Below are 55,319 nucleotides of genomic sequence, written 5' to 3'. Positions count from 1 at the left end.
GCGGTGCAGCACCGGGTGGTCGGCGCGGTCGACGGTCTGGAGGCGGGCCGAGTGGTCGACATGGGTGACGGCCGGGATCGTGGAGCGCGTGGCGCGCAGCCGGTCCAGCCCGCGCGCCTCCTCCTGGCCGGGGGCGGTGCGCCGCTGGGCGTCGGTGAGGCGGGCGACCAGCAGCATGTAGGGGCTGGGCTGACCGAGCCGGAAGTACTCCTCCGCGTCCTCGGCGAGGACGACGGGCGCGAACGGGCGGAACGACTCGCGGAACTTGATCTTCTGGTTCATCACGGACTGCATCGCCGGGTCGCGCGGGTCGCCGAGGATGGAGCGGCAGCCGAGCGCGCGGGGACCGAACTCCATGCGGTCCTGGAACCAGCCGACGACCCGGCCCTCGGCGAGTTCGGCGGCCACCCGGCGGGAGAGCTCCCCGGGGTCGAGCCGGGTGTGGGGCAGGTCGTTGTCGTCCAGGTAGCGCTGGATCGCGTCGTCGTCGAAGGCCGGGCCGAGACGCGCGCCGCGCATCGCGTCCCGCCCGCGCGCCGGGTGGGTGCGGCCGCCGGCCGCCGGGGCGGCCAGCAGGGCGGCGCCCAGGGCGCCGCCCGCGTCGCCGGCGGCCGGCTGGACCCACACCTCGTCGAAGACGCCCTCCTCGACGATGCGGCCGTTGGCCACGCAGTTGAGCGCGACCCCGCCGGCCAGGCACAGCCGGGACTCGCCGGTGCGCTCGCGCGCGGTGCGCGCCAGCCGCAGCATGATCTCCTCCGTGACCAGCTGCACGGACGCCGCCAGGTCGAACTCGCGCTCCGTCAGGGGGGCTTCGGGCTCGCGGCGGGGGCCGCCGAAGAGCTCCTCGAAGGCGCGCCCGGTCATCACCCGGCCCAGCAGGAACGCGAAGTACCGGGTGTCGAGCCGGAAGGAGCCGTCCGGCTTGACGTCGACCAGCCGCTCCCGGATCAGGGGCGCGTAGCGGGGCGTGCCGTAGGGCGCCAGCCCCATCAGCTTGTACTCGCCGGAGTCGACCTTGAAGCCGCAGAAGTAGGTGAACGCCGAGTACAGCAGCCCCAGGGAGTGCGGGAAGCGCAGCTCGGCGAGCGGCTCCACGCGGTCCTCGCGCCCGCGCCACAGCGAGGTGGTGGTCCACTCCCCCACCCCGTCGACGCACAGCACGGCGGCGGAGGCGTAGGGGCTGGGCAGGAACGCGGAGGCCGCGTGGGACTCGTGGTGCCGGTAGCAGACCACGGGCGGGACGGCGCCCAGGTCGAGGTCGCGCAGCCGGTCGGAGACGGTCGCGGCGGCGCGCCGCTTCCACGCCAGCCACTCGGGCAGCACCCGGCGGAAGGTCGACAAGCCCCGGGGCGCGGTGCCGAGCTGGGTCCACAGCACGCGGTGGAACTTGCGGCGGGGGTCCTCGTAGTAGGCGACGCGGTCGAGGTCGTCGAGCTTGGTGCCGGCCTCGGTGAGGCAGTAGGCGGCGGCCAGCGCGGGGAACGCGGGGTCGTGCCGACGCCGGCTGAAGCGTTCCTCCTGGGCGGCGGCCACGATCGTGCCGTCGTCGACGAGGGCGGCGGCGCTGTCGTGGTAGAACGCGGAGATGCCGAGGGCGCTGGTCATGGGTCACCTGTTCTCTCGGGTGGTTCCCGTGGCGCCCGGGGCGCCGCCGCGGGCGCCGGCCGCGCGGGCGCGCCCGCGGCGGGAGCGCAGCGCGGCGTAGAGGCGGGCGGCGGCGGTGGTGGGTGGGTTGAGGGAGCGGTAGCCGACGCGGACGCGTTCCCAGACGGCCTGTTCCTGGTGGGGGCCGACCAGGCGCGGAAGGTCGGCGAGATAGTTGTCGATGGCGTCGACGGCCCAGGCGGAGTGGCCGGTGGCGACGTTGTCGATGGTGTTGTGCAGGTCGACGAACTGGGTGCTGTAGCCGTGGTGGCGCAGGGCGAGGGAGGCGCTGCGGTAGCCGCCGCCGACGCCGGAGAGTTCCATGGCGAGGTTGAGGCCGAGGATCTCGGGTTGGAAGGTCTGCGGGAAGCGGCTGATGCTCAGCCAGTACACGGGGGTGGCGAACGAGGCGTCGCGGAAGCCCGGCCAGGCGCTGAACTCGGGCGCGTCGGTGGCGGGGAGCTCGATGCCCATCTCGGCGAGCAGTTCCCGGTAGATGCGGGGGTGGTTCCACTCGCTCTCGCCGTTGCCGAGTTCGTCCCAGTAGGTGCGGAAGAGGAAGTGCCCGGAGGGGGCGGAGGCGTGGTGGTGGTCGGTGAAGCCCTGGAGCCAGCCGCCGTCGATCATGATGAGGGGGGCGAGTTGCAGGGTGGAGTCGACGAGTTCCTCGCGGGTGGGCAGCGGGGGCGCGGCGCGGTCGAGTTGTTCGGCGTGCCGGTCGTGGGCGGTGGCGAGCCAGTCGCGCAGTCCGCTGACGCGGTCCCAGCGGGCGGGGAGTTGGCCGGGGGCGTGGCGCAGCCGGTAGCGGGCGCGGGTCAGCCAGCGGGTGGTGTAGTCGTGGGCGAAGCGGCGCAGGGCCGGGGAGGTGCGGCGGCTGAGCAGCGCGTGGTAGGCGGCGCGCGGGGAGCGGTGGTCGAACGCGGCGGGGTCGTCGGGGTGGGGGGCGTCGGCCGGCTCGGCCTCGGGTTCCGGCGCGGTGGCGGCGGGGAGGTTCCAGCGGTGGCGGGCGTCGGCGAGGGCGCGGTCGGCGGCGGGGGTGCCGCCGGGGGTGGCCGCGCGCAGCCGGTCACGCTCGGGGAGGCGGGCGATCCAGCGGCGGAGCGTGGCGGTCTCGTCGTCGGTGAAGACACGGAACATGGGGCCCCGCGCGTCGATGAGGCCGCACACCAGGGGGCTCGCGTCGGGACGGCCGGGGCGGACGAGGGGGCTGCGGGCCAGGGCGTCGAGGAACGGTCCCGGCCCGTCGTCCAGGTGCTGGAACCAGTCGGCGAGGGGGCGGCCGGCGAGCGTGTAGCCGGAGTGGTAGACGGCCGCGGGACGGGCGCGGGTGTGGATGAGGCGCCAGACGCCGTAGTCGGGGTGTTGGGTGAGGGCGGTCTCGGCGAGGAGGTCCTCGCTCCAGCGGGCCAGTTCGCGCAGGGCCCAGGCGTGGCCGTGGTGGAGCCGGCGGGCGGTGCGCGGCGCGGTGTCGGGGTGGGGCTCGGCGAGCAGGGCGCGGGCCGCGGCGGTCGACAGGGCGAGGCCGGTCGCGGTGCCGCCGGCGCGGGCGGCGCCCGGGTCCAGGGCGTCGGCGGTGGGTTCGTCGAGCTCGTGGCCGGTGAGCGCGGCGAGCGGCGGGGCGAGGCCGGCGGCGCGCAGGCACAGGTCGGCGCCGAGGATCTCGGGCCGGAAGTGGTCGGGGAGGCGGCTCATGGCGAGCAGGACGCCGGGGAGGCGGAAGCTCGCGGTGATGAGGTGTTCGCTGGCGGCCAGCCGCAACCCGGGGGTGGCCGGTTCCAGGTGGTGGCGGGCCAGCAGGGCGCGGTAGTCGGCGCCCCGGTGGGCGTCGGGGAGGCCGACGCCCAGGTCGGAGGCGTAGAGCGCGAGGGCGCGCAGCGCGGGTTCGGTCTCGGCGTTGCCGGCGCTGGTGAGCCACTGGAGCCAGGCGCCGGTGGTCAGGGCGAGGGGGGCGGTGTTGAGGAGCACGCAGCGCGCGGCGGGTGTCCGGTGTGCGCCGGTGAGGGGGGCGAGGACGGTGGTGAAGCGTCGGGTGGTCTCGGCGCTCCAGGCGCGGGCGCGGGCGGTGAGGGCGTCGAGGTCGGGCGTGGGGTCGCTGTCGGGGGGCGGGTCGCCGAGGGCGGCCCGCAGGTGGCGGGGGGTGCGGGGGTCGAGGGGCAGGGGGCCCTCGGGGTCGAGTGCGCGGAGGTAGAGCGCGCGGTGGTCCGGTATGGCGGGCTCCGCCCGGGGGGTCAGTTCATCGGGTAGATGGTGTTGTCGTTGCGGCGCCGCTTCTGCTGGCGGCGGCGCCGGAAGAACGCGGCGATCCTGCGGAACATCGGAGGTCTCCTTCGTCGGTGCGGGGGCTGCGGGCCGGGGCGTGTCGTCGTGCTGGCTCATGGGGTGCGCCGCCGTCAGGGCCCGGGGGTGGGCGCGGGGTCCGCGAGGCCGAGGCGGGTGCGGAGCAGTTCCGCCGTGGTGCGGTTGCCCTGGTCGGTGAGGTGGACCAGGTCGAGGAAGAGCCACTGGTCGGCGGCGGGGCCGGTGCCGAGTTCGGGGTTGAGGTCGAGGAAGGGGAGGGCGCGTTCCTCGCAGGCGGCGCGCAGGCCGCGCGCGTACGCCTCGTGGGTCTCGGGGTCGAGCACCAGGGAGAACAGGCCGTCCCACAGGCGGCCGCGTTCCTCGATGAGTTGGCGTTCCTCGTCCGTGTAGGGCTTGCCGGTCCAGGTGGAGACGGGTTGGAGGGCGAAGTGGACGCGGGCGCCGGTGGGCGCGGCGAGTTCGGTGAGCCGGTCGAGGTCGCGGGCGACGGTGCGCACGGCGAGGTCGATGCGTTCCCCGGGGGGCAGGATCTCCGGTTCGGCGGGCTCGGTGTCGTCGCCCCGTCCCAGGAGCCGGTGGGTGGCGCTGGTGAACCGGGCGCGCAGCGGGCGGGGTTCGGCGGGTTCGGGCAGGCCGAGGCGGCGGGCGAACTCGCCGGAGAAGAAGAACTGCCCGTAGTCGCGGTCGGCGCCGGGGAGGCCGGCGAGGACGAGGGTGTTGAGGCCGGAGAGGACCACGATGTCGCGGACGGCCGGGAGTTGGTGGCGGTGCAGGAGGAAGAGGATGACTTCCTGGGTGGAGTTGAAGCCGTTGCACGCGAGGTTGAGCCAGGGCACGGCGTCGGGGCCGGTGGCGAGGTGGGAGGGGATGGTCTCCTCGTCGGCGCTGGCGCCGAAGCCGAACGCCGGGGAGCCGCCGAGGAGGACGCTGACCTCGCCGTCGGGCAGGTCGCCCATCAGGGAACAGGGGCCGGCCGGGCCGTGGCTGACGCGGAAGCCGCCGGGGTCGGTGTTGACGACCGGCGAGGTGTAGTCGCCGTTGGCGAAGAACATGAGGTAGGGAAGCCAGCGGATTCCGTCGCCGCCGCCCGCCATGAGCTTTTCGTATTCCTTGCCGCGTTCGGCGATCGTTTCGAGGTCCTGCATCGGTTGTTTCCCCCTGTTTTCCACCGGCGTGTGGGCGGGTGGGAGCGGCGTTCGGCGGCGGCCACGGGAACGCGGTGGTGCGGCGCGCGGCGTGGTGGTTCCCCGCCGGTTTCCGTTCACGCGCATGTCGCCCGTTCAGGGTGGGGCGGGGTCAGACATGCGGGAAACCGTAGCAGCGGCTTTCGGGGGTGACAACGCGTCATCGGCCACTGTTCCCGTTTCCAGGGGGACCCCTTTTCCGTGGTCCGGGAGCGATATGCGGAAAGGGGTGGGGGGCGCGTTCGTGAAGGTGTTCCACGGGCCGCTAGGGGTTGTCACGGATTTCGGTGCGTGCTATTCGTGCGGCGCGGCGGGCCGGGGGGCGGGCGGAGCAACGGCCTTGCGGGGCCCCGGAGTTGCGGTGCGGGGGCGCTGGGCTGCGGCGGGTGCGGGCGTGCCAGGATTCCGTCATGACGCAACCCGATCTTCCGCGTGACACGGCGAAGAAGGACCCCACCCACGCGATATGGAACCGCGTCACGATGCCGGGATACGAGACGACGGACCGCGGGGAGCGGGAGTTGGCCGCCGTGTTGGCCGTCCACCACCTGGTGTGCAACGGCGGGGTCGGCCACGCCGTCACCGTGCTGCGTCAGGCGCAACTGTCGGCCGCCGCGGAGGGCGCCGCGTATTTCGGGCTGACCAGGCTCGCCGCGAGTTTCGACGGAATGGCGCAGGCGCAGGCGTTCGAGGACGTGTACGACTTCGGTCGGAGCGGCCCGTTGCTGAACCGGCTGGAGGAGGATTACGACGCGCACACCGAGGGGGGCCGCATCCACTGGGCGCTGCGGCGGAAGCTGCGCGCGTCGCCCGAGGACTTCTCCTCGGCGTGAGGGCGGGACGGGCCGGGCCGCCGGCCCGTCGAAACCCCGCCCTCCCCGGGACCGGGCGGCGCGGTCAGCGGGGCGGGGCGGGCCAGACGGCGAGCGTCTCGGTGGCGGGGTGCGGGGCGACGTGCAGCCCGGCGGCGGCGAGGACCTCGCGCAGGGTGGCCTCCATGGCGTCGTCGACGGCGCACATCAGCCGGGCGGTCGGCCCGCCGCCGCCCTCCTGGTCGGCGGCGTCGAACAGGGCGGGCGGCGTGTGCCAGGAGAGGGCGACGTGGTCGGCGGGCTCCGGCGCGTTCATCGGCTGCCCGTCGCCCCGGGTGAGGAAGACCCCGACGTCGTCGTTCTCGTGCGCCAGCGGCAGCCCGACGTGGCGCAGGACCCGGCTGACCCGCTCCACGAGGTCGGCGGGCAGCCGCTGGTCCTGGGGCGTCCACACGGGGTCGCCCTGGGGTGTTGTCTGCATGGTGCTCATCCTGACGCAACGGGTGTGCGGCGCGCAGGGGTTTGCGGTGGCGGGGCGGGGCCGCGCGGGGTGGGCGGGGGCCGCCGGGGCTCTCGCGGCGACGGGCGCCGCTGGTCAGGACGGGGTGTCGGGCCGGTCGGCGGGGGCGGGTCCGGGGTCACCGGACGGAGTAGGTGTGCTCCGGCGGGTGTTGACGGCGGGGGCGAGGAAGATCGCGGTGGCGACGGCGGCCAGGACGACGGTCATCGCGGCGCGCAGGCCGTGGTGGTCGCCGAGGAAGCCGAGGCCGGGCGGGCCGACGAGGAAGGCGAGGTAGCCGATCATGGCGACCAGGCTGACGCGGGCCGCCGAGTCGGGGCCGGAGTCGCCGGCGGCGGAGAGCGCGAGGGGGAAGCCGAGGGAGGCGCCGAGCCCCCACAGCAGCACGGCGGCGCCGGCCAGCGCGGCGGTGTCGGCGAAGATGACGACGGCGAGGCCGAGGGTGGCGGACAGGGCGCTGGCGCGGACGACGGTGACGCGGCCGAGGCGGTCGATGAGGAACGCGCCGGAGAAGCGGCCGAGGGCCATGGTGGCGGCGAAGCCCGCGTAGACGGCGGAGCCGAGGGCGGGGTCCATGTCGTGGCCGTCGACCATGAGGAGCGGCAGCCAGTCGTTGGCGGCGCCCTCGGCGAGGGCCATGGTCAGGACGATGCCGCCGATCATCAGCAGCCGCCGGTCCTTGTGGAGGGGGCCGGCGGTGGGTGCGGGGGGCTCGTTCCGCCCGGTGCCGCCGCGGGTTCTGCCGACTCCGGCGGGGATGGCGCGCAGCGCGTAGGCGAACAGGGCGGCGACGGCGGCGGCCAGGGCGCCGAGGTGGGCGGCGACGGGGAAGTCGACGGCGGTGCACAGGATGCCGAGGAGGGCTCCGGCGACGGTGCCGAGGCTGAAGAAGCCGTGGAGGGTGGGCAGCACGGTGCGGCCGGTGAGGCGCTCGACCTCGGCGCCGTCGATGTTGACGGCGACCTCTCCCCCGCCCATGCCGGCGCCGAAGAGCAGCAGTCCCGCGGTGACGGTCGGGGCGGAGGCCAGCAGCGCGCCGGCGCCGACGACCAGGAGGCTGAGCCCGACGAGGGAGGTGCCGGCGGCGATCACGGGCCGGGTTCCGTGGCGGGCGACGAGCGCCCCGGAGGCGAGGACGCCGAGCATGGAGCCGACGGACAGGCCGAAGAGGACGAGGCCCATCTGGGCGGTGGAGGCGTCGAGTTGGTCCCTGATGTCGGGGGTGCGGGTCACCCACGAGGAGAGGGAGAGGCCGGGTATCAGGAAGAACAGGAACAGCGCCGTCCTGCGGCGGCGGATGGCCGGGTCTCTCACGGTGGGCTCGTTCCAGACGTGGTGCGGGCGGGGCGGGCGGCGGCCCGCGCACGGCCGGGTAGGTACGGGCGTACGCGCCCGGCCGTGCGCGTCCCCGGCGCGGCGCGGGGCCGATTCGGGCGGGGGCCGCGCGGGGCGGGGGCGCCGGGTCAGAACTCCAGGTCGATGTAGTCGATGTCGGTCAGCGCGACGTCGGTCAGGTCCGGGGCGCGGGTGCCGCCGTCGCGGAAGTAGATGTCGCGCAGCCCCTCGGCGACGATGCGGCGCAGTTGGTCGTCGCCGGCGCCGGCTTCGCGGGCGGTGAAGAGGCGGTCGGCGTACTCGGCGGGCAGATGGACCGTGAGGCGGCGCAGCCGGCCGTCGTCGGTGGTGCCGACGGGGGCGGTGTAGCCGAAGCGGGCGCGGGTCTCGACGGTGATGCCGCCGGTGGTGGCGGCGCGTCGGCGGCGGCGGGCGCGCACCCGGGGCTGCCAGCGGGCGCGGACGGCGGCCTCGACGCGTTCGGTGACGGCGCGGGGCGGGTTTCTGCGGGCGCCGCGCCGGTAGCGGTTGACGGAGTCGGCGGTGACGCCGATCTCGGCGGCGACGGCGCGGGCGCTGCCCAACTGCCGGATCAGGTAGGTGATCTGGCCGCGCAGGGTGCGGGGCGGGCGGCGGGTGAACGCCTCGGCGTCGGCGCGGGCCAGGGCGTCGCTGATCTCGTCCACGGGCTACTCCCCCGCGTCCAGCACGGCGTCGTGGCCGTCGCCCTTGATGTGGCGGGCGGGGTTGTAGCCCTGCTCCATGAGGTCGACGACGCGGGCCATCTCCTGGACCCCTTCGAGCTTCGCGCGGCCGGGGGTGGGTCCGAGGCGGAACGTGCCGGCCCGGGGCGCGCCGGTGGCGTCGCGGGGCAGCAGGTCGAGGGGGCTGTCGCCCGGGCTGGGGTAGACGACGCAGTCGGAGAGGACGGCCAGCGGGTAGCGGCCGGTGAACTCGGCCATTCTGCGGAGCTTGCGGTGCATGTTGACGCGGGCCTTGGAGATGACGGCGGCGCGGATGTCGGGGCGCCAGGTGGGGCGTTCGAGGGCGGGCCAGCGTTCGCCGTCGCGGTGCCGCCTGCCCTGGGGGCGTTCGCGGAGTTTGCCGACGCCGCCCTTGACGGTGGCCTTGATGGCGGTCAGCACGGCGGCCAGCGCCGGGTCGGCGTCGCGGTGGCGCGCCATGGCGTCGAGAAAGGCGGCCTCGTCGAGGTCGGCGGTGACGCCCAGGTCGGCGAGGGTCCGGACGTAGGCGTCCTTGAGCCGGTCGTGCCACGGGTCGAGATAGGCGCCGGTCTCCCGCCGCAGATAGCCCTCGACCGGGGTGACGGGGTGGCCGAGTTCGGCGGCGTAGGCGACGGTGTGGGTGGCGTACCAGGCGGGGCCGGTGGGGCGGGTGCCGTCGGGGGTGAACGGGGAGGGCAGTCGGGGGTCCAGCTCGATGTGGCTGAGGTCGACCAGCCACGAGCCGGGGGTTCTGGGGTCGAACGCGGGGGCGTCGACGTGCTCGGGGCCGGAGAGGCCGACGACGAGGCGGGCGGCGGCGGCCAGGAACGCGGTGTTGAGGTCGAGGCCGATCGCCCAGGGCTCGAGGCACTCCTCGTCGGTGAGGAGGTCGACGGGGCGCACCCACTGGTAGGCCTCCTCGTCGAGGAAGCCGCCCTCCCAGCCGGAGGTGACGACGACCGGGTGTTCCGCGGTGGCCTCGGGCGGCGCGGGGTCGACGGGGCGGGTGCCGAGGCTGCCGGCGTGGTGGCCGGAGACCCAGCCGCCGGTGGCCTCGTCGCGCACGGCGCGGGTCGGCGGGCGCAGCGCGGTCATCAGCTCCAGGCCGGTGACGGCGGTGGAGCCGCGCGGGGTGAGGACGCGGCGGGCGTAGACGCCGAGGGCGCGGGCGATGTCGGGGGGCGGCAGTTCGGCGAGGCCGGGCCAGGAGCGTTCGTCGAGGGCGTTCCACGGCAGGATCGCGAACTGCACGCAGCGGCGCTGGTTGCCCTCGGCGGGGCGGTGGACGCGGGCCCAGGGGCCGAAGCCGCGGCGGGTCAGGCGCCAGCCGGCGTCGGTGAGCGCGGTGACGGCGGGGTGGTCCTCCGGCAGACGCAGGGCGCGGCGGTCGGTGAGGCGTTCCGGGAGGCCGAGGCGGGTGGCGGCGTCGGCGGTGAGGACGAGCAGCGGGTCGGCGTCCGTGCCGTGGCGGTGGAGGCGGGGGGCGCCGAGGCCGGACGCGTCGAGGGTCCACTCGACGAGCCGCGGGAGGGTGGTCGCCGGGCAGTCGAGGAGGACGCCGCCGGCGGCGTGGGCGGTGCCGTCGCCGTCGAGCACGGCGAGCGGGCCGTTCGGGAAGCGCGGGTCGACGGCGGGGCGGGAGGTGGCGGCCGGCGCGGGGCGGCGCGCGGCGGGTCGGCGCCGGGGCGCGGGTTCCGGGACGGGACGCGGCTTCGCCTCGGGCCTCGGCCGGGGCTGTGGCTGGGGCGCGGGGTGGGCGGGGTGTTGTTCCGCCCACCCGGCGAGGAGCCGCTGGTAGGCCTCGAGGCGGGGGGACTTGGGCTCGCTGCGGCCGTTCTCCCAGTTCCTGACGGCCTGGGGCGTCGTCTTCAGCACGGCGGCCAGCCGCGCCTGGGTGACGCCGGCCGCCTCCCTCAGTCGGGCTCGTTCGCCGGGGGGCGGCAGTTGGGGCTCCTCCCGCAGGAGGGCGTCCACGGAGGCGAACAGCTCTTCTTCGGTGGGCATCGCCCCACGGTAGCAACCCCCAACCCCTGCTCCGCCTGCGGCTTTACCCGTGTCGAGGGGGTGGCGGGGAACGGTCAGAGGCGGAACCCGCCGCTGGCCTCGACGCGTTGGGCGGTGATCCAGCCGGCGCCCTCGCCGGCGAGGGCGGCGACGGCGGGGCCGATGTCGTCGGCGTGGGCGACGCGGCCCAGGGCGGTCCGCTCGCTCATGGCGCGCTGGATGTCCTCGCTGGCGCGGAGGTAGCCGCCGGCGAAGTCGGTGGCGACGGGGCCCGGGGCGACGGTGTTGACGGTGATGCCGCGCGGGCCGAGCTCCTGGGCCCAGTAGCGGGTGAGGACCTCGACGGCGCCCTTCATCGCGGCGTACCCGGCGTAGGGCGGGGTGACGAAGCGGGCGAGTCCGCTGGAGACGTTGATGATCCGTCCGCCGTCGGCGAGCAGCGGGGCGGTGCCCTCGGGGGCGGTGGCGAGGGCCTGGGTGAGGAGGTAGACGCCCTTGACGTGGACGGCGAAGAGGCGGTCCAGCTCCTCCCCGGTGGTGTGGCCGAGGGTGGTGTCGCCGGAGAAGCCGGCGTTGTTGACGAGGACGTCGAGGGTGTCGCGGCCCCAGGTGGCGTGGACGGCCCGGCGCAGGCCGTCGGTGAAGTCGTCGAACGTGTCGGTGCGGGTGGTGTCGAGGTGCAGCGCGACGGCGGTGGCGCCCTGGGCGCGGACGGCCTCGACGACCTCGCGGGCCTCGCTCTCGTGGGAGCGGTAGGTGAGGACGGCGTCGGTGCCGGTGGCGGCGAGGGCGGTGACGACCGCCCTGCCCAGTCCCCGGTTGGCCCCGGTGACCAGGGCGATGCGGCGGCCGGCGCGGGGGGTGGTGCTCATGGGGGTGCCTCGTTTCGGTGGCTGGTGGGGACTGACCTGTCGTTCTCCAGCGTGGGCGGGAGGAGCGTCGGCGGCCAGTGGACGTCGACCGGGGGGTTGGCGTCCCCTGGGTCGGCGGGGCGGCGGGGCGCAGACTGGGGGGATGGATCTTCGGGAGTTGGGGGCGTTCCTGCGGTCGCGCCGGGACCGGGTGCGGCCCTCGGACGTCGGGTTGCCGACGGGGCCCAGGCGACGGGTGCCGGGGTTGCGGCGTGACGAGGTCGCCGCGTTGGCGGGCGCCTCGGTGGAGTACTACACGGAGGTGGAGCGGGGCGGCGGGGCGCAGCCTTCGGAGCAGATGCTGGCGGCGTTCGCGCGGGCGCTGCGGCTGTCGCGGGACGAGCGGGACCATCTGTACCACCTGGCGGGGCGGCCGTTGCCGGCCGCGGGGGGCCCGGCGGCGCATGTGCACCCGGGGATGCTGGACCTGCTGGACCGGCTGGCGGGGACGCCGGCGATGGTGATCACGGATCTGCACGTGGTGCTGGTGCAGAACGCGTTGGCCCGGGCGCTGGTGGGCGAGCAGACGGGCGGGGCCTGCCAGGTGTACCGCTGGTTCACGGACCCGGAGGCGCGCCGGCTGTATCCGGAGGCGGATCACGCGCATCACTCGCGGGTGATGGTGGCGGATCTGTGGGCGGCGGTGGGGCGCCGGGCGGCGCGTGACGGGGAGGTGCGGGCGCTGGTGGCGGAGCTGGTGGAGCGGTCGGAGGAGTTCGCCGCGCTGTGGGCGCGGCGGGAGGTGGCGGTGCGGCGCGGCGACCGGAAGCGGATCGTGCACCGCTCGCTGGGGGTGTTGGAGGTGAACTGCCTGACGTTGGCCAGTGAGGACGGGCGGCAGCGGCTGCTGTGGTTCACGCCGGTGCCGGGGACGGCGGCGGTGGCCGGGTTCGAGTTGCTGCCGGTGGTGGGGACGCAGGAGTTGGGGGCCGGGAGTCCCTGAGCGGGCGGCGCGGCTGGCCATTCGTCCGGCGGGCCGCCCCCGCGCGGCTTCCCGGGTGGACAGGTGTGCGGCGGCGCGGGGTCGTTCCGGCAATACGTCGCGCGTTGTCCCGGGCGTATTCCGGCGTCTTGTAGCGGCTGTTCCGCGGGGGGACCATTTTCTGAGTCTGGTCTTCTCGGGCTGGGAGTGTCGCGCATGTCGTCAAAGACTTCTCGTGGAACGGTCGAGCGTTTACTTCCCTCGTTCTCCCCGGTGCGTGCGGTCGCCGAGGACGGCGTTCCGCTGGCGGCGCCCGAGGGTTATGAACTGCCGGCGGACGCGTTGTTGGTGGACGCCTTTCGGCGCATGGTGGTGGGGCGGCGTTTCGACGCGCAGGCCACGGTGCTGACGCGCCAGGGGCGGCTGGCGGTGTATCCGTCGAGTCGGGGGCAGGAGGCGTGTCAGATCGCGTCGGCGTTGGCGCTGCGCGAGGAGGACTGGCTCTTTCCCACGTACCGGGACTCGGTGGCGCTGCTGGCGCGGGGGCTGGACCCGGTGGAGATCCTGACGCTGCTGCGGGGCGAGTGGCACTGCGGCTACGACCCTGCCGCGTGGCGGACGGCGCCGCAGTGCACGCCGTTGGCGACGCAGACGGTGCACGCGGTGGGGCTCGCGGACGCGCTGCGGCGGCGGGGGCGCGGGGGCGTGGTGTTGGCGCTGGTGGGTGACGGGGGGACGAGCGAGGGCGACTTCCACGAGGCGTTGAACTTCGCGGGGGTGCTGGGGGCGCCGGTGGTGTTCCTGGTGCAGAACAACGGTTACGCGATCTCGGTGCCGCTGGCGCGGCAGTCGGCGGCGCCGGCGTTGGCGTTCAAGGGCGTGGGGTACGGGGTGGCGTCCGAGCAGGTGGACGGCAACGACCTGGTGGCGACGCTGGCGGTGGTGGCGTCGGCGGTGCGGCGGGCGCGCGCGGGCGGGGGGCCGTTTCTGGTGGAGGCGCACACCTACCGGGTGGAGGCGCACACCAACGCGGACGACGCGACCCGCTACCGGGCGGAGGAGGAGGTCGCGCGGTGGCGGGCGGCCGATCCGCTGGCGCGGCTGGAGCGCTATCTGCGGGGGCGGGGGCTGCTGGCGGACGGCGATGTCGCGGCGGCTGAGGAGGAGGCGGAGCGGGTCGCGGGCGGGATGCGGGAGCGGCTTGGCGGGGAGATGGCGGGGGACCCGCTGGAGATGTTCCGTCATGTCTTCGCCGAGCCGACGCCGCAGTTGGCGGAGCAACAGGCCCTGCTGGCGGCCGAGTTGGCGGCCGACGCCGAGGGGGGTGGGCGCTGAGATGGCGGCGGTGACGATGGCGGGGGCGTTGAACGGGGCACTGCGGGACGCGATGCGGGCCGACGGGGACGTGTTGGTCTTCGGCGAGGACGTGGGGCCGCTGGGCGGGGTTTTCCGGATCACTGACGGGTTGACGGCGGAATTCGGGGAGGAGCGGTGTTTCGACACGCCGCTCGCCGAGGCGGGAATTGTGGGACTGGCGGTGGGTCTCGCGATGGGCGGTTTCCGGCCGGTCGTGGAGATGCAGTTCGACGCTTTCGCCTATCCGGCTTTCGAGCAGATCGTCTCCCATGTGGCGAAGGCGCGTAACCGGACGCGGGGCCGGATGAACCTGCCGTTGGTGATTCGCATTCCGTTCGGCGGCGGGATCGGCGGGGTGGAGCACCACAGCGACTCAAGCGAGGCGTACTACGCGCACACGCCGGGGCTGAAGGTGGTGACGCCGGCGACGGCGGAGGACGCGTACTGGCTGCTGCGGGACGCGGTGGAGGATCCGGACCCGGTGGTGTTCATGGAGCCGAAGCGGCTGTACTGGGCGCGCGGGGAGCTGGACCGGGCGGCGCGGGCGGCGGGGCCGCTGGGGCGCGCGGTGGTGCGGCGGCCGGGGCGGGACGCGACGGTGGTGGCGTACGGGCCGGCGGTGCCGGTGGCGTTGGAGGCGGCGCGGGCGGCGGCGGGCGAGGGTGTCGAGCTGGAGGTGGTGGATCTGCGGTCGGTGGTGCCGCTGGACGACGCGACGGTGACGGCGTCGGTGCGGCGCACCGGCCGGTGTGTGGTGGTGCAGGAGGCGCAGGGCTTCGCGGGGGTGGGGGCGGAGGTGGCGGCGCGGGTGCAGGAGCGGTGTTTCCACTCGTTGGCGGCGCCGGTGCTGCGGGTCGCCGGGTTCGACGTGCCGTATCCCCCGCCGGTGGTGGAGGCGGCGCATCTGCCGGGCGTGGGGCGGGTGTTGGACGCGGTGTTCCGGTTGCAGTTCGACGACGAGCCGGACCGGACGCACGAGGTGTCGGAGGTGGCGTCGTGACGGGCGGCGCCGGGCGGGAGTTCCGGCTGCCGGATCTGGGCGAGGGGCTGACGGAGGCGGAGGTCCTGACGTGGCGGGTCGCCGTCGGGGACGTGGTGGCGGTGGACGAGGTGGTGGCCGAGGTGGAGACGGCGAAGGCGGCGGTCGAGGTACCGGTGCCGTTCGGCGGGCGGGTGGTGGCCCTGCACGCGGCGGTGGGCGGACGGGTCGGGGTGGGCGAGCCGCTGGTGACGGTGGCCGAGACGGAGACGGAGACGGTGGCCGGGGCGGAGGCGGGCGGCGGGGGCGGCCCGTCGGCGTCGGGGCCGGTGCTGGTCGGGTACGGCACGGCGCCGGGGAGCGGCGGAGCGCGCCGGGGGCGGGCGCGCCGGGGGGCGCGTGCGCCGGAGCGGGCGCCGGCGGGTGGCGGGACGGCGGGGGCTCCCCGGGCGATCTCGCCGCTGGTGCGGCGGTTGGCGGCGGAGCACGGGCTGGACCTGGGGGCGCTCGCCGCCCGGGTGCCGGGCGGGGTGGTGCGCCGGCGCGACGTGGAGGCGGCGCTCGCCGCGCGGGAGCCGGCCCTCGCGGAGCCCGAGGGCGCCCCGGACGGGGAGGTGCGGGTGCCGCTGCGCGGGGTGCGGCGGGCGATGGCGGAACGGGTGGCGCGCAGCCGGCGGGAGATCCCCGACGCCTCGGCGTGGGTGGATGTCGACGCGACCGAGCTGGTCGCGGTGCGGGACGAACTGCGTTCGGCCGCACCGGAGTTGGGGATCGGGCTGCTGGCTCTGGTGGCGCGGGTGTGCCTGGCGGGGCTGGCGCGGTTCCCCGAGCTGAACGCGCGGGTCGACACCGGGCGCGGGGAGCTGGTGCGGCTGCGGGGGGTGAACCTCGGCGTCGCGGCGCAGACCGAACGGGGGCTGGTCGTCCCGGTGGTGCGGGACGCCGAGCGGCTGACGACGGCCGCGCTCGCGGCGCGGCTGCGGGAGCTGACGGGGGCGGCGAAGGAGGGCACGCTGGCGCCGGCGGCCCTGACGGGCGGCACGTTCACGGTGAACAACTACGGGGTGTTCGGGGTGGACGGGTCGACGCCGATCATCAACCACCCGGAGGCGGGAATGCTGGGGATGGGACGGATCGTCCGGCGGCCGTGGGTGGTGGACGGGGAGCTGGCGGTGCGGTGGGTGACGCAGCTGTCGGTGACGTTCGACCACCGGGTGTGCGACGGCGGGGTGGCCGGTGGGTTCCTGCGGTTCGTCGCCGACCGGGTGGAGCGGCCGGCGCTGCTGGTGGCCGAGCTGTGAGGGCGGACGCGGGGCACGGGCGGCGGACCTCACGAACGGAGGGATGAGCATGGGCATCGACATCACGGCCGGGGAAGCGGAGCCGCCGCGTGTGGTCTCGCGCCGCGAGGGGGACGTGGCGGTGATCGAGCTGTGCCGCCCCTCGGTGGACGCGCCGACCAGACGCGCGCTGCTGGCGGCGGTGCGGGAGGTCGCGGCGGCGGAAGCGGTGCGGGCGGTGGTGCTGGCGGGCAGCGGTGGCGCGTTCTGCCGGGGGCAGGACCTGAAGGAGCACGCGGCGGCCCTGCGGGGCGGCGCCCAGGAGGCGTTCTCCTGCGTGGAACGGGAGTACAACCCGCTGGTCACCGCGCTGCTCGCGGTGGAGGTGCCGCTGGTCGTCGCCGTGGAGGGCGCCTGCGTGGGCGCGGGGCTCGGGCTGGCGCTGACGGGCGACGTGCGGGTGGTGGCCGAGGGGGCGACGTTCGCGACGGCGTTCGCGGGGGTCGGGCTGGCCGCCGACTCGGGGTTGAGCGTGTCGCTGGCGCGGGCGGTCGGGCCCTCGCGGGCGGCGGGGCTCTTCCTGCTGGGCGACCGGTTCGGGGCGGCCGAGGCCCTGGCATGGGGCCTGGCGCACCGGGTGGTGGCCAGGGGCGCGGCGCTGGAGGAGTCCCTGGCGCTGGCGCGGGAGCTGGCGCGGGGGCCGACGGCCGCGTTCCGCGAGGTGAAGGCGCTGCTGCGGGAGGCGGCCGAGCCGGACTGGCCGGCGGCGCTGGCGCGGGAGGCGGCGGCCCAGACCCGGCTGGGCGCGACCGGGGACCACGCGGGCGCGGTGGCGGCGTTCCTCGCCCGGGAGCGGCCCGCCTTCCGGGGGCGGTGAGGCACCGTGCGGCGCGTCGAGGTGGACGACGGAACGGAACCGACGGGAGGTCGGCGATGACCACGGAGGCGGACGAGCCGGAGCTGCGGGCGCACTTCGAGGAGACGGTGGCCGCGGACCGGCGGGTGGAGCCGCGCGACTGGATGCCCGAGGCGTACCGGGCGACGCTGGTGCGGCAGATCGCGCAGCACGCGCACTCGGAGATCATCGGTATGCAGCCGGAGGGCGACTGGATCACGCGCGCGCCCTCGCTGCGCCGCAAGGCGATCCTGTGGGCGAAGGTCCAGGACGAGGCCGGCCACGGGCTGTATCTGTACGGGGCGGCGGAGACGCTGGGCGCCGACCGGGACGACCTGACGCGGCGGCTGCTGGAGGGGCGCCAGAAGTACTCGTCGATCTTCAACTACCCGGCGGCGACGTTCGCCGACGTCGGGGTGATCGGCTGGCTGGTGGACGGCGCGGCGATCTGCAACCAGGTGCCGCTGTGCCGTTCCTCCTACGGCCCCTACGCGCGGGCGATGGTGCGGGTCTGCAAGGAGGAGTCCTTCCACCAGCGGCAGGGGTACGAGCTGCTGTGGACGATGACGCGCGGCACGGCGGCGCAGCGGGAGATGGTGCAGGACGCGGTGGACCGCTGGTGGTGGCCGTCGCTGATGATGTTCGGTCCGCCGGACGCGGCGTCGCCGAACTCGGAGCGCTCCATGGCGTGGCGCGTCAAGCGGCACTCCAACGACGAGCTGCGGCAGCGTTTCGTCGACATGACGGTGCCGCAGGCGGACCGGCTCGGGGTGACGCTGCCCGACCCGGAGCTGCGGTGGAACGAGGAGCGCGGCCGTTACGACTTCGGCACGCCGGACTTCGCCGAGCTGGCGCGGGTGATCGGCGGTGACGGGCCGTGCAACCGGGAGCGGATCGCCCGGCGCACGGCGGCGCACGAGGACGGCGCGTGGGTGCGGGAGGCCGCCGCCGCGCACGCGGAACGGCGCGCACGGCGCGCGGACGGGGCGGGGGTGGCGCGGTGAGCGGCACGGAGGCGGTGGACGGCGGCTGGCCGTTGTTCGAGGTGTTCGTGCGCGGCAAGCGCGGGCTGAACCACGTGCACGTGGGTTCGCTGCGGGCGGCCGACGCGCGGATGGCGCTGACCCACGCGCGCGACCTGTACACCCGCAGGAACGAGGGCGTCAGCATCTGGGTGGTGCGCTCCGCGGACGTGACGGCGTCGGCGCCCGACGAGCGGGACCCGTTCTTCGCGCCGAGCGGCGACAAGGTGTACCGGCATCCGACGTTCTACGAGATTCCCCATGACGTGCCGCACATCTGACGCGGCGGAGCCGACGGCGAAGGGCGGTGCGCGGTGAACGGCACGGGCGGGGAAGGGGACGGGCCGGGCGACGCGCGCTGGGCGTTCGGCACCGGCTTCGAGGACCCGCTGCACGGGGTGGCGGTCGAGCCGCCGCCCGGCGCGGACGGCGCGGCAGTGGCGCGGGTCTGCGTCGCGCTGGCCGACGACGCGCTGGTCGGCGCGCAGCGGCTGGCCGAGTGGGTCACGTGCGCGCCGGAGCTGGAGATCGAGCTGGCGCTGGCCAACGTCGGTCTCGACCTGCTGGGGCAGGCGCGGCTGCTGTATGCGCGGGCCGGTCAGGTGGACGGCAGCGGGCGGGGCGAGGACGACTTCGCGTACCGGCGGGCCGCGGCGGAGTTCCGCTGTCTGCGGCTGGCGGAACTCCCGCGCGGCGACTTCGCGTTCACCGCGCTGCGGATGCTGGCGCTGTCGTCAGCGCGGCTCGCGGTGCTGGACGGGCTGCGGGGCGCGGCGGACCCGGTGCTGGCGGCGGTCGCGGAGCGGGGTGTCACGGAGGTGACCTACCACCGGCTGTTCGCCGCCGAGTGGGTGGTGCGGCTCGGCGACGGCACCGACGTGTCGCGCGGCCGGCTGGGGCGCGCGGTCGAAGAGGCCGGGCCGTGGCTGGCGGAGGTCTGGGACGACGCGGTGGGGGCGGAGCTGGGGGTGGCGCCGGGCGCGGTGCGGGCGGCGTGCGCGGCGGACTGGGGCCGGGTGGCGCGGGAGGCGGGGGTGCCGCTCCCGGTGCCGGTGCCGGTCGGGGGCTCCGGCGGCCGGGCGGGCGTGCACACCGCCCATCTGCCGGTGCTGCTTGCCGAGTTGCAGGGCGTGGCGCGCGCGCATCCGGGGGCGTCGTGGTGACGGCGGCGGAGGCGTTGGCGTGGCGGGCCGCGGGCGGGGTGCCGGACCCGGAGCTGCCGGTGGTGACGGTCGCGGAGCTGGGCATGGTGCGCGGCGTGGCGTGTGACGGCGCCGGCGGCGTGGTGGTGCGGCTGGCGCCGACCTACGCGGGCTGCCCGGCGGTGGCGGAGATCCGGGCCGACGTGGCGGCGGCGCTGCGGGGCGCGGGCTTCGCGCGCGTCGAGGTGGAGACGGTGTGGTCGCCGCCGTGGACGTCGGAGTGGATCACCGAGGCGGGGCGGCGGAAGCTGGCGGCCGCCGGCATCGCGCCGCCGGGCGCGGCGCCCGCGCGCGGGCCGGTGGCGCTGACGCTGTCGGCGACGCGGCCGGCCGTGCCGTGCCCGCGCTGCGGGGCGCGCGGGACGGAGGAGGTCTCGCGCAGCGGCGGGACGCTGTGCACCGCGCTGTGGCGGTGCCGTGCCTGCCGGGAACCGTTCGCACATCTCAGGGAGGTCTGATGGGTGCGCCCGCCTCGGCGGCCCCGGCGTCACGGCGCGGGGTCTTCCACCGGCTGCGGATCGCGCGGGTGGAGCGGCTGTGCGGCGACGCGGTCGCGGTGACGTTCGCGGTGCCGGAGGCGCTGGCCGACGCGTTCGCGTTCGCGCCGGGGCAGTGGCTGACGGTGCGGCGGTGGGTGGACGGGCGGGAGGAGCGCCGTTCCTACTCGCTCTGCGCGGAGGCCGGCGCGCCGCCCAGGATCGGGGTGCGGCGGGTGCCCGGCGGTCTGGTCTCCCCGTGGTTCGTGGAGAGCGCGGCGCCGGGCGACGAGGTGGAGGTGGCGCCGCCGTCGGGGACGTTCACCCCCGATCTGTCGGTGCCCGACCACCATGTGCTGGTGGCGGCGGGCTCGGGCGTCACGCCCATGGTGTCGATCGCCGCGTCGGTGCTGCGGCGCTCCCCGGGCGGGCGGGTCACGCTGCTGTACGGGAACCGGGCGAGCGACACGGTGATGTTCGCCGACGAGCTGGCGGAGCTGAAGGACGCCCACCCCACCCGGTTCCAGCTGGTGCACGTGCTCTCCCGGGAGCCGCGCGAGGTCGACGTGCTGTCGGGCCGGCTGGACGGGCCCCGGCTGGCGCTGTTGGCGCGGGCGCTGCTCGATCCCGGCGTGGCGCACCGGTGGTGGCTGTGCGGGCCGCTGCCGATGGTGGTCGAGGCGCGTCAGGCGCTGGCGCGGCTGGGGGTGGCGCCGGAGCGGGTGCGCGGGGAGCTGTTCCACGCGGCGGACGAGGAGCCGCCCCCGGCGCGGCGGGCGGCGGGGCCGGCCGGGCCCGAAGGTCCGACGAGCCGGGTGACGGTGGTGCTGGACGGGCGGGCCAGCACGGTGGCGCTGCCGGCGGGCGGGCGGGTGCTGGACGGGGCGCAACGGGCGCGCCCCGAGCTGCCGTTCGCCTGCCGGGGCGGGGTGTGCGGCACGTGCCGGGCGCGGGTGGTCGAGGGGCGGGCGGTGATGCGGCGGAACTTCGCGCTGGAGCCGGCGGAGGTGGCGGCCGGGTACGTGCTGACCTGCCAGGCGGTGCCGGACTCGGAGGCACTGACCCTGGACTACGACGGCTGAACGGCGCGGGCGGGCGGAACGGGTTTGACTCTGACACGGTGGCAAGGTCTTCACTGTGCCGGAGGAGGTGGTCCCGATGACCATGGTGGAACGGGGGGCGGCCGGGTCGCCGGCCTTCCGCGCGCTGGCGCACGACGACGCGCAGATACGGATGCGGGCGGCGATGGCGGTGGGTTCGGCGCCGGACGACCGGTATGTGGCGGGGCTGGTGCAGCGGTGCGCGGTGGAGCCGGAGTTCTTCGTGCGGGAGACGCTGACCTGGGCGCTGACCCGTCATCCGGCGGCGCTGACCGTTCCCGCGCTCGTGGCCGAGCTGCGTTCGGACCGTGCGCGGGCGCGAAGCCAGGCGTTGCACACGCTCTCCAAGATCGGGGACGTCTCGGCCTGGCCGGCGATCACGTCGGCGCTGCTGCGGGACGCCGACGACGAGGTGGCGCGCACCGCGTGGCGGACGGCGGTCGGGCTCGCGCCCGAGACGGAACGCCCTGCGCTGGCCGTGGAGTTGGGGGGCCAGTTGGGGCGCGGGACGCGGGAGACACAGTTGAGTCTGAGCCGGGCGCTGATCGCGCTCGGGGAGGCGGGCGAGCCCGTGCTGGCGGCCGCGAGCACCGGGGCGGAGCCGGCGGCGCGGGTGCACGCGTTGGCCACGCGGAAGCTGGCGCGCGACCCGGAGGCGAGCTTCGCACTCGCGATCGAGGAGGCCAGGCGCCTGGTGGCGTCCGCGCCGGGGGACGAGGCGGGATGAGAGGCGTCACGGGGTGCTGATCGGCGAGGTGGCGCGCCGCGCGGGGGTCAGCGCGCGGATGCTGCGGCACTACGAGGAGCTGGGGCTGGTGCGGCCGACCGGGCGCACCGAGGGCGGCTACCGGGAGTACTCGGAGGAGGACGTCCGGCGGATCTTCCACATCGAGAGCCTGCGGTCGCTGGGTCTTTCGCTGCGCGAGGTCGGGCGGGCGCTGGACGACCCGGACTTCGCGCCGGGGCGGTTGGTGGACGACCTGATCGACCGCACGCGGGAACGTCTCGCGCGCGAGACGGAGCTGCTGACCCGGCTGCGGCGCATCGGCGCGGCGGGGCCCGCCGGCTGGGACGACGTGCTGCGGACGGTCGCGCTGCTCCAGGCGCTGCGCTCGCCGAGCGCGGGGCGTCGGCAGCGCGCGGCCCTGTCGTCGGTGGAGACGGTGCCGGCGGAGGCGCTGGTCGAGGCGGTGCTGCGAGAGCGGGACCCGCATGTCGCCGGCGCGCTGCGCTGGGCGCTGGCCCGGTCCGGCGGTGCCGGGCTCGCGGCGCTGGGCGAGGCGCTGCGCTCCCCCGCCGCCGAGGTGCGCGAGCGCGCGGTGCGGGCGCTCGCCGAGGTGGCGGGTGAGGGGAGCGCGGGTGAGGAGGCCGACGCGCTGCTACGCCGCGCGCTGGCCGACGACGCCCCGGTGGTGCGCCGGCACGCGGCGCTGGCGCTGGGGGCGCGCGGCGCAGGCGAGGTGATCCCGGCGCTGCTCGACCTGCTGGTGGAGGAGACCCGCGAGGTGGAGGCCGCCGACGCGCTCGGCGCGTTGGCGGACCACCCCGGGGTGGCCGACCGGATCGCGACCGGGATCGTGGGGCGTCTCGCGGAGCCCGCGGTCGCAGCCCCGGCGCGCCTGCGTCTGGTGCAGGCGCTCACCGACATCCCGGGCCCGACGGCGGCCCGCGCCCTGGCGGAGCTGGCGCGGGAGCCGACGGGCCCGGTGGCGCTGACGGCGCGTTACGCGCTGCGGCTGCGCGCCTCGCGGTGAGGGGGACCGCCGGTCAGCAGGTGCCCGTGGTGTTGGTCGCGAGACCCAGCCGGTAGGGCAGTTGGGAGTACTCGCCCCCGGCGGAGGGGTCCAGGCCCTGGTAGAGCAGCCGGATGTCGCAGGGGTCGATGGCCATGGTCTGGTCGGGCGTGGTGCGCAGGAGTTCGCCGTGGCTGATGTCCTGGGTCCACGCGTCGCCGTTCTCGAACGAGACGTTGTTGCTGCGGGCGAAGGGGTTGTCCTGGGTGTCGGCCAGCGGCTGCCACTGCCCGTCCAGTCCCTCGGCCGTGAAGGAGCGGTACCAGCGCCGGCCGTCCGAGCCGATCGCCTCCCACAGCAGCAGGTAGGTGTCGGTGTCCCCGACCTGGTAGACGGCGCCGCCCTCGAAGAGGTTGTTGCCGGAGTCCTCCAGGACGATCCGCGTGTTGCCGAAGCCGTTGGGGAAGTCGGCCAGGGTGGTCTCCGACCGGTAGACGTGGCCGTTGTCGTCGGCGGAGAACAGGTAGCACATGGAGTCGTCGCAGATGACGAAGAAGTCCAGCCAGTTGCCGTTGCCGATGTTCTCCTCGACGACGTCCGGGACGCTGTCCATGAAGTTGCGCGGCGCCGACCAGCTGCCGGGGTCGTTGATGTCCGTCGTGGTGGAGAACGAGGGCAGCCCGGTCTGGTAGACGAGGTACCACTCGTCGTGGGGCGCGAAGTAGAACGCGTGGGGTGCCGCCCGGTAGCCGCCGCCGATGGCGGAGGACGCCTCCAGGTCGGTCTGCGCGCCGGCACCGGCCTGGGACCAGTCGGTGAAGCTGGTGTGGGCCAGCCCCCAGTCGCCGGCGGTGTCGACCCTGGTGAAGAAGACGTGCCACCTCCCGTCCTGGTCCTGCACCACGGACGGGTCCTTGGCCGCGACCGAACCGAGCCCGGAGTGGGGGGAGATCAGCGGGCCGGTGGAGGACCACTGGAAGGTGGTGGGCAGCTCGGCCCGGGGCTCCACCGTGGGCGCGGCGGCGGGCGCCGGGTCGCCGGAGGCCGGCCCGGCCACCAGCGCCAGGGTCACCCCGAGGAGCGCCGTCAGGGTGGCGGTCAGGAAGCGTAAACGGGGGCGGTGTTCCGCTGAGGACATGGCAGGGGGACTCCCTCACGGATCGGATGGCGGGTGTGGTGCCGCGGTCGCCGGCGAACGAGAGCCGCACCCCGGCGCGTTCGGCATTTCGACCGGTGAACGTCCCACCGGACATCAGGTGATCCTAGGGAGCGGCGCGCCGGCGTCAACCCTTTCCACCCGAGGACGGGAAAAAGGCGGGCAGAAAACGTCGTCATGGCATTCCCGGGACCGTGAACGCGGTGTCCGGTTGACAGCACCCTCCGGCCGTCCGGGGTTTTGGAAGTTTTTCGGGACGGCCGGCCACGGTTTCGTTTTCCGGGGCCTGAACTCGAAGGACGAGGGAAATCCACGGCCATACCGCGGAAGGCGTTTCGAAAAAATTCGACGGACCGCGTTGACGCGCCGGAAACCCCTTCCTATTCTCTGTTCGCGCCATGGAACACGGTTCGACATCTCGAACTTGGCCTGGTGGGTGCGCGGTTGGCGCCTCCCGGGCCCGGCGCGCACCGCAGCGGTCCCTCCCCCCACGAGCCGCTTCCGGAAGGACTTCCGCCATGTCCCCCACCCCCCGCCCCAGCCGTCGCGGCCTGCTCTCCGGGGCGACCGGCCTCGGCCTGGCCGCCGCGCTCCCCTGGAGCGCCGCGTCCCCCCACGCGGCGGCCACCACGGCCCCCGCGCCCCCGGCCGGGCTCCGCCCCCGGGCGCTCTTCGACAACCCCGTCCTGTGGCAGGACTTCGCCGACATCGACGTCATCCGCGTCGGCGACACCTTCTACTACTCGGCCTCGACCATGCACTACTCCCCCGGCGCGCCCGTGCTGCGCTCCTGGAACCTGGTCGACTGGGAGTTCGCGGGGCACTCCGTCCCGCGCCTGGACTTCGGCGCCAAGTACGACATGGAGGGCGGCCGCGCCTACGTCGCCGGGATCTGGGCCTCCACCCTCAACCACCGGGCGAGCGAGGGCCGTTTCTACTGGCTGGGACAGACCGACTTCTCCCTCAGCCACGTGTACACGGCCACCGACGTCGAGGCCGAGTGGGAGAAGGTCGCCACGCTTCCCCGCGCCTACTACGACGCCGGCCTGCTCTTCGACGGCGACACCCCGTACGTGGCGTACGGCAACACGCGCATCTCCGTGGCCCAGCTCTCCGACGACCTGACCGAAGAGGTCAGGAACGAGCAGGTGTTCGACACCCCCTCCGACATCGGCACGCTGGAGGGAGCCAGGTTCTACCGGATCAACGGCGACTACTACATCTTCCTCACCCGCCCGGCCAACGGCCAGTACATCCTCAAGGCCCCCTCCCCCTTCGGCCCCTACGAGCTGCGGGAGCTGCTGCTCGACCTGCCCGGGCCCATCCCGGGCGGCGGCGTGCCCCACCAGGGCGGGCTGGTCGACACGCCCGGCGGCGACTGGTACTACCTCGCGTTCGTGGACGCCTACCCCGGTGGACGGGTCCCGGCGCTCGCCCCCGTCAGCTGGACGGCGGACGGCTGGCCCGCGCTCCACCTCGTCGACGGCGCCTGGGGCTCCTCCTACCCGGAGCCCGCCGTTCCCCCGCCCCCGCGTCAACCGCGGCCGATGACCGGCCCCGACACCTTCGACGGCCCCACGCTCGCTCCCCGGTGGGAGTGGAACCACAACCCCGACCACGACCGCTTCGCCGTCGGCAACGGGCTCACCCTGTCGACCGCCACCGTGACCGACGACCTCTACTCCGCCCGCAACACCCTCACCCACCGCGTTCAGGGCCCCACCTCCACCGCGACCGTCGAGTTGGAGCACGAGGGGATGACCGACGGCGACCGGGCGGGCCTGGCCGTGCTGCGCGACTCCTCCGCCTGGATCGGCCTGATCCGCGAAGGCGGCGCCACCCGGCTGGCGATGGTCGACGACATCCGCATGGACGGCGACTGGAACACCGTCTCCACCGGGACCGAACGGGCCACCGCGGCCGTCGCCGGCACCCGCCTCTGGCTGCGCGTCACCGTCGACATCACCCCCGGCTCCGGCCGCCAGGCCCGTTTCTCCCACAGCGCGGACGGGTCCGCCTTCACGGATCTCGGCCCGGGCTTCGTTCTCCACCACGCCTGGCAGTTCTTCCTGGGCTACCGCTTCGCGCTCTTCCACCACGCCACCCGAGCGCTGGGCGGCAGCGTCCGGGTCGCCCGCTTCGACCTCACCACCCCGTGAACCGCCCCCGAACGAAGGAGATCGCCATGATCAGCACCTCCCCGAGACGGCGCGCCCGGCACCGCGTGCGGGCCACGCTCGCGGCCGTGACCAGCACCGGCCTGGCGGCCACCGGCCTCCTGGTCTTCGCCGGCTCCGCCCAGGCGGCGGACACGCTGGGCGGGGCCGCCGAGCAGAGCGGCCGGTACTACGGCGCCGCCGTCGCGCCGCACCTCCTCGGCGAGGCCGACTACGCGTCCACGTTGAACCGTGAGTTCAACAGCGTGGTGGCGGAGAACGTCATGAAGTGGGACGCCACCGAGCCCAACCGCGGCCAGTTCGACTTCAGCGGCGGCGACCAACTGGTCGCCCACGCCCAGGCGCAGGGCATGGAGGTGCGCGGCCACACCCTCGTCTGGCACGCCCAGCAGCCCTCCTGGGTCAACGGTCTGGGCGGCGACGACCTCCGCCGGGCGATGCTCGACCACATCGACGGCGTCGCCGGCCACTACGCGGGCCAGATCTCGTCCTGGGACGTGGTCAACGAGGCGTTCGAGTGGGACGGCAGCCGCCGCCAGTCCAACCTCCAGCAGCAACTCGGCGACGGCTGGATCGAGGAGGCCTTCCGCGCCGCCGACGCCGCCGACCCCCAGGCCAAGCTCTGCTACAACGACTTCGGCACGGACGGCATCAACGCCAAGAGCGACGGCATCTACGCCATGGTCCAGGACTTCCTCAACCGCGGCGTGCCCATCGACTGCGTCGGCTTCCAGAGCCACCTCGACGCCAACTCCGACCTCTCCAGCTACCAGGCGAACCTGCAGCGCTTCGCCGACCTGGGCGTCGACGTCGAGATCACCGAACTCGACATCGGCGGCTCCGGCAGCGCCCAGGCCAACGCCTACCGCCAGGTCACCGAGGCGTGCCTGGCCGTCTCCCGCTGCACCGGCATCACCATCTGGGGCTTCACCGACCGGCACTCCTGGCGCGCGGACGACACCCCGCTGCTCTTCGACACCAACTACCAGAAGAAGGAGGCCTACCACGCGGTCCTCGACGCCCTGAACGCGGCCTAGCCGCGGTTCCTGCGGAAGCGGAACCGGGGCCGGAACCGGAACCGGAAAGCACTGCGACGCGCGCGCGTTTCCGCTCGGGGCGCGTCGACAACGAAAGGCGTCGTCCCGTACCGCTTCCCGCTTCCCGCTTCCCGCTTCCCGCGCCGAAAGGAAATCGACATCCCCATGTCAGCGACACGGAAGGGGTTTTCATGAAACTCCGATTCACCGCCGTCCCCGTTATCGTCGCCGCCCTGCTGGCCCTGGGCACCGGCGGTTCGGCGCTCGGCGCCAGCGCCGACCAGGCCCCGGCCACCGCGCCCGGCACCTCCGAGGCCACGGCCGGATGCGGCAGTGACCCCGGCCTCACCGACGGCACCCACACCGTCCAAAGCGGCGGCCAGGACCGCTCGTTCATCCTCGACATCCCCGACACCTACGACAACGACCACCCCCACCGGCTGGTGCTGGGCTTCCACTGGTGGGGCGGAACGGCGGCCGACGTCGCGACCGGCCAGACCGTGGAGACCGGCACCTGGGCGTACTACGGGCTGAAGCGGCTGGCCGGCGACAGCACCATCTTCGTGGCACCGCAGGGCCTGGACAACGCGTGGCCCAACACCGGTGGCCAGGACGTCGCCTTCGTCGACGAACTGCTCCGCACGCTGGAGGAGAACCTCTGCGTCGAGACCAACCAGCGGTTCTCGGTCGGCTTCAGCTACGGCGGCGCCATGAGCTACTCCCTGGCCTGCTCACGCCCCGACGTCTTCCGCGCGGTCGCCGCCTACGGCTCGCCGGGCCCGGTCAGCGGGTGCGACGGCGGCACCGAGCCGGTCGCCTACTTCGGGGCGCACGGTGTCGGTGACAGCGACGGACACGCGGCGCTGCGGGACACGTTCGTGCGCAACAACGGCTGCGACGCGCAGGAGCCGCCGGCACCGGCGCCCGGCAGCCTCACCCACGTCACCACCGCCTACACCGGCTGCTCGGCCGACCACCCCGTCGTCTGGGCCGCCTTCGACGGCGGACACATCGCGGCACCGCGGGACGGGGCGCCCGGCGACGGCGGCGACTCGTGGCTGCCGAACGAGACCTGGGACTTCCTCACCCGGTTCTGACCGCGGTCAGGCGGGAGGCGCCGGCACCGCCCCCGGGCGTTCCCACCGCGCGCGAGCGGCGGCGAACGCCTCGGCGGTGGTGGCGCACTCCCGTGGGCCGAAGGGCGGTGGGGCGAGCGCGCCCACCGCGCGCAGCGCCTGCCGCTGCTCGGGGCGCACCCCGGAGAGCAGCACCGCGATGTCACGCCGCTCCAGCGCCCGCACCGCGTCCTTGAGGGCCAGGGCGCCGGTGGCGTCCACCGCGCTGACCCGTGCCAGGCACAGGATCACCACCCGCGCGTCGGTGACCTCGGACAGCTCCCGGAGCAGGCGGTGGGCGCCCGCGAAGAACAGCGGTCCTTCGACGCGGTAGGCCAGGATCCGTCCGTCCCAGCGCGTGCGCTCCTCCTCGCGCGCCACCGGCAGCTCGACCCGGGCGACGTTCCCGTGCCGGGCCACGGCACGCAGCGCCAGCACGCCGGCGACCAGCAGGCCGAGGATCACCGCGTACACCAGGTCCAGCACAACCGTGGCGAGCGCTGTCAGCACGAGGACGACGGCGTCGGCGCGGGTGGCTCTCGCCGTCGCGCGCAGCGAGGCGACATGCACCATGCGGATCGCCGTGGCGACCAGCACGCCGGCCAGGACCGCGAGGGGGATGCGGGAGACGAGCGGAGCCGCGGCGAACACGATCACCGTCAGGACGGCGGCGTGCGTCAGCGCGGCCAGCCGGGAGGCCGCGCCCGTGCGGACGTTGACCGCCGTGCGGGCGATCGCGCCGGTGGCGGGCACGCCGCCGAACAGCGGCGCGGCGATGTTCGCCACGCCCTGGCCGAACAGCTCGCGGTCCGGGTCGTGCCGCTGACCGGTCGTCATGCCGTCGGCGACCCGCGCCGAGAGCAGCGACTCCAGGGCCGCCAACGCGGCCACCGCGACCGCGGAGGGCAGCAGCGCCCCCAGGGCGCCGAGGTCGAGGAAGCCGAGGGAGGGGACGGGCAGCCCCGCCGGCAGGTCGCCGATCGGGGCGGCGGCGTCCAGGTGGAAGACCTCCGCCACGAGCGTCGCGGCCACCACCGCGATGATCGAGAACGGGAGGGAGGGCCGCCAGCGCGCACCGGCCAGCATCACCGCGACGACACCGGCGGCCAGCGACACGGCGGTCACGTTCGGGTCCCGCACGAACGACCCGACGGCGTGCCAGGCCACCGCCAGCACCCGCTCGCCCTCCGCGTCGGCGACACCGAGCGCGCCCGGCACCTGCTGGAGCGCGATCACGCAGGCGATGCCGAGGGTGAACCCCTCCACCACCGAGGCCGGCACGTAGGACATCCAGCGTCCCGCCCGCGCCAGGGCGAGGGCCACCAGCAGGAGTCCGGCGAGCAGACCGACCATCAGCACACCGCCGGCCCCGTGCGCCGCGACGATCGGCACCAGGACCACGGTCATCGCGCCGGTCGGGCCGGAGACCTGGAGGTGCGAACCGCCGAACACGGCGGCCAGCGCACCGGCGACCACGGCCGTCGCCAGGCCGGCCTCGGCGCCCAGCCCCGAGGAGACGCCGAACCCGAGCGCGAGCGGAAGCGCGACGATGGCCACGGTCAGCCCGGCCAGCAGGTCGCGGCGGGGGGAACGCCCCATCGCGGTCAGGTCGGCGCGGGAGGGCAGGAGGGAGCGGACCCGGGCGGCACCCGGCGCTGCGGGGGCGCTCACGCGGACGGAACCTCGGCTTCCCGCAGCTCGGCCAGCAGCGCGTGCTGTCCCGCCAGCATCTCCGTCAGGATCCGACGGGCCGCGCGCATCAGCTCGGCCACGTCCCCGCCCGCCAACTCGTAGACCACGGTGGACCCCTCGCGGGCGGAGGTCACGATCCCGGAGCGGCGCAACACGGCGAGCTGCTGGGAGAGCGCGGCGGGCTCGACCTCTATCTCGGCGAGCAGGTCGCGCACGGGCATGGGCCCGTCCTGCAGCAGCTCCAGCACCCGAATCCGCACCGGGTGCCCCAGCATCCGGAAGAACTCGGCCTTCGCCTGGTACAGCGGCACCGGCATGTCTCTCCCCTACCCGTCCCTCGCCCGTCCGGAGAACCGGGTACGACTCTATGGCGAATTGCAGAACTATGCAATTCGCCAACATCGGCCACCGCTAGATGGAAATGATTTCCATGTCTGTATAGTGGGGCCCTCCGCTTCCCGTCCCCCAAGGAGGGCCCCGTCCCCATGCGCTCCGGCATCCATCCCGCCTACGGCCCCGTGGTCTTCCGCGACCGGGCGGCCGGCTTCGCGTTCCTCACCCGCTCCACGCTCGCCGCGCGCACGGACGCGCCGACCGTCGCCTGGGAGGACGGCAACGTCTACCCGGTCTTCGACGTCGAGATCTCCTCGGCGAGCCACCCCTTCTACACCGGCCAACTCCGCATCGTGGACTCCGCCGGCCGCGTCGAACGCTTCCGCCGCCGCTACGAACGCCGGGAGACACGGTGACGCTCCCCGTCGTCCTCGTCGCCGGACTGCACGCCGACGCCCGACGCGCCACGGTCGACGCCCTCCTCCGCGCGGTGCCCCGGGGCGTCGCGCTCCACCACGACTTCTCCACCGCGCCGGCCGGCACGCTCCACCGCACCCTGCGCGACCACAGCGGCGTCCTGACCTCGGGACCCGCGCCGCTGGTCAACGACTGCGCCTGCTGCGCGCTGCGCGAGGACCTGCTGCCCGAGCTGGAACGACTCGCCGACGGCGGGGAGTTGTGCGCGCTGGCGGTCGTGGAGCTGTGGGACTCCGTGGAACCGCGGTCCGTCGCCGAGCTGTTGAGCACGGCCGGTGACGGCCGGCTCGCGCTCGTCGGCGTCGTGACCGCCGTCGACCCGGCGCTCGTGCACCCCTGCCTGGCCAACGGCGACGACCTCGCCGGGGCCGGCCTGGCCGCCGCGCGCGAGGACGAGCGGACGGTGGGCGACACCTTCGCGCGCCAACTGGAGTACGCGCCCCTGCTCGCCCTCGTCGAGGGCGAGGCCCCGCCGGACGCCGCCGACCGGGCGCTGCTCACCCAACTCCATCCGCTGGCCCGGCTCACCGGCCCCGGCCACCCCGCGTTCCTCCGGGAGGTCACGACGGGCTTCGACGCGTCGGCCGCCGCGGCCCGCGTGCATCCGGCGACCGCGCTGCTCCCGCAGGAGGGCGAGGCGGCGGGCGTCAGCACGCTCGTGTGGCGCGCGGACCGCCCCTTCCACCCCGGCCGCCTCTACGCCGCCCTGCCCGACCTGGCCTGCGGGGCCCTGCGCAGCCGTGGCCGGTTCTGGCTGGCCGACAGGTGCGAGACCCTGCTGTCCTGGCAGGCGGCGGGCGGGGCGCTGTGCGTCGAGGCCCTCGGCCCCTGGCTGGCCACGCTCCCCGAGGCCGCCTGGCCCGACGTCCCGAGCGCGCGCCGCGCCGCCGCCCTCGTCGACTGGCACCCACGGCTCGGCGACCGGGGCCAGCACCTGGTCTTCACCTCACCCGGCCTGGACACGGAGGCGCTGCGCGCGCTCCTGGAGTCCTGCCTGCTGACCGACGCCGAGCTCGCCGCGCACACGGCGGACCCGGCCCACTGGGCGCACCACGGCAGCGACTTCGACCGGCTGCTGGAGCCGATCCGCTGAGACCGGGGCGGGCAGTGGCCGAGGGGGCGGGCATTTCGTCCGCCCCCGCACCGGTACCGCCAGGCCGCCCCGCGCTCGGGCCACGCGCGCCGCACCCCCAGGGGAGCGGCCGCGGGCCGTCGGGTGCGTGCTCAAAGGCTCCTGAGCAGGGCCGCGCTGGGGCTGCCGGCCTCCGCCGTGTACAGCGCCAGGGAGAGGTCCGAGCCGGGCAGGCCGAGGGTGTGCCGGTCGAGCTCCAGCTCGCCGAGCGCCGGGTGACGCACGGTCTTCCGCACGCCGGGGACGGGATGCACGGCGTGCTGAGACCAACCGTGCGCGAAGTCCGGGTCGCGGGCCGCGAACTCGTCGACCAGCTCCGCGAGCGCGCGGTCCGTGGAGTACCGCACGCCGGCCGCGCGCAACGCGGCGGCTACCTGCAGCGAGAAAGCGGACTCCGTACCGGGCGCGCCCGCGCAGAGGGTGTCACGGAATCTCGCCGCGAGACGCGTGACGTTGCGCTCCTCGGGTGCGAGAAGGGAGAAGTCGGTGAGGAGAGCCGAGGCCGCGCCGTTCCACGCGACGATGTCCTGCCGGGCGTCGACGACGTAGGCGGGGATGCCGTCAAGCCCGCCGAGCAGCCGTTGGGCCTCCTCGGGTACGCGCCGCCGCGCGCCGTCGGTCCGCGCCGGCAGCACCTGCCCCGCCAGGCGGGCCAGATGGTCCCGCTCCGCAGCGGTGAGCCGCAGAGCCGTCGCCAGCGCGGACAGCACCTGGGGTGAGGGCCGGGGCGCCCGCGCGCGTTCCAGTCGTTCGTAGTAGCTCACCGACACCCGCGCCAGGGCGGCCACCTCCTCGCGGCGCAGCCCGGGTGTGCGGCGAGCACGCCAGCCCTCGGGAGGCGCGACTTCGGCCGGCAGGTCCTCCGGCCGCAGGCCCTCGCGGCGGCGGCGGAGGAAGTCCGCGAGTTCCTGGCTGCTCACCGTTCCATCCTGACACGCGCGGAGCGGCCGAGCCTCACCCCGCTGGTCCGGGGCTCAACTGTCCGTTCCGCGCCCGCGGATCCGCCGTGCAGGGTGGCCTGGCCGGTTCCCGACCACGAGGAGGAATGGTGCCCGCTGCTCCCGAGGAGACTTTTCGCCGCATGATCGACCTGACGCTGGCCAAGGACATGAACGCCGTGGCGGACCTGTGGGCGCCCGACGGAATCGCGGAGTTCCCTTTCGCGGCCGAGGGCTCTCCTCGCGTTCTCCGCGGACGCGAGGAGGTGCGCGCCTACCTCGCCGACTATCCGAGGCTGATGGACGTGGAGGAGCTGGCCGCGCTCACCGTGCGGCCCACGGACCAGACGGACACCGTCGTGGTGGAGTGGACGGCCACCGGCCGCGCCGTGGCCACCTCCCGGCCCTACCGCCTGGACTACGTCGTGGTGCTCACGGTCCGCGACGGGCTGATCGTTCTGTATCGGGACTACTGGAGCCCGCTGGCGGCGGCCGCCGCCGCCGGAAGGCTCGCCGAGCTGCTCGACGCGCTGGAGGGGAAGCGGGAAGAAGAGCGGGAAGGGAAGCCGGAAGGGAAGAACGCCTGATGCCCGGAGTCCTGGTGACCGGAGGGACCGGCAGGACCGGGAAGGCGCTGGTGCGGGAGCTTCGCGCCGCCGGTGTGCCGACGCGCGCCGCCAGCAGGAACCCGGACGCGGCCGACCCCGACGCGATCCGCTTCGACTGGCACGACCCCGCCACCCACGGCCCCGCGCTCGACGGGAGGGACCGGGTCTTCCTGCTTCCTCCGGTGGAGAGCGTGGACCCGCTGCCGCTGGTCGAGCCCTTCCTGCGCCGAGCGCGACGGGCCGGCGTCCGGCGCCTCGTGCTGCTCGGCTCCGCCATCGTGCTGCCCCACGCGCCCAGCGCCGTGGAGATGGCCGCTCAGGTCCGGGCCCAGCCCGGAGGTGTCGTGCTCCGCGCGTCCGGCTTCATGCAGAACTTCCTGCGCCCGCACCCCCTGGCCGACCGCGTCCGCCGGCACGGCGAGATCCGCACCGCGGCCGGTGACGGCAGGCTGGGGTGGGTCGACGCGCGGGACGTCGCGGCCAGTGCCGCCGCACTGTTGGCGGACCCGGGGGTGCACGCTCGGAGCGACTACCTGATCACCGGCCCGCAGGGGATGAGCTATCCGGAGGCCGCGCGGATCCTCACCGCGCGAACCGGCAGACGGGTGCGGGTGGAGCGCGTCACGGAACGGGAACAGGCCGCCGCCTACCGTGCTTCCGGGATGCCGGCGGAGTTCGCCGACGCCCTCGCCGCCGTCGAGCGCGGGATCGCGGAGGGACGGGAGGACCGGGTCAGCACCGCGGTGCGCGAACTGACCGGACGTCCGCCGCGCGCCTTCGCCGAGTTCGTCTCCGCTCACGCGCACGAGTGGACGCCGTAGCGCCCGAGCAGCGGCGAAGTGCGGTCGCGGCCGGAACGATCCGGCGCTGTTCTCCGCCGTGCTGGCCGCTACCGTCGCCATCAACGAGCACCGCGGTGAGGTCCCCGGGCACACCACCTCGGAACGCCGGCCTCAGCAGCGCCGTTTCCCACTCGGGGACGGCGGGCTGCTCGGTCTCGCGGAGCACGTCGTCGCCGACGCGGACCCGCCGCACCGCGTCCTCCCCCGTGTCCAACCCTTTTGACGCCTGGCGAGCCTTCCGATCCTGACCGGACGGCGCGCGCCTCGCGCCCCGCGCCGTCAGAGCGAAGCCATACCCACCGGTCGCGACTTCCAACTACCCGATTGTCGAGAGCAGTTAGTCTTCCCTGGCGTCTCGAAGTGGACTGAGCGGGTCTGCGGAAGCCCGCGCTGAGGAGGGGAACTGTGGAGGAGTTGGCGGCATCTGACCCGCGTGCGTTGGGCCCCTATCGGCCGCGCGTCGTGCTGGGCGAGGGCGGGATGGGGCGTGTGCTGCTGGCCACGGGGCCGGACGGCGCGCTGGTGGCGATCAAGATGGTGCGCGCTCACCTGGCCGGCGACGAGGAGTTCCGCCGACGTTTCCGGCGCGAGGTGACCGCTACCCGCAAGGTGGCCGGCGAGACCATCGCCCCCGTGGTGCACGCCGATCCAGACGCTGACATCCCCTGGCTGGCCTCGAAGTTCGTGCATGGCCCGTCGCTGCGGGAGGTGCTGGAGGAGGGCGGGACCCTGCCGCAGGACGCGGTGCTGCGGCTGGCCGCCGGACTGGCGTCGGCCCTGCGCGACATCCACGACGCCGGCCTCGTCCACCGCGACCTGTCGCCCTCCAACGTGCTGCTCGCCGAGGACGGCCCGAAGGTGATCGACTTCGGCATCGTCCGGGCGGTGGAAGGCGCTGCCACCGCCCACCACAACACCATGACCACCACGCTCACCCACGTCGGCTCCGTGATCGGAGCCCCCGGGTTCATGTCGCCGGAACAGGCCCGGGGACAGGCCCTTGCGCCGGCCACCGACGTGTTCTCCCTGGGCGTCATGCTGTTCGTCGCCCACACCGGGAGAAACCCCTTCGAGGGACCGGACATCCCACAGATCCTCTACAACGTCGTCCATACCGAACCCGACCTCACCCCGCTCCCGGACCCACTACGACGCATCATCGAGCCGTGCCTGGCCAAGGACCACACCCAACGCCCCCACCCGACGCGGCTCCTGGAACTCATCTCCGCCGAAGCCGAAGCCGAAGCCGAAGCCGGCCCCCAAGCCCCTTCCCCGTGGCCCGAGGTGGTGCAGCGACTGACCGAACGGCAGCGCGCCGAGCTGAGCCGCCACATCAACGCCACGAACGACACCGCCGAAGCCCCGCCCCACGCCCCGAGCGCGCCGCCGCAGCCGCAGCCGCCACTCGTGCCACCGCAGATCATGTCCGCCCCCGAGCCGGCACCCCTCACCCAGACCCCACGGCCCGCGCCTCAACCGCCTGATCCCCGCCGCGGAACCCGCTCACGCAGGCGACTCCTCATAGCGGCCAGCGTCCTGGCCCTGATCGTCTTCGCCTGGGCGGGAGTCATCTTCATCAACATCCAGGCTCAGCAGGACGACGACACCGACCCCGGCGACACGGCCGTCACGGCCGGCCCAGCGATCCGGAACGCCGAGGAAGGCGACTGCTTCGAGAACCAGGGGACCATGCGGGACGTGGACCTCACGTCGATGGCGACGTGCGAAGACGGGGCCTTCGAGACCCTGCGAGTCATCCACGGCCCTGCCGACCCCGCGGCCTGCGACGGAACACCCCTCAACGACCTGACCTCGACCTACCCCGAGGACGACCTCACGCTGTGCCTGACCTATCTCCACGAGGACGGCGCCACCGCCTACCACGCGCGTGAGGGAGACTGCGTGGATGGAGTCACGGGGAGCGGCTACTCCCGCTGGTCCGAGACGGAGTGCGCCAACGGAAGTTTCACCGTCGTCGAACGCCTGGAAGGAACGAGTGACGACGCTGGCTGTGACCGATCCCGGCCAGGTACGCACAGCCATGCGTTCACGGTGGACGCCTGGCAGTCACTCGACGTGGTGCTGTGCCTGTCGATCAACTACGGTGCCGGCGACGTCGGCTACGCGGAGCCCGGCGATTGCCTGCACCGCTACGGCCCGGAAGGTGATCGTTCCTACGAGTTCGCCGACTGCGGCAGCGACGACGCCATGTATGTCACCAGGCGAGCACCCACCTACTACGACGACCCCGACAAGTTCTGCGGCGATGACATATGGATCAGGTTTGATGCGGGTTTGCCAGAGCTGAGCTACACCGTGTGTTTGCGCCACCCGTGAGCAGCAGCGCCATTCCTCGACTCCGCGCCGCCGAACAGCAGAGCGGAAGGCGCAGTTGCGGGAGCGGCTACGCGAGCTGTCCGGCACGATGGGAGCTCCCCCCACTGGAGCGAGCGCGGCGCGACACCGTGGCCGCCCGCATATGCCTTGAAGCAGTTGGCCGGAGAAGAAGAGGTCAGCCGAGTTTGCCCGGGCGGCCGGGGCGAGGCCCAGCCGGTCCACCGAGACAGGGATCTCCCGGCTGCTCCCTTCCTCCCTTAACGCGGTCTCGACTGGCGGAGGCACGTCGAGTTGGGGCAGTCGAGTTGTTCGAGGGTGGCGTCCCGAATGCCTCTCCCTCAGATCCGCCGCACCTACGCGCCCCGAGGGCGGACTTTCGCTCCCGCGGCGCCACCTGAACGGGAAGCGCGCCTCGATGGCCGCGGCCTTGGGCTACCGCTCCACCTGCCCCGATCGCGGGGCCCGCCTGTGCTTCCACCTCAAGCATTCGGGTGTCGGCCGGGGTCCGGTGCGTGGCCGTCCCAGGAGGCGACCAGGTGCGGGGCGGTGTGCGGGCCGCGGATTCCCGGGCCGTAGAGGTAGGCCAGCAGGCCCAGGGCCCGCTTCCCCCGTTTGGCGATCTCGGGGATCACTGCCGTCTTCCGCAGTCCGGTTCCGTCGACGGTGATGCCGGGCGCGGGGACGTCGGGGTTCGTCGGGTTCATCGGCGGTAGGCGGTGGCGGCGACGGCGGGCAGGAGGGCGAGGGAGAGGGCGCCGCCGGTGAGGGCGAGGGCGGGGTAGCTGGTGGCGGCGACCATGATGCCGGAGGCCATGCCGCCGGTGGCGCCCGCGATGGCGATGGAGACGTCGACCAGGCCCTGGGTCTTGGCGCGGGTGGCGAGCGGGACGGTGTCGGTGATGATCGCGGTGCCGGAGACGAGGCCGAAGTTCCAGCCGAGCCCGAGCAGGGCCAGGGCGAGTGCGAGGAGGGCGACGGAGTCACCGGGGGCTGCGGCGGCGAGGATGCCGGCGGTGAGGAGGGTGATACCGGAGGCGGCGGCCATCTTCATGCGGCCGTAGCGGTCGACGAGCCAGCCGGTCAGAGGCGAGGGCAGGTACATGGCGCCGATGTGGATGCCGATGACGAGGCCGGAGGCGGCGGTGGAGTGGCCGTGGTCGTGCATGTGGACCGGTGTCATCGTCATGATCGCGACCATGACGAGTTGGGTGAGGACCATGACCAGCGCGCCAAGCACCACGCCTCCTGTGCCCTCGCTGGTGTCGGCGTCACCGCCGTCGGCGGCCGGGTTGGCCGCGGCGTCGGCTTCCCTTGCCTGTGCGACGGCGCGGGCCAGGAGCAGCGGGTCGGGGCGCAGCCACAGGGCGAGGACGAGTGCTGCCAAGGCGTAGGCGGCGCCGGAAATGACGAAGAGTCCGGCGAGGTGGGGAATGCCGAAGTGTTCGGCGAAGGTGCCGGCGGGGGCGGCGAGGTTGGGTCCGGCGACGCCACCGAGGGTGGTGGCGACCAGGACGGTGGAGACGGCGCGGGCGCGGTGGCCGGGGGCGGCGAGGTCGGCTCCGGCATAGCGGGCCTGGAGGTTGGTGGCGGTGCCGGCGCCATACACGAACAGGGCGATGAACAGCAGGACGGGGCTGTCCAGGACGGCTGCGGTGATGACGCCGGCGGAGCCGATGGCGCCGGTCAGGTAGCCGGTGGCGAGGCCGGGGCGACGGCCGCGTGCTTGGGAGACGCGGCCGACGACGATGGCTGCGAGGGCGGAGCCGGCGGTGAGCAGGGCGCTGGGCAGTCCGGCGAGGGTGGTGGTGCCGAGCATGTCCTGGGCGAGGAGGGCGCCGACGGTGACGCCGGCGGCGAGGCCGGCGCCGCTGAGGATCTGCGAGGCGACCAGGACGCGCAAGATCCGTCGCTGGGCGTGGGCCGGGTGGGATATGAGTTCCGGCTCGGCGGCGGGTGCGGCGTTGGTCATCTCTCTCCGTGTTGTGTGAAGGCTGGGCAGGGCGGAACTTGGTGCGGTGAGCCGTACGGAATCCGTGCGTCGAGCCGCGGCCCCAGCGGGGCCTCGAGGCGGTGGCCGAAGAGCGAGTAGTCGGCGAGGGGAGGGGAGCGGCGGCCTTGGCGGGGCCGGCCACTGGCTGCCGGCGGTGTCCAGGGTGAAGGCGCGGTTGGTCAGTTGGCGAACGCAACGCTCGCCGTATCCGAGCGCTCTCCCCGAGAGCCTGACGGCCGACGTGCGGAAGGGCGAGGCGGCAGAGTCCCGCGTCGGGTGCGGCGCGACGGCCGCGCCGCCTGGTCTCTCCCCTGCCGCCACCTACTCCCCCGGAGTAGGCGAGGTGAGCCGCCACCCCACCGAGCGGGTGCGTTCCTCCCAGAAGACCCGGTACCGACCGCCGTGTCGGAAGAGTTGTTCGTGGCTCCCCTCCTCCACCACGCGACCGCCGTCCAGCACCACGATCTGGTCGGCCGAGCGCACCGTCGGGAGCCGGTGCGCGACCACGACCAGGGTGCGGTCCGCACGCAGTGAGTCGAACGCGGCCACCACGGCTGCGTCGTTGGCGGCGTCCAGAGCCGCCGTCGCCTCGTCGAGCAGAACGATCGGCGCGTCCTTCAGCAAGGCGCGAGCGATCGAGATCCGCTGACGTTCTCCGCCGGAGAGAGCCGCGCCGCCCTCGCCGACGCGCGTCCGCCAGCCATCGGGAAGCCGGTCCACGACTTCAGTGACGCGAGCGAGTTCGGCCGCTTCGCGCAGCTCCTCCTCACTCGCCTCCGGCCTGCTCATCCGGATGTTCTCCTCGATGGTGCCGTCGAAGAGGTAGACATCCTGGAAGACCAACGCGATGTGGCGCATCAGCTCCTCGGTGGTCAACTGCCGTACGTCCCTGCCCCCGATCGACACCGTGCCCTCGTCCACGTCCCAGAACCGGGCGATCAGCCGCAGCACCGTGGTCTTGCCAGAGCCTGAAGGCCCCACCAGCGCCGTCATCGTGCCCGGTCGCGCCACAAGACTCACGTTGCGCAGGACTGGCTCGCCGCCGTAGCCGAAGGTGACCTCGCGCAGTTCGACGGAAGGCTCGACGGGTCCCTCTCCCGCGGGAGTGGCATGCGGGGCGGGCAACTCCGCCGTGGCCAGAATCTCCTGGTACCGCGCCATGGCGTTGCCGGCCATACGAAGGGCGGCCCCGTTCTCCACCGCTGTCATCAATGGCTCGACCAACCGGACACCCAGCACCAGCAGCGCCACCAGCTCGGCAGTCCCCAGCTCACCGCCCAGGGCCAGTTGGGCGCCCGTCGCGAGCAGAGCGACCAGGAGCAGTTGGATCACGAGGTTGGTGGAGAGCAGCGCGGGCGCGGCGATCACGGTGGTGGAACGCTGGGCCGCGCTCTGCTCGGCGAGGGCCTTCTCCAACTGCCGGTGCCCGGAAGCAGTCCGGCCAGCGGCACGGAGCGTGGCCTGGGCCTGAGCAAACTCCACCACACGGCCGGCCGCTGCGGTGGTGGCCGTCTTCTGCACGCGATCCAGCCGGGCCACCAGCCGGCCGGCCCAGCGGCCCACGACGGCCACCAGGGGGAGGCCCACAAGGGCGACCAGCGCGAGCCGCCAATCGAAGAGGAACATGGCGACCAGCAAGGTAACGGGCGTGACCACCGAGGCCACCACCGGGCGCAGCAGATGCGCGGGGACGCCCATCACGTCGACGATGCCCCGGCTGGAGAGCTGGCTCAGCTCGCCGACCCGACGCGGGTCGGAGAACCAGCCCAGTGGGAGAGCGGAGACCTTGTCGCCAAGCCGGCGGAAGAGCTGCTCGGCCAGGCCGATGGCGGCGCGATAGGCGGCCAGCTGGGCGCGGTAGCGGACCACGGAGTAGCAGGCGAAGAGCACGGCGACGGCCACGATCCAGGGCCAGGCGTCCTGTGGCCGGCCGGAGAGAATGTGCTCCGACGCCGGGACCATACAGGCGTAACCGATACCGGCCAGCACTGACTCGATCACCAGGCTGATGAGATTCGTGCGAATGGGCCGGGCTCCCGACCGGTCCCCGAGGCTCAACAGTGTTCGGATCACGGTGTCCGTCCTTCGGCGAGTGCTTCTTGGGCGCCCCACAGCTCCGCGTAGAGCCCCCCTCGGGCAAGCAGTGACTCGTGGTCGCCGCGCTCCACGATCCGTCCTTCGTTCAGCACACAGATCTGGTCGGCCCCGGTTACGGTGCGCAACCGGTGGGCGACGACCAACAGGGTGCGACCGGCGGCCAGTCGGGAGAGCGCGTTCTGGATGGCCGTCTCGGAGTCGGGGTCGGCGTAGGCCGTGGCCTCGTCCAGGACGATCACCGGTGTGTCGGCGAGCAGTGCCCGAGCAATCGCGACGCGTTGGGCCTCGCCTCCCGAGAGGTTGGCGTCCTCTCCATGGACGCTGTCATAGCCACGAGGCAGCGCCATGATCCGCTCGTGGATGTTGGCTGCCTGGGCCGCCGCGACCACCTCCTCATCGCTGGCGTCCGGCCGAGCCAATCGCATGTTCTCCCGGACCGAGTCCCGCACCAGCCGAATGTCCTGAAGCACCATCCCCACGTGCTGGTAAAGGGTGTGCTGCTCCATCTCCCGCAGATCGGCATCGCCGATGCTGACGTGCCCTTCCGTCGGGTCCCAGAAGCGCGCCAGCAGCGAGGCCAGCGTGCTCTTCCCAGCACCCGAGGGGCCAACCAGCGCGGTGACCGTTCCGGGTCGCAGGTCCAGGTCCACTCCACGAATCACCTCGGTGTCGTCGGAGTAGCCAAAGCGGACCCCCGCGAAGCGCACGCGGGCGTCGACGGGGATAGCTGGCGTGTCCGCGGTCGGCGGGAGAATCTCGGTGCTGAGCAGCCGCTGAATGTTGCCGGCGGCGTGTCGGGCGCTGACGAGGTGTTGGTAGGCGTAGTTCAACTCCAGGAAGGGGCCGGCCACAGCCACCCCCACCACCAGGAACGGCAGGACGTCCGCCGGTTCGGCCCAGCCGGCCTGCACGAACGCGGCGCCCGCGACCAGGGCGGCCAGCAGGGTGGTGAACGGTGCCAGGGCCAACTCGGCTACGGTGGAGCCCCGCAACATGCCCCTGACCCAGTTCCAGAAGTCGTTGACGAACGACTCGGCCGCGCTCGTGAAACGCGTGTGCGCGTGCCCGGCCTGCCCGAACGTCTTGACCACGGCGATACCGTCCACGAACTCGACAGCCGCGGCGCTCACATCGGCGATCGAACGCTGGTAGCGCTCCATCTGCTCCCCCTGGCCGCGCATCATGAACGCGTACTGGATGATCCCCACGAGGACGGGAAGCAGAGTCAAGAAGGTCAACCTCCAGTCGGATGCGAGGAGGTAGACCAGGGCCGCGGATGGCGCCACGATCGCGGTGGTGAGATCGAGGTAGGCGTGGCCCACCAAGTGGTGAAGGTCGGCGACATCGTCTGTGAGAGCCTTCTTGACCCGCCCCGAGGACCGGTCGGTAAACCAGCCCAGCGGCACGTGGCCCAATCGCCGGGCCGCGCGTCGCCGGACGTCGAGCTGGAAGGCGGTGTCGGCCAGGTGAGTGACGGTCAGCGCGGCACCACTGGCGAGAAGGCGCAGCAGAAGCGCCCCAGCGGCAATGGCGACAACGGACCAGACCCGCTCCTCCCTGACAGGGTCGCGCAGCAGTTCGCGTGCCAGTTCCACAAGCGCGATCAGCGGCACCACTTTGGCGCAGGCACCGATCACCTCCAACAAGCAGGCGAGTATGAGACGGGAACGCACCGGCGCCAACAGGTCGCCGAGCGCGGCTTGCCCATGAGAAGCGGCGTTGGGGTCCTCCTGGTGACCCGCCGCGTCGGGGGGTGACATGGAATGCGAACCTCCTGAGAAGGCGGGAGACCAGTGGTGGCCCCGCCGCTGATCGGTGGGTGGGAAGGTCAGGGCTTCTCCGTCTCGGACGCACCGGGCCGAGGCACGAGGCACACCGCGAGCAGTGCCGCGGCCAGGGCGCATGTCCCGACAACGAGGAAGGCCCTCGCATAGCCCGCGGCCAGAGCGGCCGTGGGATCGGCGGTGGAGGCGTTGCCGGTGACGGTCACAGCGAGGGTGGAGAGCGCCGCGAGGCCGATGCTGCCGCCGCACTGTCTGCTGGCATTCAACAAGCCACTGACCAGGCCAGCTTCGCCGCTGGCGACCCCTGATGTGCCCATGGCCGTATTGGCCATCAGACTCAGCCCGATGCCGACACTGGCCACCAGCGACGGACCGAGGAACCCGCTCAGGAAGGTGGACTCCGGGCTCAGACTCCCGAACCACAGCAGCCCGACGCCGCCCATGGCCAAGCCGCCGCCGATCAGCAGCCGCCCGTCGACGCGCCCCACGAGCCGCGAGGCCGCGAAGCTGCCAAGGACGGCACCACCGCAGAAGGGCAGGAACGCCACGCCGGCTGCGAGCGGGCCATAGTCCAGCACGTGTTGCAGGAAGAGGGAGGCGAAGTAGAAGCCCGCCACCGTGGCCGCCCCCACCAGTAGGGCCAGAAGGTTAGCCAACCAGACGGTGCGGGTCGCGAACACGCTCAGCCGGACCAGCGGCGCGGCCGAGCGCCGCTCCCACAACACGAAGCCGACCGCCAGAACGGACGCGGCCCCCAGAGTTCCGAGGGTGCGCAGAGAGTCCCACGGATGCTTCTCGGTTTCCAGCAGTCCGAATACGAGTACGGTCATGGCCGCCGTACCCAGCAACGCCCCACCGAGATCGAGCCGCTGAGAACCGCCGCCCCCGTTGCGCACGGAGGCCAGGGCCAACGGCAGCGCGAGAGCCACCAACGGAACGTTGACGAACATCACCCAACGCCAGTCGAGCAGGTCCGTCAGCACGCCGCCGAGCAATACCCCGAGAGCGCCGCCGGATATGGCGACCATGGACCAGCTCCCCAGCGCCCGGCGCCGTGGGGCACCCTCCTCGAAGGTGACCATGATGACGGTGAGGCTGATGGGAGCCAGCACAGCCGCCGCGAGCCCCTGCCCGGCCCGAGCCGCGACCAGCTGCCCAGGCGTCTGGGCGAAGCCACCCAGCAGAGACGCGACGCCGAAAAGCAGGAGCCCGGCGATCACTGCCCGGCGATGCCCGAAGAGGTCGGCGATACGGCCCCCGAGAAGCAGCAGGCCGCCGAAGACCAGGGTGTAGGCGTTCACCACCCAGGAAAGTTCGCTGAGCGCGAAGCCCAGGTCTTGGCCGATCTCGGGTAGCGCCACGTTGACCACGCTGATGTCCAGGACCACCATCAACTGGCACAGGCAAACCGTGGCCAGTACGCGCCCCGGCCGCGCCACACGCCGGCCACCTTCCGTGAGGGAACCCGTCCCCGCCTCAGTCATGTCGCCCTCCCCACCCGATGCGTACAGTGTTCGCGTAAGGTATGCCTAACCTAGCCGGGCTGGCAAGCTTGCCGGTTTCTGAGCGGCCCGTGCAACGATGAGGCCCATGACACAGCAGCGACGCCCCCGGCCGGGCCTGACCACGGCCTCTGTCGTCGCCGCCGGGCGGCGGCTCATCGAGCGGGATGGACTGGAGGCCTTGTCCATGCGCTCAGTCGCCGCCGAGTTGGGGACCGCGGCGACCTCGCTCTACCGCCATGTCGACGGACGTGAGGACCTGCTGGTGGCGATCCTCGAGCAGGTGGCGGACGGATTGCCGGTGACCGTCCCGGGTGAGAACCCCGGGGCCCGCCTCCTCACCCGTTTCACAGAAGCCCATGACTACATGGCGGACCACATCTGGGTGCTCCACATCCTGATCCGAGGCGAACTTGTCGCCCACAACGCCTTCTTCTTCGCCGACGCGTGTGTCGAGGACTTTCTTGAGGCCGGGCTCCCTCCGAGCGAGGCCATGTCCGCGTTTCGCTCCTGCTGGTACCTGATCCTCGGCGAACTCCTCGCGGAACATCCGCTCAAGCCGGTCCACCACCCCTCCCAACGCGACCGCCTGACAGCGAAGATCACCCCCGAGCAGTTCCCCGCGCTGGCACGCTACAAGGCCCAAACCACCGGCCAGCCGCCACCGCCTGATCCATCCAGCCACGCTCTGCGCGCCCTCCTCAGGGCGCTCCTTCCGAGCGAAGCACGCCCCTGATCCAGCACGAGGCACCCAGGGCCCGCGCCTGTCCGGAGTGACCTTCCGCCGCGCCTGCCAGCCGGGACAAGCTCATACCGGCGAACCGCCTCGACGCCTCGATACCGGGCAGGCGTCACCTGACGCGAGGTCAGGAGGTCTGATGATCGAGCACCCGGATGTCCGTGTCCCCGAGCGTCCGGGGGACAAGGTCACAGGCCGCCCACTCGGCCCGCAGTTCCTCGTCCGTGACCACCCACCAGTCGTACTCCACCTCCACGCGGGCGACGACGCGGCCCTGGTGAAGCGTCTCGTAAGTCATGTGCCAGAGCACACGCTGGTCACCGGCGGGCTCAGCCTCGGACCATCCTCGGTAGTCATACGTGCCCACTCGCACCGTCGCCCCCGCCACGCGCGGGACCGCCGCGGGAACCGTGGGAGGTGGGTTGTTGACCACCACCGTCCCGGCCGGATCGAGACATGTAGTGATCCTCGCCCACAACGAGCGACGCTCGTCGGGCGCCAGGTGCCCGATCATGTTCATCGCGAGGACAGCCCGTGCTCGCTCGGGAAAGGGGCATTCCAACGCTCCCTCAGCCATCACGGTTGTGCGGGCGGCGAGCGCTGGATCATCCATCAGTCGCGCCAACAGGGCCGTGCGCATGGCCGCCGATGGTTCGACAGCGAGAAGCGGAGCTTCGGGAAGCGCGGCCGCAGCGATCCGCGTCCCACGCCCCGCGCCGGCGCCGAGGTCGATCACGGGGCCATCGAGGGCGGACAGCCGCGTGAGCTCGGCGGCGAGCGAATGCCCGATCTGCTCCCAGAAGCCAGCGATCATGGGATCGATGAACGGCGCGGAATGGGCGTACGGATCGGTCACAGCACTTCCTAGAGGTCGACGCTTCCCGCCTTCACGAGGCGGCGTGAGAGAAGCCCTTCCACGTGGCATCGCGGTAGCCCACGGGGGGCCCGGCAGGGCACCGGGGGGATGACAGCGAGGCAGGAGAGGCCGCCCCCTCTTGCCCGGGGGCATCGAGATCGGACTCGGCTGCGGTGACCGGCTCACCCCGTGCGGATTCCCCAATGGTCGGGTCCGTCCGGCAGGGGGCGCATACTCCGGTGAGCTGGACGACATGTTCGAGGGCCGCGTAATCCGAGTCCGCGCCCACGCGCCGCACCCAGTCCTCCAGCACCACCGCGTCGAGCGCTCTGCTGGTGCCGCAGGCACGGCAGATGATGTAGTGCCGGTGCCCGTCGAGGGCCCGCGTCCGGAAGTAACGCGTGCCCCTTTCATCGAGAACCACATCCGCACGGCCGTGGATCTCCATGTCACGGAGGGCCCGATACACAGTGGTCAGGCCGACCCTCATTCCTCGGGCGACCGTGAGGGAGTGCAGCCGTCGCGCCGAAACGAACTCGCCGCAGTCGGCCAGCACGTCCTCGACCGCCGCACGTCGTCGAGCTGCCCGTGCACCGAGCATGACGTGTGACTGCCGCTCGCTCCGTCGGCGCCCCAAGGCGGATCACCCCGAAGGATCTGGCTACCAATCGACCCGCCTCACCGTAGACGACAATGATTGCCATGTCCATTTTCCCGGCGCCGCGACAGCCCCGGACACATCACACCCATCCGCCGACCGGCACCCTAAATGCCTTCCGTCACCAGCCCGAGGGGCACGCGGTCCTGTCCGAGGTCAGCTTCTCCGTGCGCCCCGGGGAGACCGTCGCCCTGACCGGCCCCTCCGGTGGAGGCAAGTCGACCTGTGTCCAGTTGGCCCTGCGCTTGTGGGACCCTGACAGTGGACGCGTCACCCTGGGCGGGGTGGATCTGCGCGACCTGGCGGATGCCGACCTCCGCGCCCTGGTGACCGCGGTGCCGCAGCGGGTGGACCTGTTGACCGGGACCATCGCCGACAACATCGCGCTGGCCTCGCCCGACGCCCCGTCCCGCCGGCTGCGCGCGGCGGCCGATACGGCCGGGCTGCTGGATTCGGCGGCCGGGCTGCCGCTCGGGTTGGACACCCCTGTCGGGGAACGCGGCACCGGTCTCTCGGGCGGGCAACGCGCCCGGGTCGCCCTGGCCCGCGCCCTCCTGGTCGAGCCGAGAGTGCTGGTCCTGGACGAGACGCTGGCCCATCTCGACGCGCACGCGGAGGCCGCACTGACCGCCGCGCTGCGCACACACGCGAGCGACCGGATCACGTTGCTGATAAGTCACCGAGAGGCCACCCTCCGAGCGGCCGACCGAGTCCTGGAGTTGCGCGCGGGCCGGATCACCGTCCCGAACACCGGCACGAACAGCACGCCGTCCGGCTGACACCCGTAGCCCGACACACAGGCGGGGCATGGAGGAACTCCCTGACTCCGTGGTCGTGTAGCAACGTACGCAGCACCGTGCCGGTCAGGCGGGGACGTTCATCGAAAGATCGGCCCACTATCCGGGCACTCACCGCTCCTCGCGGAAAAGCACGTGCCGGCGCACGACCGGGTCGTACTTGCGCAGCTGGAGACGGTCGGGGTCGTTCCTGCGGTTCTTGCGTGTCACGTAGGTGTACCCGCTGCCAGCGGTGGAGCGGAGTTTGATCACCGGGCGGATGTCGTTGCGAGCCATGGGGGCTACTATACGCAAACGGCAATCATGTTCAATAAGGGCCACGGGCCCCCGTGCCCCCTGACCATCCGCGTCCACGAGGAGATGACTTCAGTTGGCCGTGCCCAAGCGGAAGATGTCGCGCAGCGCGCGTTCGGGCTCTCCCGGATCAACCTGCGCCGGATGGGCCACGCCGGGGAGCTGCCCGGAGTGACCAAGTCCGGCTGGTGAGCCGGCACCCCACACCACGACGAGGAGGCGATCGAGCATGAGCAAGCAGACCCGACGAGGCAAGGAACGCCCGCCCCGCCCCAACCCGCTGATCGCGGCGGGAATCACGTACATCGACTACAAGGACACCGACCTGCTGCGGAGGTTCATCTCCGACCGGGGGAAGATCCGCAGCCGCCGCGTCACCCGGCTCACCGTCCAACAGCAGCGCGCGATGGCCAAGGCCATCAAGAACGCCAGAGAGATGGCTCTGCTGCCCTACCCGACCACGCCCCAGGCTGCCCGCCGAGGAGGCCGGGGCCGACCCGCGGCGCCGGACCGAGCCCTTCGCCGAGATCACCTTGGAACTCGACAGCTGGCGGTGGGCGGGCACCGCGGTTCCGGCTGCGAAGCGGCAAGGCCCTCGGCAGGAACCGCAAGGAAGTCGCGGTGCGCTTCCGCTCCGTTCCACACCCGCCGTTCGGGCAGGACCAGGACATCCCTCCCAACGTGCAGCGCTTCGGACTGGAACCGGAGAGCCTGACCATGGAACTGACCGCGACCGGGTCCCGTCCCGAAACCCTCACCCCACTCTCGTTGACCGCCCGCATGGACGCCCCGGATCTGCCGGCCCACGGCCGTCTGCTGCTGGATGTCTTCCGGGGCGACCCCGCCCTGTCCATCCGCGGCGACGAGGCCGAGGAGGCGTGGCACGTCGTCGAGCCGGTCCTGTCCGCCTGGGAGAGAGGGCTGGTGCCGCTGGAGGAGTACCCGGCCGGCTCGCAAGGACCACCGCCACGCCATGCCACGCCCGAGCGGCGGGACGACCTGCTTCACGAGGAGTCGCTCCGGTGACCCTGGTGGTGGGTGCGAAGCCAGGGGCGAGTTCTCGGATGAGGTTGCGCACCGGGGAGCGCGGGACGCTGCAGCGGCTTCGTCTGCTCGTCGGTGATCTCGGCCGCTCGCTCCGCTGGGCGGGCGCTATCGACCGATCCCCGCGAGGGAGGGCCTACCACGCGCCTCGGTCAGTCACCGCGATCTCCAGGCCGGCGCCCCAGACGGCCACATGCCCTACCCTGCCCTGCCCTTCTGCACGTTCCCCGCTGGTTCAGTTCCAGGACCCGACTTCGATCTCGAGGACGAGTTCGCCGTCCTGTTGCCGGGTTGTGGCGCTGAGGATGGTGGGTTCGCTGAAGCCGTCTCTGCGGTCGATGCCCCAGACGCATCCGACCGTGTCCGTCATGCAGGTGGGGTTGGTGCTGGGGATGCCGGCCGTCTCGACGCCCGGGGCTCCTTCCAGCCATGCCGCCATGCCGTCCCACTGTCCGGGGGTGGGGTCGCCGCTGATGGGGCCTCCGGCGTAGACGACGCGTGCCCAGTCGCCGCCGCCACGCATCCTGGCGTCCACCGTGAAGTCCGGCGGATGGCCCATGGCTTCGGCCACCTCGCGGTTGTCCTGGTATTCCGCGTCCCCTGAGTCCCTGGCCAGGAACGAGGACGCCACGACGGCGACGACGGCCGCACCGGTCCACGTGACGCGACGGTAGAGGCGGCGGCGGTCCACCGCGGGCGTGGCCGCCGGGGACCGCGCTGGGATGCGGGGAGATGGTACGGCGGGTGGCTGTGCAGGGGCGGTGGGCCATCGGGCCGGGTCCGCAGGGAGCGGGTGGGGGGCTGGCGGCTGGCCGGCTATCCGGTCCAACTGGGCCAGGAGTTGTTCCATGGACAGGCGCTGGGCCGGTTCCTTGTGGAGGAGGCCCTCCAGGGTGGGAGTGAGGGGCCCGGCCCGTACGGCGGGGGCGGGGGTCTCCGTGACGACGGCGACCAGTACGGCGCTCGGGGCCGACCCCGCGAAGGGCGGGCGTCCTTCCACGGCGGTGTAGAGAGTGGCCCCCAGGGACCAGAGATCGGACGCGGCGGTGGCCGGCAGGCCGCGCACCTGTTCCGGCGCCATGAAGGCGGGCGTTCCCATGATCATGCCGGTGGCCGTGAGGGTGGCGTCGCCTTCCAGGCCGGCGATACCGAAGTCGGTCAGGACGGCCCGCCCGTCCTCGATGAGGATGTTGGCGGGCTTGATGTCCCGATGGGTGATCCCCCTCTGATGCGCGGTGCTCAGCGCGGCGGCGACCTGCCGCCCGAGCTCGGCGACGTGCTCGGGAGACAGCGGCCCCTGCCGCAGCAGGTCGTCCAGCGATCCCCCGGTCACCAGCTCCATGACGATCCACGGCCGCCCGTCCACTCCGGCGATCCGGTCGTAGACGGTCACGATCCCCGGATGCTTCAGCCGCGCCGCCGCCCTCGCCTCCCGATCCAGCCGGGCCATCCAGGTGGCCCGCTCCTCGGCTCCCAGATGTTCCGGGAGACGCAGCTCCTTGACGGCCACGTCCCGCCCCAACTGCAGGTCATACGCACGCCAGACCGCGCCCATCCCGCCCCGGCCGAGGAGGCTGGTCAACTGGTACCTGTCCGCGAGGAGTTCCCCGTGATCGTCGTCCACGAACGGGAATATAGTCGGCCCGCACTCACCGGGTGGCCCCGGTGTCCGCCGCCGCTTCGCTGTCGTCGTGGTTGAGCCGTTCGATTTCCTTTAGCAGTTGCGTGGCGCGCATGTGGCCCCTGTGGCCACCCGGCCCAACCGCACGTCAGAAGAAGTGCAGGGCGTCTCTCCGGTGCACCCGAGTCCGTTTGCCAACGTCTTGCCCGGTACCCCGACGTGGGGCCGTGGTGCAGCAACGTCAGTCGCGGCTCGCCACCGATGACCAGGAACGCCGTCGCGATCACTGTCCCTGTGTTCGTATGCGTCTGGTGGGATTGGCCGTGCGCATCGTTCTGCCGCAGCCCCGGTGGAGCGCCTATCGGTCCTCGGGCCGCGGTGCCGCGTTGACCTGGTGGGGTGCCAGCACGGCTTCGGGGAGTCCACGGGCGCGGAGCCGTCGATGATCCCAGGGCGCCGTCCGTACCGAGGCGGTCGATGATCTCCGCGAGGGAGCGCAGCAGCCGGCCAGAGGCGGGACACCGCATCCCCGGTCGGTCAGGAACGGGCGCGCTTCACTGATCGCATCTGTGCCGATGGAACGGTCGACGCGGAATCAGCGGGCCAGTACGTCGTGAGTGGCGCCGTCCCCGCAGGCGCACCAACGTGGCCCCCACCCTCGAAGACCGGTTTGCGTCTGCCTCCGGCGCCCAAGGCCCGGCGCCGAGTTCGGCGCTGTGTATGCGTCCGGACGGTTGGCGAGAAGGACGGATGGCGCCTTCCCGCGCGGTCAGATGAGCCGGTGTTCGAGGCGGGGAACGGCTTGGTCCCCGTTGGGGCCGAACAGGTGCAGGATTTCCACGGAAGTGCCGTCTTCGGGGCCGAACCAGTGCGGGGTCGTCGCGTCGAACTCGGCGGTCTCGCCCGGTGACAGAGTGAGGTCGTCTGCACCGACGATCAGCCTGAGGGTTCCGTTGAGCACGTACAGCCATGCGTGCCCCGGGTGGGAGACCAGTCGTGGTTCGCGGGGACCGAGGACGTGCTTGAACGCGTTCACTCGCGCCGGGTACCGGGTCAGGGGGACGATAACGCCTCCGCCCGCATGCCGTCGCGGCTCAAGATGCAGGCGGGGATCTCCTGTTGCCGGGGCGGCGATGATCGCCTCCAGGGCGATGCGGTACTCCCGGGCGAGGGGGATGAGGACATCGAGCGTGGGCTGCCGGTGCCCGGTCTCCACCCGGGACAGCACGCTGAGCGAGAGGCCGCTGGCCTCGGCGACGTTGGCGAGTGAACGTCCGCGCACTTCCCTGATCGACCGCAGACGAGGGCCGATCGCCGCTAGGACCTTCGCGGTCTCGGCGTCCATGCGGAAGCCCCATTCCCGTGCTTTGCGGATTCCGCAAAAAGCGTAGGTCGTCATGCTAGCGCCTGAACAGGATTGCCGGAGAGCAGTTCCGACATGATCGTGGATGCGAGGGTTCCGTGACAGAAACACTGAACGTGTCGGCGTTGGGAGTCGGGCGTCGCTGGTCGGTGCTGGTGATCTGCGCTCTGGCACTGTTCCTCGTCGGTTTGGACACCACGATCGTCACCACCGGGCTCACGCACATGGGAACCGAACTCGGAGTCGACGCGGGCGCTTTGTCGTGGGTGGTCGACGCCTACACCGTGGTCTTCGCGAGTCTGCTCGTGACCGCCGGGGCGCTGGCGGATCGGTTCGGCCGGCGGCGGGTCCTCCGGATCGGCCTGGGCGTCTTCGGGACATCCTCGCTGCTGTGCGCGGTGGCCGGAACGCTGCCGATGCTCATCGTCGCCCGGGCCGTTCAGGGAGTCGGCGCCTCGATGCTCAGCCCGGTGGCCCTGGCCATCGTGGTGAACGTGATGCGCGATCCCAGGGAGCGAGCGCGGGCGATCGGGGTGTGGGGCGCGATGTTCGGTCTGAGCATGGCGGCGGGTCCGCTGACGGGGGGTGTGCTGCTGGCCGTGTTCGACTGGCGCGCTCTGTTCTGGATCAACGTTCCTCTTGTCCTGATCGTGCTGGTTCTGGTCGCGCTCGTCGTCCCGGAGACGCGGGGAGAGAAGGTCCGCCGCTTCGACGTCCCCGGCCAACTGCTGCTCACCACGATCCTGGGCATTGCGGTGGGAGTGCTGATCGAGGGACCCGGTCGCGGCTGGCAGGACCGGTGGGTGCTCTCGGGGATCGTGGTACTCGTTGTGCTGGTCTGGGTGTTCATCCGGGTCGAGTCGCGACGTCAGGACCCGCTGATCGACCCCGGCTTGTTCCGCATACCGAGCTTCACGGGCGCGATCCTGGGGGCCGTCGCGGTGTTCGTCGCGTTCAGCATGACGCTGCTCCTGACGACGAGAATCGTGCGGGAATCATGGGGGTGGGCGGCGATCGACGCCGGCGCGCTGACCCTGCCGATGGCGCTCGGCGCAACCGTGTTCGCGCCGGTGTCGGGCCTCCTCGTCAGTCGAAACGGCCCCCGGAGACCGCTGATCGGCGCGGGAGCACTCCCCGCCGCTGGAGGAGCGTGCCTTCTGATCGCTGTCGAGAGCGGCGAGCCCCTCGCCTTGGTGGCGGCGTACCTGCTGGTCGGTTCCGGGATCGGATGCGCGAACGCGCCGATCACGAACACCGCCGTCAGCGGGCTCCCGCCCGAGCGTGCTGGCGTCGCAGGCGGCACCGCCTCGGCGGCACGGCAAGTGGGGACCGCGCTCGGCATCGCGATTGCCGGAAGCCTGCTCACGGACGCACGGCCGGAGCAGTATGCCGGCGCGAGCCTGCCCGGATGGAGCATCGTGGCGGCATGCGGCCTGCTCCTGATCATGGTGGGCACGCTCGCGCGTCGCGGCACTCATCCGCGCCATGCTGAATAGGTCCACGTGTGCCCCACACACAGATCGACCTTTTACTGGCACGACGCTTGATGCGACGACTGCTGGGTTCACTCGTTGACCTGTTCCACGGATCGGAAAGTATTCGAGGTCAACGCTCGTCGCTGGCGAGCCCTGGCCCGCCACCTGGGCCGCCGCGAGTACATGAGCGACACTGTCCAGGCCGTCGCCAGCCTGCTGTCCCATCAGCAGGCCGCGGACCTGACGTCGACACGGCGGAGGTGAACGCCGAGCCCAGCGGGCCGTGCTGGAGGGCTGGCTGCGTCGTCGTTCGACGGCCCAGGCTCTGGCCCGGCGCTCGCGGATTGTGCTGGAGTGCGCCGAGGGGCACTCGATCGTTCGTTTGCCGACAGGGGGGCGGTCTCGGGGAGCATGTGGTGCCGTGCGGGTCTCAGCCGCTGAGTGTCTGAGTTCCCAGAACGGAGAGCAGGGCGAGGCGTTCGGCGTCTTCGGTGCCGGGTTCGGCCGTGTAGGCCATGATGCGCAGGTGATTGCCCGCGACGTGGAGGACGTCGCAGTCCAGGGTGAGGGTGCCGACGGTGGGGTGGTCGATGGTTTTGCGGTTCGACTGGTGCTCGGCGGTGGTGCCGGTGTCCCAGAGGTCGGCGAAGCGGGCGCTTCGCCGTCGGAGCTGGGTGATCAGGTCGGTGAGCGCGGCGTCGTCCGGGTAGAGAGCGCCGGTGCGGCGGAGGTCGGCGGCGAGGAGCTGCTGGAGGGCACCGTTGGATTCAGGGGTGTGGCGTACGCGGGTGGTGGAGGTGACGAAGGCTCGCCAGGCCGCGTTGAGGTCGGGGCCGGTCCACTCTCCTATGAGGGCGGTGTAGAGGGGATTGGAGAGGAGCTGGGTCCAGGTGGCGTCGTAGACTGCAACGGGGGTGTCGCGCAGGCGATCGAGGATGCGGTGGACACCGGGGGTGATGTGGCGGGGGACCGTGCCGGGGCCGAGGACGGCGAGTCCGGCGAGGCGGAAGAGGTGTTCACGTTCGCCGCTCCCCAGGCGCAGGGCGCGGGCGAGGGCTTCGATGATCTGGGGCGAGGGGTTGGTGGCGCGCCCCTGTTCGAGGCGGACGATGTAGTCGGCGGAGATCCCGGCAAGGTGGGAGAGTTCTTCGCGCCGCAGCCCCGGTGCGCGTCTGCGGCCACCTGCGGGAAGGCCGGCCTGCTCAGGGGTGACGCGGTCGCGCCAGGCGTGCAGGGCTTCGCCGAGTTCGGTTGAGGACATGCCGCCAGTGTGGCAAAGGTTGTCTTTACCTTTCCTGGTACTGATAGTCCCAGGAAGACGGGTCCACTACCTAATGATCTGAATGGTGCACATGCTGACTGCATGAGCGAAACACGAGCACCCAGGGCACTCCCGTCGTCGGGTTCATCGGGCTGGGCGATGGGCCTGCCCAGGGCCCGGGCGGTCGCCGGGGCCGAGTTTCTTCTGCATGTGTGGGCCCGCCGCCCGGCCTCTCTCGAAGCGCTGACCGGTGTGCCGCAGGAGGGAACTGTTCGCCCGGAACCGTACTCGACGCTGGCACCGCCCCGGGCAACCTCACCGAGCGGGGCCTGTCCGGGGCCCGCGGTCTGTCCGCCCTGCTGTCCCGCCTGAACGGCTGACCCGGTGGCCAACACGAGCATCACCGAGGTCATCCCGCTGGTCCTGCGTGAGCGCCAGAGCCGGGACCGCAGCTGGTACGAGCAGATAGCTGCCTCCTACAGCGCAGACAGCCACATCGAGATGAGCTGGTTCACCGGCAGCGGCGCCGAGTTGACCACCCGGACCCGCGCAATGGACGACCGCGGCGACATCGCCGTGCACCGGCTGGGCCCGCCCACCGTCCACGTGGCCGGCGACCGGGCGCTGGCCGAGCTGCCGCTGATCATCGAATGGCGCATCGACGTGAACGGGGCCGAGGCCGACCTTGTCTCCTCCTGCCGCTCGCAGTGCCGCGCGCCCAAGAGGTGGACGGGGTGGGTCGCAGGGCCGCCATCACCTCCAACGCCCTCACCCCGTCCTTCCCGGCACGAACCCGCACCTGGATACCGCGGAGCTGGCCGCCTACCGACCCTCCTACCGGTTCCCGCCCTGGTTCCTCAACCGCCAGGGACACCCCCCCACGGGCGATGACCTGGGCGACGGCCGGCCCGGACCCGTCGCCGAGCGGTACCGCAGCGAGTTCACCTGGCTGCACCGCGCCTCCACCGCCCCGGCCGCCTGAGCCGGGCCCCGAAAGGAAACACCCCCATGAGCAAGCTCGCCCTCGTCACCGGCGCGACCTCCGGCATCGGCAAGGCGTTCGCCGAGCGCTTTGCCGCCGACGGCTACGACCTGATCATCGTCGGCCGCCGCCAGGAGCGCCTCGCCGCATTTGCCTCCGCCCGCCCCGAGGCCACGGTCCGCACCGTCACCGCCGACCTCTCCACCGAAGAAGGCATCGACACCCTCGCGGCGCTCTGCGCCACCGAGCCGCTGGACGTGCTCGTCAACAACGCCGGCGTCTCCCACTACATGCCGCTGGCCGACCTGCCCGCCGACAAGGCTCGCGAACTCGTCAACGTCAAGGTCCTCGCCCCCACCCAGCTCATGCGCGCCGCGGTGGGCCCCATGCAGCAGCGCGGAACGGGCACCATCCTCAACGTCGCCGGCATGATCGCCTTCTCCGGACCGGCGGGACCCGAGGTCGTGCCGCGCCGGGCCGTATACGCGGGGACTCTGGCCTACCTGGTCGCCATGACCCAGACCCTGGCCGCCGAGGTCGCGGACTCCGGCGTCACGGTCGGCGTCGTCTGCCCCGGCGTGGTGGCCACAGAGTTCCACTCCTCCCAGGGC

The 55,319-nt window shown here is 73.1% G+C and carries 49 protein-coding genes and 2 pseudogenes (2 of these 51 only partly in view); 28 read left to right on the top strand and 23 right to left on the bottom strand.

Annotated elements, in window-relative coordinates; translation table 11 throughout:
- The 3 genes in view from CRP51_RS13005 to CRP51_RS12995 are tightly spaced (at most 14 nt apart) and all read right to left on the bottom strand, a layout consistent with a single transcriptional unit that may run on beyond the window.
- A protein-coding gene (locus tag CRP51_RS13005) for a carbamoyltransferase family protein (RefSeq protein ID WP_097231289.1) crosses the window boundary here: on the bottom strand, positions 1 to 1,608 show its 5' portion. It extends 222 nt beyond the left edge of the window; the window shows 1,608 of its 1,830 coding nt (coding positions 1-1,608); it begins with the start codon at positions 1,606 to 1,608; its stop codon lies beyond the left edge, outside the window.
- A 3-nt stretch (positions 1,609 to 1,611) separates the two neighbouring features.
- The gene (locus CRP51_RS29970; RefSeq protein ID WP_097231287.1) at positions 1,612 to 4,023 is read right to left on the bottom strand and encodes an iron-containing redox enzyme family protein; all 2,412 of its coding nucleotides are present in this window, start codon (positions 4,021 to 4,023) and stop codon (positions 1,612 to 1,614) included.
- 14 nt (positions 4,024 to 4,037) lie between these two features.
- Positions 4,038 to 5,090 (bottom strand): SGNH/GDSL hydrolase family protein, encoded by a 1,053-nt coding sequence (locus CRP51_RS12995; RefSeq protein WP_212615897.1) that lies wholly within the window; start codon positions 5,088 to 5,090, stop codon positions 4,038 to 4,040.
- Positions 5,091 to 5,539: 449 nt separating this feature from the next.
- On the opposite strand from CRP51_RS12995, the gene CRP51_RS12990 reads away from it, so the two are divergent.
- The gene (locus CRP51_RS12990; protein WP_097231286.1) at positions 5,540 to 5,962 is read left to right on the top strand and encodes a hypothetical protein; all 423 of its coding nucleotides are present in this window, start codon (positions 5,540 to 5,542) and stop codon (positions 5,960 to 5,962) included.
- Between the two features lie 64 nt (positions 5,963 to 6,026).
- Here CRP51_RS12990 and CRP51_RS12985 read toward each other — a convergent pair whose 3' ends face one another.
- The 5 genes from CRP51_RS12985 to CRP51_RS12965 form a co-directional block, all read right to left on the bottom strand.
- The gene (locus tag CRP51_RS12985; protein ID WP_141514589.1) at positions 6,027 to 6,422 is read right to left on the bottom strand and encodes a hypothetical protein; all 396 of its coding nucleotides are present in this window, start codon (positions 6,420 to 6,422) and stop codon (positions 6,027 to 6,029) included.
- A gap of 114 nt (positions 6,423 to 6,536) precedes the next feature.
- Entirely contained in the window at positions 6,537 to 7,775 is a 1,239-nt protein-coding gene (locus CRP51_RS12980) for an MFS transporter (RefSeq protein ID WP_097231284.1), read from the bottom strand.
- A 149-nt stretch (positions 7,776 to 7,924) separates the two neighbouring features.
- Positions 7,925 to 8,482 carry a telomere-protecting terminal protein Tpg gene (gene tpg, locus CRP51_RS12975; protein WP_097231282.1) on the bottom strand — a complete coding sequence of 186 codons (558 nt, stop codon included), beginning with the start codon at positions 8,480 to 8,482 and terminating at the stop codon, positions 7,925 to 7,927.
- A 3-nt stretch (positions 8,483 to 8,485) separates the two neighbouring features.
- Positions 8,486 to 10,525: a telomere-associated protein Tap gene (gene tap / locus CRP51_RS12970; RefSeq protein WP_097231281.1), complete on the bottom strand. Its 2,040-nt coding sequence runs from the start codon at positions 10,523 to 10,525 to the stop codon at positions 8,486 to 8,488.
- Positions 10,526 to 10,599: 74 nt separating this feature from the next.
- On the bottom strand, positions 10,600 to 11,397 hold the full coding sequence (locus tag CRP51_RS12965) for an SDR family NAD(P)-dependent oxidoreductase (RefSeq protein WP_097231279.1): 798 nt from the start codon (positions 11,395 to 11,397) through the stop codon (positions 10,600 to 10,602).
- 142 nt (positions 11,398 to 11,539) lie between these two features.
- Here CRP51_RS12965 and CRP51_RS12960 point away from each other — a divergent pair, with 142 nt between their 5' ends.
- The 12 genes from CRP51_RS12960 (at position 11,540) to CRP51_RS12905 (ending at position 22,422) form a co-directional block, all read left to right on the top strand.
- A complete protein-coding gene (locus tag CRP51_RS12960) occupies positions 11,540 to 12,379 on the top strand; it encodes a helix-turn-helix transcriptional regulator (protein ID WP_097231277.1) in 840 nt (279 codons plus the stop codon).
- A gap of 195 nt (positions 12,380 to 12,574) precedes the next feature.
- On the top strand, positions 12,575 to 13,693 hold the full coding sequence (locus CRP51_RS12955) for a thiamine pyrophosphate-dependent enzyme (protein ID WP_097231275.1): 1,119 nt from the start codon (positions 12,575 to 12,577) through the stop codon (positions 13,691 to 13,693).
- 1 nt (position 13,694) lies between these two features.
- Positions 13,695 to 14,714, top strand: a complete 1,020-nt coding sequence (locus CRP51_RS12950; RefSeq protein ID WP_097231274.1) for an alpha-ketoacid dehydrogenase subunit beta — start codon at positions 13,695 to 13,697, stop codon at positions 14,712 to 14,714.
- The gene (locus CRP51_RS12945) at positions 14,711 to 15,994 is read left to right on the top strand and encodes a dihydrolipoamide acetyltransferase family protein (protein WP_097231273.1); all 1,284 of its coding nucleotides are present in this window, start codon (positions 14,711 to 14,713) and stop codon (positions 15,992 to 15,994) included. The genes CRP51_RS12950 and CRP51_RS12945 overlap by 4 nt, the downstream gene beginning before the upstream one ends.
- A gap of 43 nt (positions 15,995 to 16,037) precedes the next feature.
- Positions 16,038 to 16,850 (top strand): enoyl-CoA hydratase/isomerase family protein, encoded by an 813-nt coding sequence (locus tag CRP51_RS12940; RefSeq protein WP_245880554.1) that lies wholly within the window; start codon positions 16,038 to 16,040, stop codon positions 16,848 to 16,850.
- Positions 16,851 to 16,906: 56 nt separating this feature from the next.
- Positions 16,907 to 17,872, top strand: a complete 966-nt coding sequence (gene paaA, locus CRP51_RS12935) for a 1,2-phenylacetyl-CoA epoxidase subunit PaaA (protein ID WP_097231269.1) — start codon at positions 16,907 to 16,909, stop codon at positions 17,870 to 17,872.
- Positions 17,869 to 18,171 (top strand): 1,2-phenylacetyl-CoA epoxidase subunit PaaB, encoded by a 303-nt coding sequence (gene paaB, locus CRP51_RS12930; protein ID WP_212615896.1) that lies wholly within the window; start codon positions 17,869 to 17,871, stop codon positions 18,169 to 18,171. Before paaA ends, paaB begins: the two co-directional genes overlap by 4 nt.
- A 33-nt stretch (positions 18,172 to 18,204) precedes the next feature.
- Entirely contained in the window at positions 18,205 to 19,053 is an 849-nt protein-coding gene (gene paaC / locus CRP51_RS12925) for a 1,2-phenylacetyl-CoA epoxidase subunit PaaC (RefSeq protein ID WP_097231268.1), read from the top strand.
- On the top strand, positions 19,047 to 19,550 hold the full coding sequence (paaD, locus tag CRP51_RS12920) for a 1,2-phenylacetyl-CoA epoxidase subunit PaaD (protein ID WP_097231266.1): 504 nt from the start codon (positions 19,047 to 19,049) through the stop codon (positions 19,548 to 19,550). The genes paaC and paaD overlap by 7 nt, the downstream gene beginning before the upstream one ends.
- Complete coding sequence (paaE, locus tag CRP51_RS12915; RefSeq protein WP_097231265.1) at positions 19,550 to 20,650, top strand: 1,2-phenylacetyl-CoA epoxidase subunit PaaE; 1,101 nt, start codon at positions 19,550 to 19,552, stop codon at positions 20,648 to 20,650. The genes paaD and paaE overlap by 1 nt, the downstream gene beginning before the upstream one ends.
- A 76-nt stretch (positions 20,651 to 20,726) precedes the next feature.
- Entirely contained in the window at positions 20,727 to 21,395 is a 669-nt protein-coding gene (locus tag CRP51_RS12910; RefSeq protein WP_097231337.1) for a HEAT repeat domain-containing protein, read from the top strand.
- Positions 21,396 to 21,408: 13 nt separating this feature from the next.
- Entirely contained in the window at positions 21,409 to 22,422 is a 1,014-nt protein-coding gene (locus tag CRP51_RS12905; RefSeq protein ID WP_097231263.1) for a MerR family transcriptional regulator, read from the top strand.
- A 13-nt stretch (positions 22,423 to 22,435) separates the two neighbouring features.
- On the opposite strand, the gene CRP51_RS12900 is transcribed toward CRP51_RS12905, so the two are convergent.
- The gene (locus CRP51_RS12900) at positions 22,436 to 23,539 is read right to left on the bottom strand and encodes a glycoside hydrolase family 62 protein (RefSeq protein ID WP_097231262.1); all 1,104 of its coding nucleotides are present in this window, start codon (positions 23,537 to 23,539) and stop codon (positions 22,436 to 22,438) included.
- Positions 23,540 to 24,075: 536 nt separating this feature from the next.
- Between CRP51_RS12900 and CRP51_RS12895 the strand changes: the two genes are divergently transcribed.
- The 3 genes from CRP51_RS12895 (at position 24,076) to CRP51_RS12885 (ending at position 27,868) form a co-directional block, all read left to right on the top strand.
- Positions 24,076 to 25,716, top strand: a complete 1,641-nt coding sequence (locus CRP51_RS12895; RefSeq protein ID WP_097231260.1) for a glycoside hydrolase family 43 protein — start codon at positions 24,076 to 24,078, stop codon at positions 25,714 to 25,716.
- 26 nt (positions 25,717 to 25,742) lie between these two features.
- Positions 25,743 to 26,771 (top strand): endo-1,4-beta-xylanase, encoded by a 1,029-nt coding sequence (locus CRP51_RS12890; protein ID WP_097231259.1) that lies wholly within the window; start codon positions 25,743 to 25,745, stop codon positions 26,769 to 26,771.
- 191 nt (positions 26,772 to 26,962) lie between these two features.
- Entirely contained in the window at positions 26,963 to 27,868 is a 906-nt protein-coding gene (locus tag CRP51_RS12885; RefSeq protein ID WP_097231257.1) for a CE1 family esterase, read from the top strand.
- Positions 27,869 to 27,874: 6 nt separating this feature from the next.
- On the opposite strand, the gene CRP51_RS12880 is transcribed toward CRP51_RS12885, so the two are convergent.
- Together CRP51_RS12880 and CRP51_RS12875 are read right to left on the bottom strand one after the other, a co-directional pair.
- Positions 27,875 to 29,485 (bottom strand): SulP family inorganic anion transporter, encoded by a 1,611-nt coding sequence (locus CRP51_RS12880; protein ID WP_097231336.1) that lies wholly within the window; start codon positions 29,483 to 29,485, stop codon positions 27,875 to 27,877.
- Between the two features lie 68 nt (positions 29,486 to 29,553).
- On the bottom strand, positions 29,554 to 29,895 hold the full coding sequence (locus tag CRP51_RS12875; RefSeq protein WP_097231256.1) for an ArsR/SmtB family transcription factor: 342 nt from the start codon (positions 29,893 to 29,895) through the stop codon (positions 29,554 to 29,556).
- Between the two features lie 168 nt (positions 29,896 to 30,063).
- Between CRP51_RS12875 and CRP51_RS12870 the strand changes: the two genes are divergently transcribed.
- Both CRP51_RS12870 and CRP51_RS12865 read left to right on the top strand, forming a co-directional pair.
- Complete coding sequence (locus tag CRP51_RS12870) at positions 30,064 to 30,327, top strand: type B 50S ribosomal protein L31 (RefSeq protein WP_097231254.1); 264 nt, start codon at positions 30,064 to 30,066, stop codon at positions 30,325 to 30,327.
- Positions 30,324 to 31,481, top strand: coding sequence for a CobW family GTP-binding protein (locus tag CRP51_RS12865; RefSeq protein WP_097231253.1), 1,158 nt, complete (start codon positions 30,324 to 30,326; stop codon positions 31,479 to 31,481). Before CRP51_RS12870 ends, CRP51_RS12865 begins: the two co-directional genes overlap by 4 nt.
- A gap of 131 nt (positions 31,482 to 31,612) precedes the next feature.
- On the opposite strand, the gene CRP51_RS12860 is transcribed toward CRP51_RS12865, so the two are convergent.
- Positions 31,613 to 32,440 (bottom strand): helix-turn-helix transcriptional regulator, encoded by an 828-nt coding sequence (locus CRP51_RS12860; protein WP_097231251.1) that lies wholly within the window; start codon positions 32,438 to 32,440, stop codon positions 31,613 to 31,615.
- A 161-nt stretch (positions 32,441 to 32,601) separates the two neighbouring features.
- Here CRP51_RS12860 and CRP51_RS12855 point away from each other — a divergent pair, with 161 nt between their 5' ends.
- The 3 genes from CRP51_RS12855 (at position 32,602) to CRP51_RS12840 (ending at position 36,245) form a co-directional block, all read left to right on the top strand.
- On the top strand, positions 32,602 to 33,045 hold the full coding sequence (locus CRP51_RS12855; protein ID WP_245880553.1) for a nuclear transport factor 2 family protein: 444 nt from the start codon (positions 32,602 to 32,604) through the stop codon (positions 33,043 to 33,045).
- Positions 33,045 to 33,887 (top strand): NAD(P)H-binding protein, encoded by an 843-nt coding sequence (locus CRP51_RS12850; protein ID WP_097231250.1) that lies wholly within the window; start codon positions 33,045 to 33,047, stop codon positions 33,885 to 33,887. The genes CRP51_RS12855 and CRP51_RS12850 overlap by 1 nt, the downstream gene beginning before the upstream one ends.
- Positions 33,888 to 34,313: 426 nt before the next feature.
- Entirely contained in the window at positions 34,314 to 36,245 is a 1,932-nt protein-coding gene (locus tag CRP51_RS12840) for a serine/threonine-protein kinase (protein WP_342749043.1), read from the top strand.
- A 479-nt stretch (positions 36,246 to 36,724) separates the two neighbouring features.
- Here the strand turns inward: CRP51_RS12840 and CRP51_RS12835 are convergent, their stop codons facing one another.
- From CRP51_RS12835 to CRP51_RS12815, 5 genes are all read right to left on the bottom strand, one after another.
- Positions 36,725 to 36,949 (bottom strand): hypothetical protein, encoded by a 225-nt coding sequence (locus tag CRP51_RS12835; RefSeq protein ID WP_097231246.1) that lies wholly within the window; start codon positions 36,947 to 36,949, stop codon positions 36,725 to 36,727.
- Positions 36,946 to 38,214, bottom strand: coding sequence for an MFS transporter (locus tag CRP51_RS12830; RefSeq protein ID WP_097231245.1), 1,269 nt, complete (start codon positions 38,212 to 38,214; stop codon positions 36,946 to 36,948). The genes CRP51_RS12835 and CRP51_RS12830 overlap by 4 nt, the downstream gene beginning before the upstream one ends.
- 342 nt (positions 38,215 to 38,556) lie before the next feature.
- Positions 38,557 to 40,236, bottom strand: coding sequence for an ABC transporter ATP-binding protein (locus tag CRP51_RS12825; protein WP_245880551.1), 1,680 nt, complete (start codon positions 40,234 to 40,236; stop codon positions 38,557 to 38,559).
- Between the two features lie 68 nt (positions 40,237 to 40,304).
- A complete protein-coding gene (locus tag CRP51_RS12820) occupies positions 40,305 to 41,978 on the bottom strand; it encodes an ABC transporter ATP-binding protein (protein WP_281259649.1) in 1,674 nt (557 codons plus the stop codon).
- A gap of 182 nt (positions 41,979 to 42,160) precedes the next feature.
- A complete protein-coding gene (locus CRP51_RS12815) occupies positions 42,161 to 43,600 on the bottom strand; it encodes an MFS transporter (protein WP_097231242.1) in 1,440 nt (479 codons plus the stop codon).
- A 106-nt stretch (positions 43,601 to 43,706) separates the two neighbouring features.
- Between CRP51_RS12815 and CRP51_RS12810 the strand changes: the two genes are divergently transcribed.
- Positions 43,707 to 44,354, top strand: coding sequence for a TetR/AcrR family transcriptional regulator (locus CRP51_RS12810; protein ID WP_170970531.1), 648 nt, complete (start codon positions 43,707 to 43,709; stop codon positions 44,352 to 44,354).
- Between the two features lie 130 nt (positions 44,355 to 44,484).
- Here CRP51_RS12810 and CRP51_RS12805 read toward each other — a convergent pair whose 3' ends face one another.
- Positions 44,485 to 45,213: a methyltransferase domain-containing protein gene (locus tag CRP51_RS12805; protein ID WP_170970530.1), complete on the bottom strand. Its 729-nt coding sequence runs from the start codon at positions 45,211 to 45,213 to the stop codon at positions 44,485 to 44,487.
- A 31-nt stretch (positions 45,214 to 45,244) separates the two neighbouring features.
- On the bottom strand, positions 45,245 to 45,814 hold the full coding sequence (locus CRP51_RS12800) for a Fur family transcriptional regulator (protein WP_245880550.1): 570 nt from the start codon (positions 45,812 to 45,814) through the stop codon (positions 45,245 to 45,247).
- A 101-nt stretch (positions 45,815 to 45,915) separates the two neighbouring features.
- On the opposite strand from CRP51_RS12800, the gene CRP51_RS12795 reads away from it, so the two are divergent.
- On the top strand, positions 45,916 to 46,650 hold the full coding sequence (locus tag CRP51_RS12795) for an ATP-binding cassette domain-containing protein (RefSeq protein WP_245880549.1): 735 nt from the start codon (positions 45,916 to 45,918) through the stop codon (positions 46,648 to 46,650).
- Positions 46,651 to 46,779: 129 nt separating this feature from the next.
- Here CRP51_RS12795 and rpmG read toward each other — a convergent pair whose 3' ends face one another.
- A complete protein-coding gene (rpmG, locus tag CRP51_RS12790; protein WP_097231235.1) occupies positions 46,780 to 46,944 on the bottom strand; it encodes a 50S ribosomal protein L33 in 165 nt (54 codons plus the stop codon).
- 126 nt (positions 46,945 to 47,070) lie between these two features.
- On the opposite strand from rpmG, the pseudogene CRP51_RS29965 reads away from it, so the two are divergent.
- From CRP51_RS29965 to CRP51_RS12775, 3 genes and pseudogenes are all read left to right on the top strand, one after another.
- Positions 47,071 to 47,154: pseudogene (locus CRP51_RS29965) on the top strand (30S ribosomal protein S14); the annotation flags it as partial.
- A gap of 37 nt (positions 47,155 to 47,191) precedes the next feature.
- Positions 47,192 to 47,419 (top strand): annotated as a pseudogene (rpsR, locus tag CRP51_RS12780) (30S ribosomal protein S18); the annotation flags it as partial.
- A gap of 164 nt (positions 47,420 to 47,583) precedes the next feature.
- A complete protein-coding gene (locus CRP51_RS12775) occupies positions 47,584 to 47,988 on the top strand; it encodes a glucose-6-phosphate dehydrogenase (NADP(+)) (protein WP_245880548.1) in 405 nt (134 codons plus the stop codon).
- 253 nt (positions 47,989 to 48,241) lie between these two features.
- Here CRP51_RS12775 and CRP51_RS12770 read toward each other — a convergent pair whose 3' ends face one another.
- Positions 48,242 to 49,630, bottom strand: a complete 1,389-nt coding sequence (locus CRP51_RS12770) for a serine/threonine-protein kinase (RefSeq protein ID WP_245880547.1) — start codon at positions 49,628 to 49,630, stop codon at positions 48,242 to 48,244.
- Positions 49,631 to 50,396: 766 nt separating this feature from the next.
- Positions 50,397 to 51,026 carry a helix-turn-helix domain-containing protein gene (locus CRP51_RS12765; protein ID WP_245880546.1) on the bottom strand — a complete coding sequence of 210 codons (630 nt, stop codon included), beginning with the start codon at positions 51,024 to 51,026 and terminating at the stop codon, positions 50,397 to 50,399.
- A gap of 62 nt (positions 51,027 to 51,088) precedes the next feature.
- Between CRP51_RS12765 and CRP51_RS12760 the strand changes: the two genes are divergently transcribed.
- Positions 51,089 to 52,486, top strand: coding sequence for an MFS transporter (locus CRP51_RS12760; protein WP_212615895.1), 1,398 nt, complete (start codon positions 51,089 to 51,091; stop codon positions 52,484 to 52,486).
- A 409-nt stretch (positions 52,487 to 52,895) separates the two neighbouring features.
- Here the strand turns inward: CRP51_RS12760 and CRP51_RS12750 are convergent, their stop codons facing one another.
- Positions 52,896 to 53,726, bottom strand: a complete 831-nt coding sequence (locus tag CRP51_RS12750; protein ID WP_097231229.1) for a helix-turn-helix transcriptional regulator — start codon at positions 53,724 to 53,726, stop codon at positions 52,896 to 52,898.
- A gap of 1,008 nt (positions 53,727 to 54,734) precedes the next feature.
- Between CRP51_RS12750 and CRP51_RS12740 the strand changes: the two genes are divergently transcribed.
- A protein-coding gene (locus CRP51_RS12740; RefSeq protein WP_097231227.1) for an SDR family NAD(P)-dependent oxidoreductase crosses the window boundary here: on the top strand, positions 54,735 to 55,319 show its 5' portion. Its footprint extends 192 nt past the window's final position; the window shows 585 of its 777 coding nt (coding positions 1-585); the start codon lies at positions 54,735 to 54,737; the stop codon falls past the right edge of the window.

This window comes from Streptomyces zhaozhouensis (assembly GCF_900230195.1).
In the GTDB taxonomy this organism is placed as follows: domain Bacteria; phylum Actinomycetota; class Actinomycetes; order Streptomycetales; family Streptomycetaceae; genus Streptomyces; species Streptomyces zhaozhouensis.
The sequence above is the reverse complement of the archived record's forward strand: the minus strand, read 5'-3'. Positions and strand labels throughout refer to the sequence as shown.

Excerpts from the sequence above, each read along its gene's own strand:
- CRP51_RS29970 (WP_097231287.1), bottom strand. The coding sequence starts at position 4,023 with ATGAGCCAGCACGACGACACGCCCCGGCCCGCAGCCCCCGCACCGACG.
- CRP51_RS12995 (WP_212615897.1), bottom strand. The coding sequence starts at position 5,090 with ATGCAGGACCTCGAAACGATCGCCGAACGCGGCAAGGAATACGAAAAG.
- CRP51_RS12990 (WP_097231286.1), top strand. The coding sequence starts at position 5,540 with ATGACGCAACCCGATCTTCCGCGTGACACGGCGAAGAAGGACCCCACC.
- CRP51_RS12985 (WP_141514589.1), bottom strand. The coding sequence starts at position 6,422 with ATGCAGACAACACCCCAGGGCGACCCCGTGTGGACGCCCCAGGACCAG.
- tap (WP_097231281.1), bottom strand. The coding sequence starts at position 10,525 with ATGCCCACCGAAGAAGAGCTGTTCGCCTCCGTGGACGCCCTCCTGCGG.
- CRP51_RS12965 (WP_097231279.1), bottom strand. The coding sequence starts at position 11,397 with ATGAGCACCACCCCCCGCGCCGGCCGCCGCATCGCCCTGGTCACCGGG.
- CRP51_RS12960 (WP_097231277.1), top strand. The coding sequence starts at position 11,540 with ATGGATCTTCGGGAGTTGGGGGCGTTCCTGCGGTCGCGCCGGGACCGG.
- CRP51_RS12955 (WP_097231275.1), top strand. The coding sequence starts at position 12,575 with ATGTCGTCAAAGACTTCTCGTGGAACGGTCGAGCGTTTACTTCCCTCG.
- CRP51_RS12950 (WP_097231274.1), top strand. The coding sequence starts at position 13,695 with ATGGCGGCGGTGACGATGGCGGGGGCGTTGAACGGGGCACTGCGGGAC.
- CRP51_RS12940 (WP_245880554.1), top strand. The coding sequence starts at position 16,038 with ATGAGCATGGGCATCGACATCACGGCCGGGGAAGCGGAGCCGCCGCGT.
- paaA (WP_097231269.1), top strand. The coding sequence starts at position 16,907 with ATGACCACGGAGGCGGACGAGCCGGAGCTGCGGGCGCACTTCGAGGAG.
- paaE (WP_097231265.1), top strand. The coding sequence starts at position 19,550 with ATGGGTGCGCCCGCCTCGGCGGCCCCGGCGTCACGGCGCGGGGTCTTC.
- CRP51_RS12910 (WP_097231337.1), top strand. The coding sequence starts at position 20,727 with ATGACCATGGTGGAACGGGGGGCGGCCGGGTCGCCGGCCTTCCGCGCG.
- CRP51_RS12900 (WP_097231262.1), bottom strand. The coding sequence starts at position 23,539 with ATGTCCTCAGCGGAACACCGCCCCCGTTTACGCTTCCTGACCGCCACC.
- CRP51_RS12895 (WP_097231260.1), top strand. The coding sequence starts at position 24,076 with ATGTCCCCCACCCCCCGCCCCAGCCGTCGCGGCCTGCTCTCCGGGGCG.
- CRP51_RS12890 (WP_097231259.1), top strand. The coding sequence starts at position 25,743 with ATGATCAGCACCTCCCCGAGACGGCGCGCCCGGCACCGCGTGCGGGCC.
- CRP51_RS12885 (WP_097231257.1), top strand. The coding sequence starts at position 26,963 with ATGAAACTCCGATTCACCGCCGTCCCCGTTATCGTCGCCGCCCTGCTG.
- CRP51_RS12880 (WP_097231336.1), bottom strand. The coding sequence starts at position 29,485 with ATGGGGCGTTCCCCCCGCCGCGACCTGCTGGCCGGGCTGACCGTGGCC.
- CRP51_RS12875 (WP_097231256.1), bottom strand. The coding sequence starts at position 29,895 with ATGCCGGTGCCGCTGTACCAGGCGAAGGCCGAGTTCTTCCGGATGCTG.
- CRP51_RS12870 (WP_097231254.1), top strand. The coding sequence starts at position 30,064 with ATGCGCTCCGGCATCCATCCCGCCTACGGCCCCGTGGTCTTCCGCGAC.
- CRP51_RS12855 (WP_245880553.1), top strand. The coding sequence starts at position 32,602 with ATGATCGACCTGACGCTGGCCAAGGACATGAACGCCGTGGCGGACCTG.
- CRP51_RS12850 (WP_097231250.1), top strand. The coding sequence starts at position 33,045 with ATGCCCGGAGTCCTGGTGACCGGAGGGACCGGCAGGACCGGGAAGGCG.
- CRP51_RS12835 (WP_097231246.1), bottom strand. The coding sequence starts at position 36,949 with ATGAACCCGACGAACCCCGACGTCCCCGCGCCCGGCATCACCGTCGAC.
- CRP51_RS12830 (WP_097231245.1), bottom strand. The coding sequence starts at position 38,214 with ATGACCAACGCCGCACCCGCCGCCGAGCCGGAACTCATATCCCACCCG.
- CRP51_RS12815 (WP_097231242.1), bottom strand. The coding sequence starts at position 43,600 with ATGACTGAGGCGGGGACGGGTTCCCTCACGGAAGGTGGCCGGCGTGTG.
- CRP51_RS12810 (WP_170970531.1), top strand. The coding sequence starts at position 43,707 with ATGACACAGCAGCGACGCCCCCGGCCGGGCCTGACCACGGCCTCTGTC.
- CRP51_RS12800 (WP_245880550.1), bottom strand. The coding sequence starts at position 45,814 with ATGCTCGGTGCACGGGCAGCTCGACGACGTGCGGCGGTCGAGGACGTG.
- CRP51_RS12795 (WP_245880549.1), top strand. The coding sequence starts at position 45,916 with ATGTCCATTTTCCCGGCGCCGCGACAGCCCCGGACACATCACACCCAT.
- rpmG (WP_097231235.1), bottom strand. The coding sequence starts at position 46,944 with ATGGCTCGCAACGACATCCGCCCGGTGATCAAACTCCGCTCCACCGCT.
- CRP51_RS12765 (WP_245880546.1), bottom strand. The coding sequence starts at position 51,026 with ATGACGACCTACGCTTTTTGCGGAATCCGCAAAGCACGGGAATGGGGC.
- CRP51_RS12750 (WP_097231229.1), bottom strand. The coding sequence starts at position 53,726 with ATGTCCTCAACCGAACTCGGCGAAGCCCTGCACGCCTGGCGCGACCGC.